Origin of the sequence: Roseateles asaccharophilus, from assembly GCF_004362405.1 — a bacterium.
Lineage (GTDB): Bacteria > Pseudomonadota > Gammaproteobacteria > Burkholderiales > Burkholderiaceae_C > Kinneretia > Kinneretia asaccharophila.
Map to the genome: position 1 here is coordinate 1 of NZ_SNXE01000009.1, position 55681 is coordinate 55681.

Annotated in this window: 52 protein-coding genes (1 of these 52 cut by a window edge); 27 read left to right on the top strand and 25 right to left on the bottom strand. The window is 67.1% G+C overall.

Annotated features, from left to right (window positions below):
- Positions 1-104: 104 nt before the first annotated feature.
- The 14 genes from DFR39_RS16445 to truD all read left to right on the top strand — a co-directional run bounded on the left by DFR39_RS16445 (position 105) and on the right by truD (position 12361).
- The gene (locus tag DFR39_RS16445) at positions 105-779 is read left to right on the top strand and encodes a DUF3885 domain-containing protein (RefSeq protein ID WP_133604939.1); all 675 of its coding nucleotides are present in this window, start codon (positions 105-107) and stop codon (positions 777-779) included.
- 18 nt (positions 780-797) lie between these two features.
- Complete coding sequence (locus DFR39_RS16450) at positions 798-1202, top strand: hypothetical protein (protein WP_133604940.1); 405 nt, start codon at positions 798-800, stop codon at positions 1200-1202.
- A 108-nt stretch (positions 1203-1310) separates the two neighbouring features.
- Positions 1311-1700, top strand: coding sequence for a hypothetical protein (locus tag DFR39_RS16455; protein WP_133604941.1), 390 nt, complete (start codon positions 1311-1313; stop codon positions 1698-1700).
- Positions 1701-1762: 62 nt separating this feature from the next.
- Positions 1763-2113, top strand: a complete 351-nt coding sequence (locus DFR39_RS16460; protein WP_133604942.1) for a hypothetical protein — start codon at positions 1763-1765, stop codon at positions 2111-2113.
- A 50-nt stretch (positions 2114-2163) separates the two neighbouring features.
- Entirely contained in the window at positions 2164-2418 is a 255-nt protein-coding gene (locus DFR39_RS16465) for a hypothetical protein (protein WP_133604943.1), read from the top strand.
- A 118-nt stretch (positions 2419-2536) separates the two neighbouring features.
- Positions 2537-2866 (top strand): SMI1/KNR4 family protein, encoded by a 330-nt coding sequence (locus DFR39_RS16470; protein ID WP_133604944.1) that lies wholly within the window; start codon positions 2537-2539, stop codon positions 2864-2866.
- Positions 2867-3384: 518 nt separating this feature from the next.
- Positions 3385-3918: a GNAT family N-acetyltransferase gene (locus DFR39_RS16475; protein ID WP_133604945.1), complete on the top strand. Its 534-nt coding sequence runs from the start codon at positions 3385-3387 to the stop codon at positions 3916-3918.
- Between the two features lie 72 nt (positions 3919-3990).
- Positions 3991-4299, top strand: coding sequence for a hypothetical protein (locus DFR39_RS16480; RefSeq protein ID WP_133604946.1), 309 nt, complete (start codon positions 3991-3993; stop codon positions 4297-4299).
- Positions 4300-4551: 252 nt separating this feature from the next.
- Entirely contained in the window at positions 4552-5448 is an 897-nt protein-coding gene (locus DFR39_RS16485; RefSeq protein ID WP_162849564.1) for an alpha/beta hydrolase family protein, read from the top strand.
- A 277-nt stretch (positions 5449-5725) separates the two neighbouring features.
- On the top strand, positions 5726-6055 hold the full coding sequence (locus DFR39_RS19985) for a hypothetical protein (RefSeq protein ID WP_133604948.1): 330 nt from the start codon (positions 5726-5728) through the stop codon (positions 6053-6055).
- Between the two features lie 286 nt (positions 6056-6341).
- On the top strand, positions 6342-8009 hold the full coding sequence (locus DFR39_RS16495; RefSeq protein ID WP_133604949.1) for a hypothetical protein: 1668 nt from the start codon (positions 6342-6344) through the stop codon (positions 8007-8009).
- Positions 8010-8038: 29 nt separating this feature from the next.
- The gene (locus DFR39_RS16500) at positions 8039-9208 is read left to right on the top strand and encodes a phosphatase PAP2 family protein (RefSeq protein ID WP_133604950.1); all 1170 of its coding nucleotides are present in this window, start codon (positions 8039-8041) and stop codon (positions 9206-9208) included.
- Positions 9208-11235 carry a S8 family serine peptidase gene (locus tag DFR39_RS16505; protein WP_133604951.1) on the top strand — a complete coding sequence of 676 codons (2028 nt, stop codon included), beginning with the start codon at positions 9208-9210 and terminating at the stop codon, positions 11233-11235. Before DFR39_RS16500 ends, DFR39_RS16505 begins: the two co-directional genes overlap by 1 nt.
- 91 nt (positions 11236-11326) lie before the next feature.
- Positions 11327-12361, top strand: a complete 1035-nt coding sequence (gene truD, locus DFR39_RS16510; protein ID WP_133604952.1) for a tRNA pseudouridine(13) synthase TruD — start codon at positions 11327-11329, stop codon at positions 12359-12361.
- A 31-nt stretch (positions 12362-12392) separates the two neighbouring features.
- Here the strand turns inward: truD and DFR39_RS16515 are convergent, their stop codons facing one another.
- The 10 genes from DFR39_RS16515 to DFR39_RS16560 all read right to left on the bottom strand — a co-directional run bounded on the left by DFR39_RS16515 (position 12393) and on the right by DFR39_RS16560 (position 24729).
- Positions 12393-12713, bottom strand: a complete 321-nt coding sequence (locus DFR39_RS16515; RefSeq protein WP_133604953.1) for a P-II family nitrogen regulator — start codon at positions 12711-12713, stop codon at positions 12393-12395.
- Between the two features lie 14 nt (positions 12714-12727).
- Entirely contained in the window at positions 12728-13669 is a 942-nt protein-coding gene (locus tag DFR39_RS16520; protein WP_133604954.1) for a sodium-dependent bicarbonate transport family permease, read from the bottom strand.
- Positions 13670-13693: 24 nt separating this feature from the next.
- The gene (locus tag DFR39_RS16525; protein WP_133604955.1) at positions 13694-14575 is read right to left on the bottom strand and encodes a peptidylprolyl isomerase; all 882 of its coding nucleotides are present in this window, start codon (positions 14573-14575) and stop codon (positions 13694-13696) included.
- A gap of 15 nt (positions 14576-14590) precedes the next feature.
- On the bottom strand, positions 14591-15310 hold the full coding sequence (gene narI, locus DFR39_RS16530) for a respiratory nitrate reductase subunit gamma (protein WP_133604956.1): 720 nt from the start codon (positions 15308-15310) through the stop codon (positions 14591-14593).
- On the bottom strand, positions 15307-16062 hold the full coding sequence (gene narJ / locus DFR39_RS16535) for a nitrate reductase molybdenum cofactor assembly chaperone (RefSeq protein WP_133604957.1): 756 nt from the start codon (positions 16060-16062) through the stop codon (positions 15307-15309). Before narJ ends, narI begins: the two co-directional genes overlap by 4 nt.
- A 10-nt stretch (positions 16063-16072) precedes the next feature.
- Positions 16073-17599, bottom strand: a complete 1527-nt coding sequence (gene narH / locus DFR39_RS16540; RefSeq protein ID WP_133604958.1) for a nitrate reductase subunit beta — start codon at positions 17597-17599, stop codon at positions 16073-16075.
- A complete protein-coding gene (locus tag DFR39_RS16545) occupies positions 17596-21378 on the bottom strand; it encodes a nitrate reductase subunit alpha (protein ID WP_133604959.1) in 3783 nt (1260 codons plus the stop codon). The genes narH and DFR39_RS16545 overlap by 4 nt, the downstream gene beginning before the upstream one ends.
- A 33-nt stretch (positions 21379-21411) precedes the next feature.
- Entirely contained in the window at positions 21412-21618 is a 207-nt protein-coding gene (locus tag DFR39_RS16550) for a hypothetical protein (protein WP_133604960.1), read from the bottom strand.
- Positions 21619-21635: 17 nt separating this feature from the next.
- Complete coding sequence (locus DFR39_RS16555) at positions 21636-23354, bottom strand: MFS transporter (protein WP_133604961.1); 1719 nt, start codon at positions 23352-23354, stop codon at positions 21636-21638.
- A 76-nt stretch (positions 23355-23430) separates the two neighbouring features.
- Positions 23431-24729, bottom strand: coding sequence for an MFS transporter (locus tag DFR39_RS16560; RefSeq protein WP_133604962.1), 1299 nt, complete (start codon positions 24727-24729; stop codon positions 23431-23433).
- Between the two features lie 246 nt (positions 24730-24975).
- Here DFR39_RS16560 and DFR39_RS16565 point away from each other — a divergent pair, with 246 nt between their 5' ends.
- Positions 24976-25791 (top strand): Crp/Fnr family transcriptional regulator, encoded by an 816-nt coding sequence (locus tag DFR39_RS16565; RefSeq protein WP_133604963.1) that lies wholly within the window; start codon positions 24976-24978, stop codon positions 25789-25791.
- A gap of 241 nt (positions 25792-26032) precedes the next feature.
- On the opposite strand, the gene DFR39_RS16570 is transcribed toward DFR39_RS16565, so the two are convergent.
- Genes DFR39_RS16570 through DFR39_RS16580 form a run of 3 tightly spaced genes read right to left on the bottom strand, consistent with a single transcriptional unit; the run spans position 26033 to position 28053 of the window.
- A complete protein-coding gene (locus DFR39_RS16570) occupies positions 26033-26524 on the bottom strand; it encodes an RrF2 family transcriptional regulator (protein WP_133604964.1) in 492 nt (163 codons plus the stop codon).
- Between the two features lie 21 nt (positions 26525-26545).
- Positions 26546-27751: an NnrS family protein gene (locus tag DFR39_RS16575; protein ID WP_133604965.1), complete on the bottom strand. Its 1206-nt coding sequence runs from the start codon at positions 27749-27751 to the stop codon at positions 26546-26548.
- 20 nt (positions 27752-27771) lie between these two features.
- On the bottom strand, positions 27772-28053 hold the full coding sequence (locus DFR39_RS16580) for a DUF2249 domain-containing protein (protein WP_133604966.1): 282 nt from the start codon (positions 28051-28053) through the stop codon (positions 27772-27774).
- 130 nt (positions 28054-28183) lie between these two features.
- On the opposite strand from DFR39_RS16580, the gene DFR39_RS16585 reads away from it, so the two are divergent.
- Entirely contained in the window at positions 28184-28573 is a 390-nt protein-coding gene (locus DFR39_RS16585) for a putative zinc-binding protein (protein ID WP_133604967.1), read from the top strand.
- A 3-nt stretch (positions 28574-28576) separates the two neighbouring features.
- On the opposite strand, the gene DFR39_RS16590 is transcribed toward DFR39_RS16585, so the two are convergent.
- Positions 28577-29284 (bottom strand): response regulator, encoded by a 708-nt coding sequence (locus tag DFR39_RS16590; RefSeq protein ID WP_133604968.1) that lies wholly within the window; start codon positions 29282-29284, stop codon positions 28577-28579.
- Positions 29281-31182: a type IV pili methyl-accepting chemotaxis transducer N-terminal domain-containing protein gene (locus DFR39_RS16595; protein ID WP_133604969.1), complete on the bottom strand. Its 1902-nt coding sequence runs from the start codon at positions 31180-31182 to the stop codon at positions 29281-29283. Before DFR39_RS16595 ends, DFR39_RS16590 begins: the two co-directional genes overlap by 4 nt.
- 131 nt (positions 31183-31313) lie before the next feature.
- Between DFR39_RS16595 and DFR39_RS16600 the strand changes: the two genes are divergently transcribed.
- Positions 31314-32501 (top strand): alkane 1-monooxygenase, encoded by a 1188-nt coding sequence (locus DFR39_RS16600; RefSeq protein WP_133604970.1) that lies wholly within the window; start codon positions 31314-31316, stop codon positions 32499-32501.
- A 97-nt stretch (positions 32502-32598) separates the two neighbouring features.
- Here the strand turns inward: DFR39_RS16600 and DFR39_RS16605 are convergent, their stop codons facing one another.
- Entirely contained in the window at positions 32599-33570 is a 972-nt protein-coding gene (locus DFR39_RS16605; RefSeq protein ID WP_133604971.1) for an MBL fold metallo-hydrolase, read from the bottom strand.
- Positions 33571-34005: 435 nt separating this feature from the next.
- Here DFR39_RS16605 and DFR39_RS16610 point away from each other — a divergent pair, with 435 nt between their 5' ends.
- Entirely contained in the window at positions 34006-36807 is a 2802-nt protein-coding gene (locus tag DFR39_RS16610) for a PEP-CTERM sorting domain-containing protein (RefSeq protein WP_133604972.1), read from the top strand.
- Positions 36808-36825: 18 nt separating this feature from the next.
- Here the strand turns inward: DFR39_RS16610 and DFR39_RS16615 are convergent, their stop codons facing one another.
- Positions 36826-37395 carry a 5-formyltetrahydrofolate cyclo-ligase gene (locus DFR39_RS16615; RefSeq protein WP_133604973.1) on the bottom strand — a complete coding sequence of 190 codons (570 nt, stop codon included), beginning with the start codon at positions 37393-37395 and terminating at the stop codon, positions 36826-36828.
- A 144-nt stretch (positions 37396-37539) separates the two neighbouring features.
- Positions 37540-37890, bottom strand: coding sequence for a DUF2917 domain-containing protein (locus DFR39_RS16620; RefSeq protein ID WP_133604974.1), 351 nt, complete (start codon positions 37888-37890; stop codon positions 37540-37542).
- Positions 37891-38003: 113 nt separating this feature from the next.
- On the opposite strand from DFR39_RS16620, the gene DFR39_RS16625 reads away from it, so the two are divergent.
- The 3 genes from DFR39_RS16625 to DFR39_RS16635 all read left to right on the top strand — a co-directional run bounded on the left by DFR39_RS16625 (position 38004) and on the right by DFR39_RS16635 (position 41876).
- Complete coding sequence (locus DFR39_RS16625) at positions 38004-38972, top strand: LysR substrate-binding domain-containing protein (protein ID WP_133604975.1); 969 nt, start codon at positions 38004-38006, stop codon at positions 38970-38972.
- Between the two features lie 172 nt (positions 38973-39144).
- Complete coding sequence (locus DFR39_RS16630; protein ID WP_133604976.1) at positions 39145-41115, top strand: methyl-accepting chemotaxis protein; 1971 nt, start codon at positions 39145-39147, stop codon at positions 41113-41115.
- Between the two features lie 2 nt (positions 41116-41117).
- The gene (locus tag DFR39_RS16635) at positions 41118-41876 is read left to right on the top strand and encodes a TorF family putative porin (RefSeq protein WP_133604977.1); all 759 of its coding nucleotides are present in this window, start codon (positions 41118-41120) and stop codon (positions 41874-41876) included.
- Between the two features lie 12 nt (positions 41877-41888).
- Here DFR39_RS16635 and DFR39_RS16640 read toward each other — a convergent pair whose 3' ends face one another.
- Complete coding sequence (locus DFR39_RS16640; protein WP_133604978.1) at positions 41889-42485, bottom strand: 5-formyltetrahydrofolate cyclo-ligase; 597 nt, start codon at positions 42483-42485, stop codon at positions 41889-41891.
- A 74-nt stretch (positions 42486-42559) separates the two neighbouring features.
- Here DFR39_RS16640 and DFR39_RS16645 point away from each other — a divergent pair, with 74 nt between their 5' ends.
- The 5 genes from DFR39_RS16645 (at position 42560) to DFR39_RS16665 (ending at position 48135) form a co-directional block, all read left to right on the top strand.
- A complete protein-coding gene (locus DFR39_RS16645) occupies positions 42560-44539 on the top strand; it encodes a lytic transglycosylase domain-containing protein (RefSeq protein WP_133604979.1) in 1980 nt (659 codons plus the stop codon).
- Positions 44536-45489 (top strand): complex I NDUFA9 subunit family protein, encoded by a 954-nt coding sequence (locus DFR39_RS16650; RefSeq protein WP_133604980.1) that lies wholly within the window; start codon positions 44536-44538, stop codon positions 45487-45489. Before DFR39_RS16645 ends, DFR39_RS16650 begins: the two co-directional genes overlap by 4 nt.
- A gap of 96 nt (positions 45490-45585) precedes the next feature.
- Positions 45586-46269, top strand: a complete 684-nt coding sequence (locus tag DFR39_RS16655; protein WP_133604981.1) for a glutathione S-transferase family protein — start codon at positions 45586-45588, stop codon at positions 46267-46269.
- A 38-nt stretch (positions 46270-46307) separates the two neighbouring features.
- On the top strand, positions 46308-47528 hold the full coding sequence (locus DFR39_RS16660; protein WP_133604982.1) for a multifunctional CCA addition/repair protein: 1221 nt from the start codon (positions 46308-46310) through the stop codon (positions 47526-47528).
- Positions 47529-47634: 106 nt separating this feature from the next.
- Positions 47635-48135: a hypothetical protein gene (locus DFR39_RS16665; RefSeq protein WP_133604983.1), complete on the top strand. Its 501-nt coding sequence runs from the start codon at positions 47635-47637 to the stop codon at positions 48133-48135.
- Positions 48136-48149: 14 nt separating this feature from the next.
- On the opposite strand, the gene DFR39_RS16670 is transcribed toward DFR39_RS16665, so the two are convergent.
- The 5 genes from DFR39_RS16670 to tsaB are packed head-to-tail and all read right to left on the bottom strand — an operon-like array spanning position 48150 to position 53749.
- The gene (locus tag DFR39_RS16670) at positions 48150-49235 is read right to left on the bottom strand and encodes a class I SAM-dependent methyltransferase (protein ID WP_133604984.1); all 1086 of its coding nucleotides are present in this window, start codon (positions 49233-49235) and stop codon (positions 48150-48152) included.
- A 53-nt stretch (positions 49236-49288) separates the two neighbouring features.
- Positions 49289-51691 carry a putative bifunctional diguanylate cyclase/phosphodiesterase gene (locus DFR39_RS16675; protein WP_133604985.1) on the bottom strand — a complete coding sequence of 801 codons (2403 nt, stop codon included), beginning with the start codon at positions 51689-51691 and terminating at the stop codon, positions 49289-49291.
- The gene (locus DFR39_RS16680) at positions 51688-52548 is read right to left on the bottom strand and encodes a uracil-DNA glycosylase (RefSeq protein ID WP_133604986.1); all 861 of its coding nucleotides are present in this window, start codon (positions 52546-52548) and stop codon (positions 51688-51690) included. Before DFR39_RS16680 ends, DFR39_RS16675 begins: the two co-directional genes overlap by 4 nt.
- Positions 52545-53045: a ribosomal protein S18-alanine N-acetyltransferase gene (gene rimI, locus DFR39_RS16685; protein WP_133604987.1), complete on the bottom strand. Its 501-nt coding sequence runs from the start codon at positions 53043-53045 to the stop codon at positions 52545-52547. Before rimI ends, DFR39_RS16680 begins: the two co-directional genes overlap by 4 nt.
- Entirely contained in the window at positions 53042-53749 is a 708-nt protein-coding gene (gene tsaB, locus DFR39_RS16690) for a tRNA (adenosine(37)-N6)-threonylcarbamoyltransferase complex dimerization subunit type 1 TsaB (RefSeq protein ID WP_133604988.1), read from the bottom strand. Before tsaB ends, rimI begins: the two co-directional genes overlap by 4 nt.
- Positions 53750-53773: 24 nt before the next feature.
- Between tsaB and dacB the strand changes: the two genes are divergently transcribed.
- Complete coding sequence (gene dacB, locus DFR39_RS16695) at positions 53774-55243, top strand: D-alanyl-D-alanine carboxypeptidase/D-alanyl-D-alanine endopeptidase (protein WP_246030878.1); 1470 nt, start codon at positions 53774-53776, stop codon at positions 55241-55243.
- Positions 55244-55265: 22 nt separating this feature from the next.
- On the opposite strand, the gene DFR39_RS19905 is transcribed toward dacB, so the two are convergent.
- On the bottom strand, positions 55266-55681 hold the final stretch of the coding sequence (locus DFR39_RS19905; protein ID WP_162849566.1) for an SGNH/GDSL hydrolase family protein. It continues 517 nt past the right edge of the window; 416 of the gene's 933 nt are visible here — the last part of the coding sequence; its start codon lies off the right edge, out of view; it ends in the stop codon at positions 55266-55268.

Consider the following 55681-nt stretch of genomic DNA (forward strand, 5'->3'; position numbering starts at 1 on the left):
GTTTGTCGGCACGATGGCCGTGACGGGGAACTGGCTATGAGTTTTAACCTGTCATTGGAGCGGACCGCCTTCGGCGTCCGCTCACTTTCACGTTAGAGGGCTGTATGCGCTTTCGAAGCGAGATTGAGTCAATATTTGAAGGGAAGGCATTCTTACGGCCGCTCTTCTACTCATATCCCGGCGGCTTGCGCTTCGAGCTATCCGAAGGGGGCTCTGCTATTGAGCAATTCTTGCTCGCCCTTCGTAAGGCCACCACGATTTGCGCTGATATCTTTCCCGTGAGCAAGCCAATAACGGTCTGTCTTCGCGCATTCGGAAAGCCCAATCTCTTCGCTTACCGAAATTTACTGTCGGAGCTTCGAGCGGCGGGAATCTCAATTCCTCGGTCGCGCTGCTTGTGGTTAGTGGCACCTTCGCCAGACGATGATTTCGACGATGAAGACGACATCTCTTGGCTTCACATTGCATTCGAAGCACCAACCTCGTTACTTCAGAACCTTTTGTGGTCCGCATTTGCCACCGATTTTGGCTCTATTCGACCGCGTCCACGTTGCGACATCTACCTCTTCAACCTCAGCGACAAAGTCATGGTTTGGCCGTACGACGACCGGGGCATGGACGTTATTGGACCAAATCACCGTCTTCTGTCTCAAATCTACTCAAAGCATTCTCAATACCTCCTCGACTATGATCGCCAAACCATGGCGGCCACATTCGAGCCCTCTAACCCGCCGCTCAACACGGACGCTCCGCCTATCGGCGGCGCGCCGGTTAGCTAGCACGTTAGAAGGATCAGCATGGCCATTGATCTTCGCAACAGTTCAGGCGAATCAATTCAAATCAGCAATGGGCACTGGGCTGTTTACCTCACCCTTGCCGAAGCGTTCGGGTGGAAACCCCAAGGAACGTCACGCCCCCCAAGTCTTCCCCCAGATCAGCCATGGAGTGGTCAATACGCGAGTAGTGATGGGCAGATCGTCATGGATGCCGAGGCAAAATTGCTGGCGCAAATTCTTCACGCCGCAGCGGTTCATCCAAAGATCGAAATGGCGCTAACTGATGTAATTGCGAGGATTGAGTCCCAGATTGAAAGTTCCGGAACGGCCATTCCGGCTCAAATGAGAATGACGCCGAATGACTTTTCTAAAGAGTTCTCTCCGCTGCTGATGTTCTTGTACAAGGGAGAGTTTGTCATTGCGTAATCCTTCTAACTTTACAGTCGAGTGGGACAGCCACAAGCTGCGCTTGTGGTTCCCTTCGCTTCGCTCCGGCTGCCCCTCACTTCCACGTTATGTTTATGAGAGGGACACATGAACCATCAGCAGGTGAACGGCATAGATCTTTACAATTTTCAAAAAGATAATGATCGCTCTGAACTATTATTTTGGATGGGGGAAAGTTGTGCTGAATTCATTGTAAACAGCGTCATTCATCAAGTTTGCTCGCAAGTCGCCGACAGTGAGCTGCTGGGAATAAAAGCACATTCCGATCCAGTATTTCAAGTAAGAGTTGCAACCAAAAGAGGCAACAAAGTTTCCTACATAGAGGCAAAATTTCCGATGCAAGTTTTGATCAGGAATCCTCAAGGCGATATTCGGCTGGAAGTCACTGGCACTTATGAATACAGAGCGAATTTGGATGGTAGCCGTCCGCCTGAGATTACAAAATCATTCGACATTTCTCATCAGACATGGCTTTAAAACATAACCCCTCGTTCCAGCGGATCGCCTACGGCTCCCGCTGAACTCAAACGTTATCCAGCATGAACACGCGGCGCGTTCACGACCTGATGAGGCTGCACTTTCCTTCGATCGATCACGCTCGCCGGGAGTGGATGATCGTGGCCGATAGCAGCCAAATTGAAGCGCTCATAGCTGAGCATGTTCGCTCGCCAGAGGCGCTGGTAGAAGTCCATCGGAAGCTGGGTGCACTGCTGCCTATTGGCGAGGCTGCCCGCTTCGCTGTGACTCACATCGGGGAAGGCGAGATTCGCATCGCTGATCGCGCGTTCACCGGATTTGTTGTTGTTGCGCAGAACGGTGTTGCTACTGGATGGCGCACGCTGGATAACCTTTCGCTCCAGCGGCCGGCTTTGCCGCCCGCTGAGCTTTGACGTTAAGCCGCAAGTACGTGCTCGGGCAGAGCGGATACAGTTTCAAGAACATGCATTCTCACGAACCAAAGCTCATTGATTCCACGCGCCTGGCGTGCTTCTCTGCTGTGGGCGATGGAATGCATGTCGAGCTGGCCGCCGAAGCCGATGGCGAAGTTCTGGTCTCGTTTCGGGAGGACGAAGCACTCGGGCTTCAAGTGGTGCTTCACGGCCGGTCCCAGGATGTAGTTCTCTCGCTTGCGGATCTGAAGCGCGCCATTTCCTTAGCGGAGTCAGAAGTCCATCGAGAGTCTTTCTATGACTAGGCGGGTGCGGCTTAACCATTCGCTCAACCGGACCTGCGACGGCATGCCGCCTACGGGCCTCATTTCATTCTGGCCCTGCGGCGTCCTGCCGCCGCGGGCCGGTTAGCTCGAACGTTAAATGGCAATGCTCCCGCCGATCCCTGCACAGTACAAAGACTTCCTCGCAGCGCATGGCGCCTTCGAGGGTTTCACAACGGGTGAGGGGCGACCCGGCTACGTGGCTCTTTGGCCGATGGCGGACATTGCCGGCAACAACGCCGACATACAGATTCAAGACTACGCCCCCGGCTTCGTTGCGTTCGCTGGGGACGGGGGCGGCGAAGTGCTGGCTTTCGACGCATCAGGGGCGGTATTTCTGCTGCCGCTTGTTGGTATGGAGCCGCAGTACGCGATCAAGGTCGCGGACTCGTTCGCAGAGTTGGAGGCTCGCTTTGAAATTGCCATTTAACCTGCCGTTGGAGCGGCCCGCCTTCGGCGTCCGCTCACCTTCACGTTAGGCCCCAAAGAATCATGCTTCCTACTCGTATCGCAACTGCACCAGTTCCGCTCACTGCGCTCCTTGGTCTCGTATTGATTGGCAACTTTGCCTTTGCCGTCGTGTGGCCTCCTGAGTTCAGTTCATTCGTGATCAAACTCGCCCTCGTTCTGTATTTGGCGTGGGGAACACTTGGGGGCCGAACGTCAGCTTTGGTGCTTCTCGCGCTATTGCTGTTGTTCAGTGTTGGCACCAATCTCTACCAGGTCCACGAAGATCCCAATCCAATGTCACCGGCCTCATTGTTTCAAAGTGCCTATTCGCTTGTCCTGCTTGGCACGGTGGGCTACATGTGTTTTGCTCCGGCCGCTCGTCGGCACTACCAGCATGAACGCGCTCGAAATATCTCCGGTGGGGCCTAACCATTCCACCGAGCCGACACTCCAAGAGCTTCGCTCTTTCCGTGCGGCTCATGTCAAACGTTATGCCGCATGAGGACGATCCCCGCAGGGCGTTTCACCCTTGAACCCCAAGTGGCCGAACACGCACAGGAGATGTTCCGGGTGCTCAGCGATCCGGCAATCTATGAGTTCGAGAACGCGCCACCGGAATCGGAGGCATGGCTGCATCGTCGCTTCGAGCTGCTAGAGAGCCGAGGGCCCGCCGATGGATCCGAAGATTGGCTGAACTGGGTTGTCAGGCTGCCCAGTGGTCAGCTTGCTGGCTATGTCCAGGCTACTGTTTCTCGCGAAGGCTGGGCGTACGTTGCCTATGAGCTGAACAGCCAGTACTGGCGGCAAGGCATCGGCACGACTGCAGTGGCGGCCATGCTGCAAGAACTCAGGGCGGTGTATCGAGTTCGCGAGTTCGTGGCGGTACTCAAGGGCAAGAACTATCGCTCAAGAGCGCTGCTGCTGAGTCTTGGCTTTCAGGATGGCTCGGCCGCCCAAGTTGAGAGGCATCGCGACGAGCAAGACGAGATCGTCATGGTGTTGGCACAGGGAACGGTGGAACATGCGGCATAACCCCTCGCTCGAGAGCGGACTGTCCACGGCAGGCCGCTCAGCTCGAACGTTAGGCCTACAAAGGAACAGTACATGGACGACGCAGCGTACGAGAAACTTGAATCTCTTTGTGCTGACTTCCAAAGACAGTGGATCGCCATATTGCGAGACACGCTAAAGAAGCACAACGTACCTAACGAAGTCGCCAAATCAATCTGCGGTGAATTTAGCTTCGACTTATCAATGCTCTTTGACCAAGGCGAGATCGAGTACAAAGGTGGCAGCTACAGGCCATTTGTCGCTTTCACAGATGATGCTGAACAGCCATCATTTGTTATTGAGCCTAATGGCCCTCAATTTCATGAATACGCATTTGGTACAACCGACGAGGCCTATGAGTAAAAATCTCTACATTAACGGCCTAACAAATGGTTCAAATCGTTCGCTTCGCTCACTGGGACGGGCTAAAGCCCGCCCCTTAACCAAACGCTAGGCCGCGCAGTCCGGCAGCCGAGCTGTCGGCCGGCGGCATTCTGTCGGCTGTTTGTGCAGTCTGTCGCAAAGCCAAGGTCGCCAGCCCTCGTGTCCCCCGAAAATCTTCCCCTTCGAGCGCATGCCGCGCCACGGGAAAAAGCGATGCGATCACGAAGGATCATGGAGCGGGTATACGGTGCTCTGCTACTACTAACCTCACTGCTGCTCCTGCCCGCATACGCGCAGCTCACGTCATCGCCGGTCGCCCCGGAGCCGGAATCAGTCGTTGATGTTCAGTTCCGCAACGGCGACACCACTCTCGCGGGTGCGATCGTCAGCCCGGCAAAGATCATTGCGGGTGCAGTCATCGTTCATGGCTCTGGAAAGGAGACTCGCAACCTGGACCTTGCCAGAGCGCTTGCGCAACGCGGCGTCGCCACTTTGACTTACGATAAGCGGGGTACTGGCAAGTCGGGTGGCACGTACATGGGGCCCGAGGTCGGAACCAACAACGTCGATACGGCGAACCTTGAGCTGTTGGCAGACGATGCCAATGCCGCATTGAAGGAACTCTCGCGCAGAGTCTCGTCGCCTAGGACCCCGCTTGGGCTGATGGGAATCAGTCAAGCCGGCTGGATCATTCCGATTGCCGCAGCCCGCTCGCCTGATGTTAAGTTCATGGTCATCTGGAGCGGTCCGATGGTGACGACACTTGAGCAACTCCGGTTCCAGTTCTTCGCGGACGGTAGAGAAGACTTCTGGAAGAAGAATACGCAGGCGCGCATCCGCGAGCACATTCGATCCGGCCCAGACCGCTATCAGTTCACGGCGACCGATCCCACCACCTCACTGCAGAAGCTGTCGATTCCTGGTCTCTGGTTGTATGGCCGGCAGGATCTGAACGTACCTGCGAGCCTTTCTATCGAGCGACTAGAACTGCTGGCATCGACTGGCAAACGCTTTGAGCACATCGAATTCCCGGATGCGGGGCACCAGCTGCCGGTTGACGCAGCGCTTTCGGCCTCAATGAGTTGGCTTCAACGAACTGTGATCTCAACTCCGCCACAAGGTAAGTAGCCCGTCGAAGCGCAGCGCTGCCCACCCCCTCGCTCGAGCGTTGAACCGCATGAACGCAATCGTCGTCGGCACCGCCCATAGATCACGTGGCCCAAACGCCTTCCTGCGGCGCTTGCCACAACTCCCGCATTGGGCGCCACACATGCCAATGTCGATCCGGTTCGTTTTTTGTCTTGCTGTATGAGTGCAGTTGCTAGGCTGCTCTGAGGCGAGCAACGGCACTGGCTCCATCAGCAAACGGATCGGGGAGCTCGTGCATGCCCCTGGTGCCACAGAGGTGGATCTCCGAAAGCTACCGACATTCGGCTGGGAGTACTTCTATATATCCAAACCCGGCGTCTCTCGCGATGAGGTCTGCCAGCTCATTGGCGCTGGTCGCAGCGTTTGCGGCCGCATTGTTCGCATCGCCAAGGCCCCAGACGATCATGTCTACTTGATGTTTGGGCTCCATGGGCAGCTGACGCATATCGAACTTCATGCCTTGGCCAATGGGCAGTTCGACATGCAGATTCCACCGGAGGGCTTCCCCAAGAGCAATGCCGTCTTCAGGGTACGCCGCAGCACCACTGGCGCCGGTCAGGATGCCATCTTCTTGGAGCCCAAGTGACGCCCAGGCATGCATGCCTGCCGGCGGCCTTCGATGCCACGGCCCCTGACGAAAGATGCACGCCGGGGCCCCATGGCGCAGCCACCAATCTGGGCATGGTGCTGACCTGAGACCTCGCGTGCAATTTGTCACGCTTCCAACCCTGTGCGCATAATGTGCCGGCAAGCCGCCTCAGCCCGTCCCGGTGACAAGGAGCAGCATGTCGTCCGACTTGGTTCCAGATTGGTCAAGTAGCGAGGATGCCCCCAAGGCTGCCGTCCTGGATCTTGTTTTTGATCCTCGGCACATGCTCAGTCCTCTGCATGCGCAAGCCAGCTACAAGCAAGTCAGCGAGGCCTTGTTCACCGCACTGCCCAAGCCCCCGCGTGAGCTGGATTTGTCGCAGGACGAGGTGAGCTTGTCCGTCACCTGCCACAACACCCAGTCCCTGGTCGATGCCGCGCTGCGGCTACAGCAAGACCACCGTGCAGGCCATACGCAGCACAAGCTGAACTTTCGCTGCGGCATTCATGCGCTAAGCACTGCCAGCCAGCCGCAGCCCGCGGAGCTCAGCATGGCCCGCCGCCTGGCCGCCAGCGCCGAGTTGGGAGGGCTTTGCCTGAGCCCGCAAGCGGTCGATCGGCTGGAGCAGCCTTGGCGCCTGGGCTTGCATGACCGGGGCCGTCGGCCAGATGGCGCGGGCAAGGAGATCCATGTCTTCAGCCTAGAGCCCGACATGTCCACACCCTTCCACGCCCAGGACTCAGACTTCGGCGCCGTCCTCGCCGTGCTGCCACCGGACCTGGGCGCCCACAGCCCACGCCTGCTGGCCATGGCCGACTTGGTGGCCGACACCTTGATCCTTGCGCTCTCCCGTTCGTCGCAGCTGCGCGTGGTGTCGGCACGCTCAAGCCAGGGCCTGCGGCATTCGCGCCAGGCCTTGGCGGATGCGTTTGAACACCTGCGGGCTCACCATGTACTGCAATGCCGCGGCAGTGTGGGCGTGGGGGATCAGCTGTTCCTGCAGCTTTCTTTGCATGACAGGCAGGCCGGGCCCCAGGCCCCCCCGATGTGGCAAGACCGCATCGAATGCAAGCTGGAGGACCTGCTCTATGGCGAAGCCTTCGCGCTGCAAGCAGCCTGCACCGATGTGCACCGGCTCTTGCTGCACGCCAGCTTGTCGGTCAGCAAGACGGGGGTCTGGAGCTCTCTGGAGAACTACCAGATCTTCAGCGCGGCGACCCAGCTGATGCACAAGCTCTCGCCCGGCTGCCTGCAGCAGTCGGGGCAAATGCTGAGCTGGCTCATCCAACACCAGCCGCAAGCGGCCGAGCCGCTGGCATGGCTGGCGTTCTGGCATTTGCTGAAAGGCGTGCAAGGGCTGGAGCCGCTTGACGAGGCCGCGGCTCAGATGGGCAGCTTGGCCCGAGCAGCACTGGATCTCGACAAGGGCCACGCCCTGGCGCACACCCTGCTCGGGCACGCCCTGGCCATGCAAGGCGCCCAGCTCTCACTGGCTTTGCAGCACCACCAGCAGGCCTTGCAGCACAACCCCAGCTTCGCCCTGGCCTGGTCCTTTCAAGCCTTGGCTCAAATCTACAGCGACCAGACCCGCGAGGCCTGCGAGTCCGCTCGCCTGGGCCTGGCCCTGTCGCCGCTGGACCCCTGGCAGTATTTCCTGGAAGCCGCACTGGCCCACGCGCTGCTCGCGCATCAGCAATACGCCGAGGCGCTGAAGCATGCGCAGCTCTCTTTGCGCCTGTGCGCCAGCCATGCGCCGACCTTGCTCTACGTCGCGGTGGCACAAGTCCGCCTGGGGCAGCAAGCACAGGCGCAAAGCACCATGCAAAGCCTGAGACAGCTGTGGCCACAGACCACCGTGAGTTCATTCCGAGCCCGCTACTGGGGGCGAGAAGCCGCACACGCAGAGGATTTCGCCGAGGCATTGGCCCAAGCGGGCATGCCCTTGAAATGAAACCAGAGCCCCTCGAAGGAGAGTGATGCATGAGCACCGTGAGCGTTCTGAACCTCTTGGGCGGTGTCGGGCCGGCAGGTGGCGTTGGCCCCTACGGCGGGGTAGGTCCCTATGGCGGTGTGGGCCCTTACGGCGGTGTGGGCCCCGCCGCAGGCCTGGCCGTTACAGCGGGCGCCAACGAATGGGGCAGCGCCTGCCTGGTCCGCATGCAAGGCTATCTGACCCAAGGCCTGGCCGACCCCTATCCCCCCGCGCCCTGCCCCGGGTTCGACGCGGCGCCCTGGCTGCATTACGGCGCCGCGCACCGTGCCCAGTCCTTGTTGACGGAAGCGCTCAGCGGGCTGCAGGTGCGCGCGGACCCCGGCGCGCAAACCGTCTATCTCGAGCAGCTCGGCGCCAGCGAGAAGGGTCTGGCCTGGCGCCCCTTGCTCAGCCTACGGCGCCCGCCTCTGGACTATCTGCTGGCCCAGGCCCGCTTGGTGGACGACATGCTGCCCTTGCGCGAGGTGCGCCTGCCAGAGATCCACGCCCAGGCCGGCAACGCCCTGAGCTTTTTGCTCAGCGCCGCACAGCTGCCCTGGCATCGGATGCCGCGCACCCTGGAGTGGCTCGCGTCCGCGCTGGCGCTGCAAATGGCGCTGCAGATGCGCATCAAGCAAATGCTGGCCTGTCCGCGGCCCCATCAGATTCGCCCCAGCCTGTTCCCCATGATCGAGGTGCCCAGCCACGGCAGCCTGCCCAGCGGCCATGCCGGCGAGTCGCATCTGGTTGCCGCGCTGCTGTGCCACCTGATGCACCGGGCCCGGCTGCCCGATCTGCAGTCCCAAGTCCTGATTCGCATGGCGCTGCGCATTGCCGAGAACCGCGTGGTCGCGGGGGTGCACTACCCGGTGGACAGTTTGGCGGGCCGGCTGCTGGGGGAAAGCGTGGCCCGCTATCTCTTGGCCAGCGTCGCTGAGCTGCCGGCCCAGCCCAGCGTGCTGCGATTTGGCCATGCCGACTTCGGCCAAGCGGCGCTGGCCCTGCCCGACGAAGGTTTTGCGCCGGCGCAAAGCCCCGAATGCTCGGAAGTGGCCGCCCCGGCCGATGCGCCCGGCCTGCCGATGCTCAAGGACCACGCGCGCCTGTGGGAGCTGGTCTGCAGGGAATGGAATCTTGACAGCAGCAGCGCCGCAGCTGGCGCCGCTGCCGCCGCGTGATGAGCGACGCCGCCCCGCCGCTGCCGCCAGCGGCACCGCCCCGGCCGGCTCCCGCCAGCTCCGGTGGCAGCAGCTCGGCCGCCTTGCCGCCCCCGAGCCCAGCGGCCCAGCGTTGGCAGCGCCCGGCGAGCTGCAGCCCGGGCGACCCCTATCTGGACTGGGCCCTGGCCACCGGCTGGCAAGGCTTCCCGCCGATGCACAAGCCGGCAGACCCCGCCCTGCTCTGGGTGCCCCTGCTGGCGCCGCGCGGACGGGCGCTGGACCGAGCGCTGGCCCGCCTGGGCACCCGCCTCTGGCTCAACCCCGAAAGCCCGCCCGATGCAGATTGGCTCACCGTATGGGCCCAGGCCGGCGCGGTGGCGTCCTTGCGCAAGTCCTTGCGCGGCTGCGAGCTCTCGCAACCGCTGCCGGTGGACTTTGCCCGCGCGCGCGCACCCAGCCCCCCAACGGCGCGACGCGGCAAGCCGCCGCCCCTGATCCTGGGCAGCATTGACCACGGCGGCGCTTTCCTGAACGCGGTGTTTCGCGCGCCGGGGGGCAGCAAGTCCTGTCGCATCCTGTCCTACTGGGACCAGGCTTCGCTGCCGCCGCAAGACCCCGACACGCCATGGCAGGTGGCGCCCGCGGGCTATGGCCGCGAGCTCCAGCACGCCGCGCTGCAAGCGCTGCATCGTCGCTGCGCGGGCCAGGTCGCCAAGGAGCGGGCCCTCTACCAGGCCCTGGGTCTGGACAAGCTGCTGGCTGCCGCGGCCGCCGAGCAGCCCGACCACGCCACCCATGTGCTGGACACCCTGGCCGGCCTGCCGGCCCGGCGCCGCCACCCCGCCAACGCCAAGCCCAGCAGCCTGGACGCCGCCGCCCACGCCCCTTTGCTGCTGGTCTCGGTGCCGCGCGGCCTGGACGGGCAGACCACCGGCGCGGCCTGTGTGGCGCAGATTCTGGATGCCTTGCACCACATCCTGCGCGAGGCCGAGGCCCTGTCGCCGCAGGCTGCCGTGGTCGTCAATATCAGCCTGGGTGCGCTGGCCGGCCCGCACGATGGCAGCTCGGCGCTGGAGCAGGCCATCGACGAGCTGATGCGCAAGCGGCCGCGACTGCTGGTGGTGTTTGCCGCCGGCAACAATGGGGGCGATCTCTTGAACGACCCCACCAGCGGCACCAATGCCGCCGGCGTGCTGGCGCCTCGCCACAGCGCCCGTCTGAGCTGGCGCTTGCAGCCGGGAGACCCGACCGACAGCTTCCTGGAGCTCTGGTGTTCGAGCGTGGGCGGCGCCACGCGCCCCGCCAAGGCCGCCGGGCCCGCGCTGCAGTTGCGGGTGCTGGAGCCACTGCGCTCACCCTGGATCACGCTGGACGAGCAGGTCGATCTGTACCAGGGCCAGCGCTTGCTGGGACGGCTGCAGCAACAACAGCTCAGCAAGGCCGGGCGCAGCCGCGCCCAGCTCTCCCTGGCGCCGGTGCGTGGCGCGCGTGGCGGCCTGCCCGCCGGGCGTTGGCTGATCGAGCTGCGCAACAGCGGGGAGCTGCCGCTGGAGGTCGAAGCGCGGGTGCAAGGCGACTTGTCCCGCTGGACCGACCCCATCCCTGTGCAATCGGTGCTGGTCGAGGCACAGGGCCTGCAGCTGGGTCGGGCCGGCAGCCTCAATGGCCTGGCCACGGGCAAGCTGCCCCTGATGGTCGGCGCCGCCCACACCGAGGACGAGCGCGACTCGCTCTACACCGCCCGCCGCAAGCCCTCGGACCACGAGCGACGCCTGGCACGCGCCGTGGCCGACGAAGGGCCCTTGGCCTATGGCCTGATAGCAGCCGGCGTGCTCTCCGGCAGCGAGGCTCGCATGGGAGGCACCAGCGTGGCCGCTCCCGTGGCCGCGCGGCAATGGGCCAATCGGCTGGCGCGCGGCGGGCTGCCCCCGAAGCCCGAGGACTGGCTTGACTTTCTGAGCGCCGAGCAAGACCGGGGCCGATCCATGAGCCCAAGCCGGTCCAAGCGTCGCGCCCAGATGACGGCCTTGCGGCCCCAAGGCTGAGTGCTCTGCCGGCCTGAGTTCCAAGCAGAATAGCGTCCCGCGCCCGAGCGCCTGCTCCGGCCCCACCCTTGCTGCCGCCTGCCCACCGCCCATGACCGAAGCCCAACCCTCCCCGTACACGACCCTGCCGCAGTGGCCCCAGGCCTATCCGGACAGCGGCGCCAGCGCCACCCTCAAGCTCCTCAACGAGGACTTCATCGTGACCGAGCTGCCGCTGCAGCTGCCCAGCGGTGAGGGTGAGCATCTGTGGCTGGACGTCGAGAAGAACGGCGCCAACACGGCCTTTGTGGCCCAGCAGCTGGCCCAAGCGGCCGGCGTGGAAGAACGCGACGTGGGCTTTGCCGGCCTCAAGGACCGCTACGCCATCACCCGCCAGTGGTTCAGCATCACCCTGGCCAACAGCAAGACCAAGGGTGAGCCGCTGGACCTGACCCAGCTGCAGCACCCGGAATTCAAGGTGCTGAGCCAGAGCCGCCACCTGAAGAAGCTGCGCCGTGGCGATCTGCTGGGCAACCGCTTTCGCATCGTGCTGCGTGAGGTGCGTGGCGAGCGCGCCGCCATCGAAGCCAATCTCCAGCGCGTGGCGTCCCAGGGCGTGCCCAATTACTTCGGCGCCCAGCGCTTTGGCCACGATGGGGGCAATGTGGAGCAGGGCCGGGCCATGCTGGCGCGCGAGATCCGCGTGCGCCACCCCAAGAAAAAGGGCCTCTACCTGTCGGCGGTGCGCTCCTTTGTCTTCAACGAGGTGCTGGCGCAGCGGATTCAGCAGGGGCTCTGGGGCCAGAGCCTGAGCGGCGATGTGCTGGACGAGGCGGGCCGGCCCACCGGGCCGCTCTGGGGACGGGGCCGCGTGAGCAGCAGCGATCAGGCGCAGGCGCTGGAGATGAGCGTGGCCGAACGGCACGCGGTCCTGTGCGACGGCATGGAGCACGCCGGCCTGAATCAGGAGCGCCGCGCCCTGGTGGCGAATCCGGCGGAGCTGTCATGGGAATGGCCGCAAGCCGATCAGCTGGTGCTCAGCTTCTCGTTGCCGGCCGGGACCTACGCCACCTCGGTGCTGATGGAGATCCTCCACACCACCGAACCCGAGCGGCTCACGGAGAACGAGCCCGCGGCGCTCGACTGAGGCGCTCATCACGCCGAGTACGGCGGCGCGCTCAGAACTTGTCCGCCCGCGGGCCATTGACGGGATGGGTGAAGGCCACCAGGCCGTAGTTCTGCGAGTACTTGTGCTCCACGGTGCGCAGGATGAGCTGGGCCGCTGCCTGGCTGCACAGCACCTCGATGCGGATATTGCTGGACAGCAGCCACTGGGCGTCGCGCACGCCGCGGTTGCCGCGCCCGCGCACCTCCGAGACGGTGTAGCCCTTGGCGCCGCAGGCGATGATGTCCTTGCCGATCAGGGCTTCAATGGCTTCCTCGCAGATGAGGACCACGTAGTGGATGGTTCCCAGCGCGATGTCGGGTGGAGCTTGCATGGTGGATCAAACCCTCAGAAGGCGGCGTAGTACCAGCGGGTCATCTGGAAATAGAGCGGCACGCCCAGCACCACATTGAAGGGAAAGGTGACGCCCAGGGCTGCACCGATGGAGAGGGCCGGATTGGCCTCGGGGATGGCAATGCGCATGGCGGCAGGCGCGGCGATATAGGAGGCGCTGGCGTAGAGCACGGCCAGCAAGGTGGTGCTGCCCTCGCTCAGGCCCAGGGCATGCCCCACCAGCACGCCGCCCACGGCGGACACCAAGGGCATGAGGATGCCGAAGCCGATCAGGAACTTGCCCACACGGCGCAGATCGTCGAGCTTGGACGCCGTCACCAAGCCCATGCCCAAGAGGAAGAGCGCGAGAAAGCCCTTGAACATGTCCTGGAAGAAGGGGATCAGCGCGGCGCCGCCCTCCTTGCCCCAGATCCAGCCGATCAGCAGCGCGCCCACCAGCAGCAGGATGGCCTTGCCGGTGAGCACCTCCCGCGCCAGGTGCTTCCACTGCGTGTCCTTGTTGATGCCCTTGGCCAGCAAGACGCCGATGATGATGGCCGGAAACTCAAGAAAGACCAGGAACACGGACAGGTAGCCGTCATAGCCCACACCCTGGCGCGCAAGATAGGAGGCGCCCACGGCGAAGGTGACGACCGACACGGAACCGTAGTGCGCCGAGATCGATGCGGCGTCCGGGTGCGGCAGCTTGCCCAGGCGCAGCAGGATCTGATAGCCCAGCAAGGGCGTGCCGGCGCTCATCACCACCACCACCACGATGGGCAGCACCAGATGCAGCACCTCGGTCTGCGACAGCTCGAAGCCGCCCTTGAGTCCGATGGCGATCAGCAAATAGAGCGTGAGGGTGTCGTAGAGACCGCCCGAGATCTTGAGGTCAGAGCCCAGCAGTCCGGCAACGAGTCCCAGCACGAAGAAGCCAACGACGGGATCAATGCTCAAGGCAGATGTCCTCGAAGTTCCAGTTCACTGCAGCAGCGGCGAGTCGGCGCCCTCGAGCTCCAGCCCGCTCAGCTGGGCCTGCCCCGCCAGCAGGTTCAGGTACTGGCGCAGCGCGGTCACATAGGCCTGCTGGGTCAGCGTCTGCGCGATGGCGCTGCGCACCTGCTCAAAGGGCTGGGGCGTGCCGGCCTCACGCGCTTCAACCCGCACGATGTGGAAGCCAAAGCGCGTGTTCACCAGGCGCGGCAGCACGCCGATATGGGATTCGGCCTCGTCGCGCCCGAACAGGGCCGCGCCGAACTCGGGAGCACAGTCCTGGCGGCCCAACCAGCCCAGATCGCCGCCCTGGGCGCCGCTGGGGCAGTTGGACAGCTCGGCCGCCGCGGCGGCAAAGGCCGCTGCTTCCTCGCAGCGCAGGGCGATCAGCTGGGCCTCGGCGCGTTGGCGCAGCGCCTCGATGTCCACATTCGGCGTCACCGCGAACAGGATGTGGCGGGCCTGCACCCGCTCGCCCGTGCAGTAGCGCGAGGCGTGCGCCTCGTGGTAGCGGCGGCAGGCGGTCTCGTCGGGCACGGGCACGCGAAGCTCGCGCTCCAGCAACTGCTCGATGGCCCGCGAGGCCGCCTCGCTGAGCAAGCCGTCCAGGGCGGCGGGCTCGCTTGGCTCCAGCAGACCGGCGCGCTGCGCCGCCTGACGCAGCAACTCGCTGTAGGCACGCTGGCGCAGGGTCTCGGGATCTGGCGACTCGCCCACGCCATGCAGGGGCGCGCCGTTGACGCTGGCCACGGCCACGCGGTCCTGCGCGTCAGGCCCCATGGCAGGCTTGGTGCCGTCGGTCGCCGGGCTGGCGCCCGAGCAGCCGCAGCCGCCGCCCCCACCACCGCAGTGATTCTGTGTATCGCTCATGAGCCACTCCTGGGTTCAGCGCGGTGCGCGATCATGGCCGGGCGGCAGGGCGATGCGACGGCTGCGCACCAGCTGATAGGGCCGGGTCAGATAGGCCAGGGTGCCAAAGCCGCTCCACACATGCACCAGGCGGGTGAAGGGGAAGACCAGGAACACCGTCATGCCCAGAAACATATGGAGCTTGAAGATCCAGCCGGCCTCGGCCAGCAGCTCCACCGCGCCGCCGCGGAAGGTCACGATGCGCTGCGCCCATTCGGCCAGCTTCAACATCATGCCGCCGTCCAGATGCTGGGCCGAGAGCGGGATGGTGGCCAGGCCCAGGGCCAGCTGAACCCACAGCAGCCACAGCAGCAGGATGTCGCTGGTCTTGGAGTTGCGGCGGATGCGCTCGTCCGAGAGCCGGCGGTGCAGCAGCAGGCTCACGCCCACAAAACCCAGCAGACCGGCCACGCCGCCCACCACCATGGCCATCAGCTGCTTGCTGCCGGCGCTCATGAAGGGCTCGTAGACGAAGTGCGGGGTCAGCATGCCCACGGTGTGGCCGAAGAACAGGATCAACACGCCGACGTGAAAGAGATTGGAACCCCAGCGCAGACTGCCCGCCCGCAGCAGCTGGGAGGAGTCGCTCTTCCAGCTGTACTGGTCGCGGTCGAAGCGCAGCAGGCTGCCGAGCAGGAAGACCGCCAGGCAGATATAGGGATAGATGCCGAACAGGGCGAAATCGAGGGACTTCATACCCGCCCTCCTTGTTGAGCGTGGTGGATGGATGAATGCTTGCGCACGATGTGCACGGGCTGCGGGCCGCTCTGGCCGCGGACCGAGCAGCCCTCGAAGGCAGCCGGCTCCTGCCAGCTTTCGTCCAGGGACTCTTCCGGTGGCAGGGGCATGGGCCGGGGCTGCTCGCCCGCCAGGGCCAGCACCGCACCGATGGCGGCGGCATAGGGGCTCTCGCGCTGGATCAGCGCCGCATGGATGCCGTTCAGGATGTGAGCCAGTTCGGCCAGGAAGGCGCGCGCCGTGGCCGGCTCCTGGGTGGAGGCGAACTCCAGCACCACGGGCAGGTAGTCGGGCAGCTCGCGGGCCTGGGCGAAGGACTCGTCCAGCGGGGCCCCGGGCCCATGTACGGCCCCGTCAAAGAACATGCCGCCGGCCTCGTAGGTCTTGACCAGATCCACCAGGGCCGGGCCGCGGCTGCGCGAGTCCCCGTGCACATGCTCGAACAGATGCAGGCTGGTGGCACGGCCGCGGTCGAAACTCTCCACATAGCGGGCCTCCGCCTCGTAGGCGTCACCCCGCTGCAGCGTGGCCATCAGGTGGTCCAGCTCGGCCAGGCGCTCGGGCGAGAGTGCGGCCTCCTGCTGCAGGGCCTGGCGCAGCTCGGGCAGGGCCGCCCGCATGGCGGCGCCGGGATAGTCCAGCAGATGGGCCAGCACGCGACAGCTCAGGCGCAGGGCCGCGGCCGGCTTGTTTGCGTTCTTGTTGAACATCATCAACTCCTCAGATGCCGCTCTTGATCGGGATGGTGCGGCGGCCGCCGCCCCCGAACAGGCTGGTGTCGTGGCTCTGGCCCTCGGAGCAGCCGTTGCCGAAGCTGAAGCCGCAGCCGCCGCGCAGCTCGTAGGCGTTTTCCGCGTACTCGCGGTGGCTGCTGGGAATGACGAAGCGGTCCTCGTAGTTGGCGATGGCCATGATCTGGTACATGTCCTCCACCTCGCGCTTGAGCAGGCCCACCTGGTCCAGCACGGACCAATCGTCCACCCCCTCCACATGCTTGGCGCGCTGGTAGGCGCGCATGGCCAGCATGCGCTCCAGGGCGCGCTCCACCGGCGCCACATCACCGGCGGTCAGCATATTGGCGAGGTACTGCACCGGGATGCGCAGCTGGCTCACATCAGGGATGGCACCCTTGCTGGCCAGATGGCCGGCGTGGGCGGCCGCGCTGACGGGCGAGAGCGGCGGCACATACCAGACCATGGGCAGGGTGCGGTACTCGGGGTGCAGGGGCAGGGCCACCTTCCAGTCCACCGCCATCTTGTAGACGGGGCTCTTCTTGGCCGCTTCCAGCCAGGCCTCGGGCACGCCGTCGCGGCGCGCCTGCTCGATGACCTGCGGATCATGGGGGTCCAGGAAGACGTCGAGCTGGGCCTGGTAGAGCTCCTTGTCGTTCTCCACCGCGGCGGCCGCCTCGATGCGGTCGGCGTCATAGAGCAGCACGCCCAGGTAGCGGATGCGGCCCACGCAGGTTTCCGAACACACGGTGGGCTGGCCGGCCTCGATGCGCGGGTAGCAGAAGATGCACTTCTCGGCCTTGCCGCTCTGCCAGTTGTAGTAGATCTTCTTGTAGGGGCAGCCCGAGACGCACATGCGCCAGCCACGGCACTTGTCCTGGTCGATCAGCACGATGCCGTCTTCCTCGCGCTTGTAGATCGAGCCCGAGGGGCAGGACGCCACGCAGGCCGGATTCAGGCAGTGCTCGCACAGGCGCGGCAGGTACATCATGAAGGTGTTCTCGAAGCGCCCGTAGATCTCCTTCTGGATGTCCTCGAAGTTCGGGTCCTTGCTGCGCTTGGAGAACTCGCCACCCAGGATCTCCTCCCAGTTGGGGCCCCACTCGATCTTCTCCATGCGCTGGCCGGTGATCAGGCTGCGCGGACGCGCGGTGGGCGCGGCCTTGGACTTGGGCGCCGACTGCAGATGCTCGTAGTCGAAGGTGAAGGGCTCGTAGTAGTCGTCGATCTGTGGCAGATGGGGATTGGCGAAGATGCGCATCAGCAGCTTCCACTTGCCGCCCTGACGCGGCTCGATGCTGCCGTCGGCCTTGCGCTGCCAGCCGCCATGCCACTTGTCCTGGTTCTCCCATTCCTTGGGATAGCCGATGCCCGGCTTGGACTCGACGTTGTTGAACCAGGCGTATTCCATGCCCGGGCGGTTGGTCCAGACGTTCTTGCAGGTGACCGAACAGGTGTGGCAGCCAATGCACTTGTCCAGGTTCAGCACCATGCCGATTTGTGCACGTACCTTCATGCTGTTGCTCCTTGGGCCGAAGCCTCTTCATCGAGCCAATCGACCTTGGCCATCTTGCGCACCAGCACGAACTCGTCGCGGTTGGTGCCAATCGTTCCGTAGTAGTTGAAGCCGTAGCTCAGCTGGGCGTAGCCGCCGATCATGTGGGTGGGCTTGACCACGATGCGGGTCACCGAGTTGTGGATGCCGCCGCGGGTGCCGGTGATCTCGGAGCCCGGCGTGTTGATGATCTTTTCCTGGGAGTGGTACATCATCACCATGCCGTTGTTGACGCGCTGGCTCACCACGGCCCGGGCCGCGATGGCGCCGTTGCTGTTGTAGAGCTCCACCCAGTCGTTGTCGGCGATGCCGGCGCTGCGGGCATCGTCCTCGCTGAGCCAGACCACCGAGCCGCCACGGTTGAGCGTGAGCATCAGCAGGTTGTCGCTGTAGGTGCTGTGGATGCCCCACTTCTGGTGCGGCGTGATGAAGTTGAGCGCGATCTCCTTGTGCCCATTGGGCTTGACCCCGTGCACATCGACCAGGGCCTTCATGTCCACCGGTGGGCGGTAGCTGCTGAAGCCCTCGCCGAAGGCCTGCAGCCAGGGGTGGTCCTGGTAGAACTGCTGGCGGCCGGTCAGGGTGCGCCAGGGGATCAGCTCATGCACATTGGTGTAGCCGGCGTTGTAGGAGACCTTCTCGCTCTCCAGGCCCGACCAGGTGGGCGAGCTGATGATCTTGCGCGGCTGCGCCTGGATATCGCGGAAGCGGATCTTCTCGTCCTCGCGATGCAGGGCCAGATGGGCATGCTCGCGGCCGGTCTGCTTAGACAGCGCCTCCCAGGCCTTGACCGCGACATGGCCATTGGTCTCGGGCGCCAGCATCAGCACCACCTCGGTGGCATCGATATCGCTGACGATGCGCGGCATGCCCTGGGTGACACCTTCCTCGCGCACCACGCCGTTGAGCTCACCCAGCTGCTGCACCTCGTCCTGGGTGTTCCAGGCAATGCCCTTGCCGCCATTGCCCACCTTGCTCATCAGGGGGCCCAGCGCGGTGAAGCGCTTGTACAGATTCGGATAGTCGCGCTCGACCACGGCCATCTGCGGCGCGGTCTTGCCCGGAATCAGATCGCACTCGCCCTTCTTCCATTCCTTCACATCAAAGGGCTGGGCCAGCTCGGCCGGGCTGTCATGCATCAGCGGGGTCAGCACCAGCTCCTTCTCCACGCCCAGATGGCCCACGCAGAGCTCGCTGAACTTCTTGGCAAAGCCCTTGTAGATCTCCCAGTCGCTGCGCGACTGCCAGGCCGGGTCCACCGCCGTGGACAGCGGATGGATGAAGGGGTGCATATCACTGGTGTTGAGATCGTTCTTCTCGTACCAGGTGGCGGTGGGCAGCACGATGTCGGAGTACAGACAGGTGGTGCTCATGCGGAAGTCCAGCGTGACCAGCAGGTCCAGCTTGCCTTCCGGCGCCTTGTCATGCCACTGCACTTCCTGAGGCTTGGCATCGTCCGTGCCGAGATCCTTGCCCTGCACGCCATTGGTCGTGCCCAGCAGATGCTTGAGGAAGTACTCATGCCCCTTGCCCGATGAGCCCAGGATGTTGGAGCGCCACACAAACATATTGCGCGGCCAGTTGGCCGGGTTGTCCGGGTCCTCGCAGCTCATGCGCAGCGAGCCGTCCTTGAGCGACTGCACCGCAAAGTCCTTGGCATCGACACCGGCGGCCTGCGCCTGCTTGACCAGCTCGATGGGGTTGGTCTGCAGCTGCGGCGCCGAAGGCAGCCAGCCCATGCGCTCGGCGCGCACGTTGTAGTCGATCAGGCTGCCACCGAACTTCTTCTTGTCGGCCAGGGGCGAGAGCACCTCGGCCACATCGAGCTTCTCGTAGCGCCACTGGTCGGTGTGGGCGTAGAAGAAGCTGGTGGAGTTCTGCTGGCGCGGCGGGCGGATCCAGTCCAGCGCAAAGGCCAGCGCGGTCCAGCCGGTCTGCGGGCGCAGCTTTTCCTGACCCACATAGTGCGCCCAGCCACCGCCGCTCTGGCCGATGCAGCCGCACATCATCAGCATATTGATGATGCCGCGGTAGTTCATATCGGCGTGGTACCAGTGGTTCATCGCCGCGCCGATGATCACCATGGCCTTGCCATGGGTCTTGTCGGCGGTGTCGGCAAACTCGCGTGCCACCTGGGTGATCTGGGCCGCCGGCACGCCGGTGATGTGCTCGGCCCAGGCGGGGGTGTAGGGCTTGTTGTCCTCGTAGCGCTTCGGGCAGTCGTCGCCCAGGCCGCGGTCCACCCCGTACTGCGCCACTTGCAGATCGAAGACGGTGGCGACCAGCACCTCCTCGGCGCCCTCATGCTTGCCCAGCTTGAGCCGCACGGCGGGCACGCGGCGCAGGATCACGTCCTGCTGCTTGTTGTGCTGGAAGTGCGGGGTCTCCACACCGCCGAAGTAGGGAAAGCCCACCTCGACCAGCTCATGCGCCTGGGCCTCGCCCTCCAGCGCGCTCAGCCGCAGCTTCACATCCGCTCCGGCATTGGCCTCCTTGCTCTCCAGGTTCCACTTGCCCCCGTCCTCGCGGCCATTGGGGCCCCAGCGGAAGCCGATGGAACCGTTGGGCACCACCACCTTGCCCTGGGCGTCAAAGGCCAGGGTCTTCCACTCGGGGTTGTTGGCCTGGTGCAGCTTGGCGCCAAAGTCGCTGGCGCGCAGATAGTGGTCGGGCACCAGCACATCGCGCCCGTCGGGCGTGGTCTGCTTCTTGAGCCGCACGATCATGGGCAGATCGGTGTAGCGGCGGGCGTAGTCGTCGAAGTAGCTGGAGCGCTTCTCGAAGTAGAACTCCTTGAGAATCACATGGCCCATGGCCATGGCGATGGCGGCATCGGTGCCCTGCTTGGGATGCAGCCAGATATCGGCCAGCTTGGAGATCTCGGCGTAGTCCGGGGTGATGGCCACCGTCTTGGCGCCCTTGTAGCGCACCTCGGTGAAGAAGTGCGCGTCCGGCGTGCGCGTCTGCGGCACATTGGAGCCCCAGGCGATGATGTAGTTGGAGTTGTACCAGTCGGCACTCTCCGGCACATCGGTCTGCTCGCCCCAGATCATGGGGCTGGCCGGCGGCAGATCGCAGTACCAGTCGTAGAAGCTCATGCACACGCCGCCCATCAGGCTCAGATACCGGCTGCCGGCGGCATAGCTGATCATGGACATGGCCGGGATGGGCGAGAAGCCGATCACGCGGTCCGGGCCGTGCTTCTTGACGGTGTAGATATTGGCGCTGGCGATGATCTCGTTGACCTCGTCCCAGCTGGCCCGTACGAAGCCGCCCAGACCACGGTCCTTCTGCCACTCGCGGCGCTGCTCGGTGTTCTCGACGATATGGGCCCAGGCATCCACCGGCGTCTTGGCCACGGCACGCGCAGCCCGCCAGTGCTTGAGCAGGGAGCCACGCACCATGGGGTACTTCACGCGGTTGGCGCTGTAGAGGTACCAGCTGTAGGAGGCACCGCGGGCGCAGCCGCGCGGCTCGTGGTTGGGCAGATCGGGGCGGGTGCGGGGATAGTCGGTCTGCTGGGTTTCCCAGGTGACGATGCCGCCCTTCACATAGATCTTCCACGAGCAGGAACCGGTGCAGTTGGTGCCGTGGGTGGAACGCACGATCTTGTCGTGCGCCCAGCGGTTGCGGTAGGCGTCTTCCCAGGTGCGGTCTTCGCCGTTGGTACGGCCGTGGCCGTCGGCGAAGTCCTCCTTGGCTTGAGCGAAGTAGCTCAGTCGATCGAGGAAATGGCTCATGGTCTAGGTCCTTCTTGGGGAATGTGTTCGTGCTCAGGCACCGAGCAGCGACCAGGCGGCATAGCCGCCGATCAGCAGGCCCAGCAATCCGTTAAGCGGCCGCGTGCTCTCGCCCGCGCCGGGCAGGAAGAGGCTGTCGATGCGCATCGCCTCGGTCAGCGGCGAGCGCAGGAACACCGCGGCGATCAACACCAGGCCGTAGGCGATGGCGAGGAGGTGGATGAAGCTGGGGGTGCCCATGTGCAGCTCCTTGGGGCTCAGGCCGGCTGGCCCAGGTCGACGCGCTTCATGCGCTCCTTCTCGGCCTCGGGCAGCGCATCCCACCAGGTGCCGCCGGCATTGCCGTAGTCATAGCGCTCGGCGCCCTGGCGGGTGTAGTACCACCAGTTGATGGCCAGGGAGTAGACGTAGAAGACCGCGCAGCCGATGAAGAAGGCATTCACCGCACCGGTCTTGTCGATCGAGGTGGCGATCAGCGCATTCCACACAAAGGGACCGAAAGCCGCCCAGGCGCCGGTCCAGCCCAGCATCTGCGCCCCCTTGGCCGGGGAGTAGGCGAACACGATGGGGTACTGACGGAAGGTCGCGGCATTGTTGATGCCCGACATCAGGAAGATCCACAGCATGCCGTAGAGGAAGCCGCTGAACTGCTCCACGCTGCTCGGTGTCAGGTAGCCACCAGCCACCAGATAGACCACGCCGGCAATCTGGCCGATGGTCGTCCACTGCATGCCCTTGGAGCCGCCAATCTTGTCGAAGAAGCCGCCGGTGGCCACGCGCACCAGGCCGCCGAGCAGCGGGCCGATGAAGGCATAGGCCAGGGGATCGGGCGCGCCGTCGAAGCCGCCGTACAGCGTCTTGATCAGCATCGGGAAGGCCGCCGAGAAGCCCGAGAAGGATCCGAAAGAGCAGATATAGGTCATCGTGCAATTCCAGGTGTGGGTGCGGGCGCGGTTGCGGCTGGAGAGGATCTCGAACTGGCCCATGAAGCCGCGCGTGGGCAGCTGCAGGCTGCGCAGGAAGATCACCGAGAGCACGAAGGCCAGCAGCAGGAAGGGCACCCAGATGAAGGCGGCGTTCTGCAGCCACATGCCCTTCTTGACCACATTGCGCAGCGCCACGTCGCTGATCTCACCGGCAGGGTTGCGCTTCACATCCAGCGCCACACCCTTGCTCGTGGCGACCTCGGTGATGCGGCCGGACTCGTCCTTCTTCACCGCGGCCTTGATCGGCTTGACGGTGTCGGTCGCCTTCAGGATGACATCCTTGATGCGGCCGTCTTCACCGCGAACCACCTCGATGGCCCCGGCGTACTCGGCATTCGCGACCTGCACATCCCTGACGATGCCGGCCTCCTTGGTCACCGCAAGAGCACCCTTGATCGGGTCAGCCTTGGTGAAAACCTGTGGGCCGCCGACCACCGTCCCCAGGGCAGCAAAGCCGATGATCCAGGGGGCGACGAACTGGACGATGGAGACACCGAAGTTGCCCAGGCCGGCCTGTATGCCCATGGCCGTGCCCTGCAGCCGCTTCGGGAAGAAGATGCTGGTGGAGGGCATGAAGGACGAGAAGTCGCCGCCGCCCATGCCGCACAGGAAGCCGATGATCATGAAGGTCGCCCAGGGCGTGCTGAGGTCCTGGATGGCGTAGCCCAGCCAGACCATGGGGATGATCTTCAGGACGGTGGCCACGCTGATCACGGCGCGCGTGCCGAGCAGCGGGATGAAGTTCGAATGGATCAGGCGCAGGATGCCCGAGGCCAGGCCGGGAATCGCGGCCAGCCAGAACAGCTCGGACGTCGTGAACTTGAAGCCGATGGCTGGCATGCGCACCACCACCGCACTCATCACGAACCAGGTGGCGAAGCTGAAGATCAGCGAGAAGGTGGTGACACCGCAGGTGCGCCAGGCCAGGGCACTGCCCTGCTCGCGCCAGAAGTCCGGATCTTCCGGCTTCCAGTTTTGGATTCTTGCCATGGGGATTCCTTGGTTGGGGAGGGCGGCACGCTCACGCGCGCCGCCTCAGGAAGCTGTTGCGTCGGGTGCGGTCGGCTCAGTGCTTGAAAGAGCGACTCAGCGGAGACGCCGGCGCCTTGGCGCCCATCACCTCGGTCTTGCGCACCTCGGTCCAGTACATCCAGATCAGGGACACCCAGACCACGCCGTACATCAGCATGAAGGCGCTGGAGCGCACGCCGGTCAGGTCCATCAGGGCGCCGAACATGATGGGCAGGATGAAGCCGCCCAGGCCGCCGGCCAGGCCGACGATGCCGCTGATGGTGCCGATGTTGTGGCCGTAGTCGTCGCTGATGTACTTGAACACGCTGGCCTTGCCGAAGGCCCAGGCGATGCCCAGGATGAACATCAGGCCGGTGAAGGCATAGACGTTCAGGCCGATGTGAAAGGTCTTGGCGCCGTTGACCGTCATCACGGTGAAGTCGGTCTGCGGATAGGACAGGATGAACAGGCAGATCCAGCTCACCCACATCACCCACCAGGTGACGCTGTGGGCGCCGTACTTGTCCGAAAGCCAGCCGCCGATGGCGCGCAGCACGCCACCGGGCAGGGAAAAGCAGGCGGCCAGCAGGGCGGCCACCCGGATGTCCAGGCCGTACTCACCCACGTAGTACTGCACCATCCACAGGCTCAGGGCCACATAGCCGCCGAACACGATGCTGTAGTACTGGCAGTACTTCAGCACCTTGGGATCCTTCAGCGCCTTGAGCTGACTCATGAAGCTGGCATTGCTGGCCACCAGATGTCGATCATCGGAATGGCTGAAGAACCAGAACAGGATGGCCGTGCCCAGCAGCACCGCGGCATAGACATGGGGCACCATGGTCCAGCCGAATGCCACCACCAGCACGGGTGCGACGAACTTGTTCACCGCCGCGCCCGAGTTGCCGGCGCCGAACACGCCCATCGCAAAGCCCTGGCGCTGCTTGGGGAACCAGCGCGCGACATAGGGCGTGCCCACCGAGAAGCTGCCACCGGCCAGGCCGACGAACAGGCCGATGACCAGGAAGTGCCAGTAGGCGGTGGCATAGCTCATCAGCCAGATCGGGATCACGCAGGCCAGCATCAAGGCAAAGAACACGATGCGGCCGCCGAACTTGTCCGTCCAGATGCCCAGGGGCACGCGGATCAGGGAGCCGGTGAGCACCGGTGTGGCGGTCAGCAGACCGAACTCGGTGGCATTCAGGCCGAGCTGCTTCTTGATCGGGATGCCGATGACGCCGAACATCATCCACACCATGAAACACACGGTGAAGGCCAGGGTGCTGACGATCAGCACCGAAATGGCCCGCCCGGAACCGGCGGCGGTTTGATTCGAACCCTGCTCAGCGCCCATATGCGCACTCCTCTGAATGGGATGAACGCACTGTAGGAATGAGGGCGGCGCGGCGACATCCTCCTCTCGCGCTGGCGCAGACCGGCAGAAGAACTAGTGCACCACAGCGGCGCTAGTACCAAGGAACTAGACGGCGCCGCTGAGCGAGCGGAACTTGCAGCAGATCAAAACAGCAAAGGCCGCGCCGGTGTTCGATGGGGGCTGTGCGGGCCTGCGCCCGCCCCGCTTGCGCCAACGAGGTTCGCCATGACAGCTGCCACCCAAGCTTCCGGCCTGCGCCCAGCACCACCCCCGCAAGGCATGCGGGTGCCAACGCTGCACCGAACGGCCGGCGCGCCCGCCCCGGCGCCCAACGCCTATCGCGCCAGCCTGCGCGCCGCCCTGCTCCATGCCTGCCGGCCCTGGGCCTTGGACGCATGGACGGTGGCGGCTCTGGCAGCCCTGGGCCAGGGACAGCGCTGCCGCGAGGGCGCACGCATCGTCGTTGCGGGTGAGGCCCCGGCCAGCAGCCTGTGGCTGCTGGTGTCCGGCCGCGTCAGCCTGGGCCAGCTCGACGGCCATGCGCGCTGGCGCCAGAGCCGCGAGCTGCACGCGGGCGACTGGATCGACGCCGGCAGTGCCTGGACGGGCGCCAGCCCGGCAGAAACCGCCCTGGCCCTGGAGCCCTGCCTAGTGCATGAGTTCCCGATGTCGGCGCTGCTGCCGCTGTGCGCCGAGCACGCCGATCTGACCCGCGCCCTGCTGGCCTGCGTGGCCACGCGCGGCCGCGAGGCGGTGCTGGAGCGCCAGGCCCTGATGACCCAGGACATCATGGGCCGCCTGGCCAGCTGGCTGCTGCAGCACGCCACGCCGCAGGCCGATGGCCGTGCGAGCCTGCAGCTGCGTCAGCAGAAGAAGGACCTGGCCTCCGAGCTCGGGGTCACGCCCGAAACCCTGTCGCGCAGCCTGCGCCAGCTGCAGCAGCAGGGCCTGCTGGATATGAAGGGCTACCGGCTCAGCTTCACTGACCTGCCAGGGCTTCAGCAGCTCGCCGAGCGCCGACCAACGCGCGATCTGCGCTGAGCCCTCCCGTGGGGATCCTCAGCGCGGGACGCTAGCCTCCGGTTCGGTGCCGATGCGGTGCAAGTTCCTGCAACCCGGCCGGCAGCCGGCGCTCGTGCGGGAGGAAATCCAGCACCAGTCCGCCATGGCTGGGGACGAAGCGCTCGGCTTCGCTGCTTGAAGCCAGCGTTGGCAGATTGCCGCGATATCGCTGCGCTGTCGGCCGACGGCGTAGCGCGAGAAAGAGACGGGCGCTGGAGTTTCAGGTGTTAGGGGCATCGTGCGCGCGACGGCCGCGTTGCGGGTGCGCCATGGTGACAGGCTGGGCCACGGCTCGCGCTCGCGGGGCCAGACGCGGCGTTGGCAGTAGCTCGGCCAAGGTATGGGCATCCAGTTGCTCGAGGAACGCAGCCAGGGCCTTGTTGAAGATGCCTGTCAGGCGGCACTGGCCGGTGAGCGTGCAGGCATTGAGCTCGCCCAGGCATTCGACCAGATAGAAGTCCGGCTCGATGCTGCGCACCAGTTCGCCAAGCTGAATATCCTCGGGCGCCAGCGCCAGCTTCATGCCGCCGCCCTTGCCGCGCACCGTGGTGATCCAGCCGCCCAGACCCAGCTGATGGGTGATCTTGGTCAGATGCGCTTCCGAGATGCCGTAGACCTGCGCCACTTCTGCCGTGGTGCACAGCCGCTCCGGGTTGCGGCCGAGGTGGATCAGCAGGCGCAGCGCGTAGTCGGTCATCGTCGTCAGACGCATCGTGGCACTCCTCTTGTTTGCTCAGCCGGGCTGGCCATCAGCACGCGGGCGCAGCAGTATCGGTGCATAGCGCCACAGGTAGAGGGAGAAGGCCAGCGTCCACAGCAAGGCAGAGAGTTGCACCGCCGCCATCAGCCCGGCCGGCCAAAGCAAGGGCAGCAGCACGCGCACCAGCGCAGCGCCCAGCATCGCCAGGAAGGCGCCCTGCTCGAAGGGGCCGGCGCGCAGCGGCCGGCCGGTATGGCCGAGTGCGGTACGGGTGATCATGCCCACCGTGATCATGCCGATCACGCCAAGCGTCAGCGCATGGGTGGCCGGCCCGACGGCCATCCAGCCCATTTCAGCCGCCGCGCGCAGACCCAGGTGCACCGGCAGCCACAGATAGGCCGCATGCAGCACCCAGACCAGGGCGTTGCGCAGCGTCTTCCACGGCTGCCAGAGCAGCCAGCGCCACAGATGCGCAAGCAAGGCGACAAGCAGCGCCGCCGCCAGCAGCGGGCCGCGCACGCCCAGGGCGTCCAGCGCCAGCAGCGCCAGCACGCTGCCAAGCGCGGCCTTCTCGACCCGTGGATCCCGCCTGGCCTGCATGCGCGGCACGCCGTTGTTCGAGAACATCGGCACCACCCGGCCGGCCATCACGGCAATCATGAAGAGCACGAAGTCCAGGGCCAGCGGCAGTCCCAGGCCATGACTCAGCGCAGCGGGCAGTGGCAGCTGGCCCATCAGGTGCAGATGCAGCACGCCGGTGGCCACGCCCATGGCCAGCAGCAGGCCGACAAAGAAGTAGTTGCGGCTGTTGCCACCCGCATGCAGAGCCCGCCACAAGCCCCAGGCGGCCAGCCAGGGCACCGCCATATTGACCACAAGCGAAGCCCAGGCCCAGGGGCTGAGCACCAGCACGCGTGCCAGCAGCCACAGCGCAGCCAGCGCCATCAGCGGCCGGCCTGTAGGCGTGGGCTCGCCCGACCAGTTGCGCCCGGCGGTGAACAGGAAGCCGATGATCACCGCCAGCGCATAGCCGAAGACCATCTCATGACCATGCCAGGCGGCGCCCTTCAGCCAGGCTTGGCCCAGCGCGCCGCTGAACTGTAGCGCCCACAAGGGCACGCTCAGCGCGGCAAATGCAGCAGCAAGCAGATAGAAGGGACGAAAGCCCAACTGCCAGAGCGCGAAGCCGCCGCGCCGCACCGGGCGTGGTTCCTGAAGGGGAATGAAGACGCTGCTCATGATGCGTGATGCTGCGCTGCTCAGTGCCCGCCGCCACCGCAGCCGCCACAGCAGCCCTTGGCGGCCAGGCGGGTGATGCGGCTGCGCCATTGCAGGGGGCTGTTCTCCAGGGGCTGCCAGTCATGCTGCCGGGCCCATTGCGCGATGAACTCGGCGCGCAGCGGGCGCGGTTCATGGTCAGTGATCAACTCAAGACAGCCGCCCACCGGCAACGCAGAGAAGGCAAGCAGCACGGCTTGCTCGCGCTCAGCGGCAGGCAGAAGCCGGGCGTCCAGAACGGCAGATACAAGCACGTCTTCCATCGATCGACTCCATAAGATGCATATTCGATGTACCTATTGTGCGCAGCAAGCCACCTCAAAAGCAATATTTAGAATAAACCTTTTGAGTCAGGACAAGGAGGCTCCGATCTCTGGGATTCAATATGCGCCCATGAGTGACAACACCCCAAACCGGACCCGCCCTCTGGTCTACAGCTGCTCGGGCTGTTCCGATGCTGCCCAGCTGGCCAATCAGCTGGCGCTGCGCCTGGACCGCGCCGGTCTGGCCGAGATGTCCTGTATTGCGGGTGTTGGCGGTGGCGTTCCCAGCCTGGTTCGCAAGGCACAGGAGGCAGTCGCTACCGGGCGCGCGGTGCTGGCACTGGATGGCTGTGCCCTGGCATGCACCCGGGCCTGTCTGGCCACGCGGGGCCTGGCGCCCAGCCGGCATGTGCGCCTGCAAGAGCTGGGCGTACGCAAGCATTACCACCAGGACTTCGATGCTCAGCAGGCGGATGAGCTGTTCGCACAGCTCGCTGCAGAACTCACCACTGCCGCCTGACTCTCAGCCCAGACCCTGCTCGCTGCCCCAGACGGCGGCCTGCACGCGCGAGCTCAGATTGAGCTTGCGCAGGATGTTCTGCACATGGATCTTGACCGTGGTTTCGGCAATGCCCAGGCTGCGCGCGATCTCCTTGTTGCTGGCACCTCGTGCCAGCTCCCGCAGGGCCTCGCGCTCGCGCGGCGAGAGCGCCTGCAGCTCCGCCGTCGGGGCCGGGCCGCTGGCGCTGGTGGCCGGCCTACTGGCCGGCACGGCGCTGCTGGCGCGAAAGGCACGCACCAGCTTGTGCATCATCTCGGGGCTCACCACCGACTCCCCGGCCATCGCCCGACGTATGGCGGCCGCCAGATCGGGGCCGTCCATGGTCTTGAGCAGATAGCCGGCGGCACCGGCGCGCAGGGCGGCCGCCAAGTCTTCCTCATCCTCGCTTACCGTCAGCATCAGGAACAGGGTACGCGGTGCGGCCTCGATCAGGCCGGGCAAGAGCTCCACGCCCTTGACACCCGGCATGTGGTTGTCCAGAAGGACGACGTCGGGCTGCACCGTGCGCAAGAGGCGCAGGGCCTCGCTGCCATCGCTGGCCTCGGCCACCACGGCCAGATCCGACTCCAGGGCCAGCAAGGCCACCAGACCGCGGCGAAACAGACGGTGGTCATCCACCACCATGAGGCTCACGCCACGCACCTCGCTCAACTGCGGGCTCGAATTCATGCCGCCTCCCGTTGATTCAATGCCGCAGCCCCTGTCTGGCGCGGCAGCTCCAACCGCACCCGCGTGCCCTCGCCGGGTCGACTCTCGACCGAGACCTTCGCACCAATGCGAGCGGCGCGCTCGCGCATGATCTGCAGCCCAACCTGGGCATCGGCCTCGCCCGGGCTGCGCTGCGCGAAGCCGCGTCCGTTGTCCAGCACCTCAAAGACCCAGTTCGGCGCCTGGTGCACGCGCAGCTCCACATGGCTGGCCCCGGAATGCTTGCGCGCATTCGACAAGGCCTCCTGCACCACATGCAGCACCTGCACCTGCAGATCCGGTGCCAGCGGCAGCGCCGTGCCGCTGATGCTGATGGAGGTTTCGATGCCGCTCTGGCGCTGGAACTTGGCCAGGGTGCTGCGCAGCGCATGCTCGATGTCCTCGTGCTCCGAGCGCGTGCGGAAGTGCAAGAGCAGCTCACGCACATCGGCATAGCTCTCGCGCACGCCGGCATCGATCTCGCTCAAGGTGCTCGCTATCTTTTCTTGCTCCGACTTGCCCAGGGCGTCGCGCAGCAGCGCGACCTGAATCTTCAGGAAGGCCAGGGACTGTGCAATCGAATCGTGCAGCTCCTGCGCCAGCAGCTGGCGTTCCTGGCGCACCGCCAGCTCACGCTCGCCCGCTGCCAAGCGCAGGTTCTCCAGCTGCGTGGCCACATGGCCCACCAGGGCGTCCACCAGCTGACGCTCGCTCAGCGACATCTGACGATCGGCATGGAAGAAGAGTTCCACCTCGCCCATCTCATGCTGGGCCGTTCGCATGGGAACCAGCATCACGGTCTGATAGCCCATGGCTTCGCAATGACGCAGGGAGGGCGGACCGATCTCCCGGATGGGAATCACGCGCGGTCCCGCTTCGCTGCCCGGTCCGGGGCCGCAGGCACAGCTGCCCACGGTGATGCAGCGCTCCGCTTCCAGCATGGCCTGCGGCAGACCACTGTGGGCCAGCATATGCATGCGTTGCCCGGCCTGATCCAGCAGGCGCACCGCCACCGCGTCCGCGCCCGCCACCTCGGCCAGCTTGCCCGCGAAGGCCTGGGCCAGGGGCTCCAGCTGGGTCTCGGTGCTGCCCATCAGGGCCACCTCGTAGAGCGAGGCCAGGCGCTGGTTCTGCCGCGCCAGATCCGCCGTCTTCTCCGCGACCCGGTCTTCCAGTCCGCGGTAGCTGCGCTGCAAGTTGTCGGCCATGCGATTGAAACCGCGCGCCAGCACGGCGAACTCGGTCACCGAGTTGCGCTCGTCAATGCGCTGCGAGAAGTCGCGCCGGGCCATATCGGCCAGACCATCGCGCAGGCGCTGCAGGGGCCGCACGATCCAGACCAGGGTGCCGGAGACAAAGGCCACCGAGGCGCCGACCACCAGCACCACCAGGCCCAGGCATAGCGCGCCCAGGATGGCGGTGCGGCTGGCAATCGTGCGCTCGATGGCGCCCACCAGGCCATCGACCGTGGCCACCATGGCATCGGCCTCAGCCCGCAACTCGGACGGCGCGGGCCTGGCCATCAAGAGCGCTCGCAGGGACTGCCAGTGCTGCTCCACCGCGCTCATGCCCTCTTGGCATTCGTCCGTCGTGGGCAGGAACAGCGGGCGCTCCACATCGCCCTGGCGCAGGCGCTGCACCATGGCATCAAACTGCTGCACGGACGCCTGCATCTGTGCGGCGGAGGCGCCGGCCCCATGGTCCAGCACCAGGCGATAGGTCGCCATGCGCATGCGGCCGGCCTCGTTGATGGCCCCCGCGCCCCCCTCCAGCTGCCAGGACACCCAGAGCGTGAAGGCAATGGAGGCCAGGGCCACGCTCATGAAAGTGGTCTGGATCAGCGCCAGTTTGCCGGCCAGGCTGCGCAGAAGTCTATGCATCGCGCCAGCCTAGCGAGGCGGCCACGCAGACGGATTGACTCACATCAAGACGCGCGCGCTCGCCAAGGCCGGCCAGACCTGGCCGGGAGGCTCCCGCTTGACGCTGGCCAGCGGCGGCGCCAGCATGCGCCATGCCTGCATCCACCCGACCCCTGGGCGCCCCGCCCGGCCCCGTCCCCAGCCCCTGGCGCGATGGCCGGCGCTGGTGGTGGCTGCTCTCACCGGCCTTTCCCCTGCTGGTCTGGCTCAATGTGCAGGCCTATGCGCGCAGCGGTCAGGAGGCCTGGCTGTGGCTGAGCAGCCTGATCATCTACGGCCTCATTCCCCTGCTGGATGCCTGGCTGGGCGAGGACCGCAGCAACCCGCCCGAGTCCGCGGTGCCGGCCCTGGAGCGCGACCCCTGGTATCGCCTCATCGTGCTGGCCTTCCTGCCCTTGCAGTACCTGCTGACCCTGCATGGTGCCTGGATCGCCGCCCATCACGAACTCAGCGCCCTGGGCTGGGTGGGCCTGGTGCTCAGCGTGGGCGGCATCAACGGGGTGGCCATCAACACCGCCCACGAGCTGGGCCACAAGCTGCCGGCCTGGGAGCGCTGGCTGGCCCGTGTGGCCCTGGCGCCGGTGGCCTACGGGCATTTCTATGTGGAGCACAACCGGGGTCATCACCGCCGGGTGGCCACACCCGAGGACCCGGCCAGCGCACGCCTGGGCGAGAGCTTCTGGGCCTTTCTGCCGCGCACCCTGTGGGGCGGTCTGCGCTCGGCCTGGGGCCTGGAGCGCGCACGCCTGGCCGGGCACGGCCTGGGGCCCTGGCACTGGCGCAACGAGTGCCTGCAGGCCTGGGCCCTGACGGTCCTGCTTTACGGCGCCCTGCTGCTCTGGCTGGGCTGGGGCGTGCTGGGCTTTCTGCTGGTCCAGGCCCTTTACGGCCTCTCCCTGCTCGAGGTGGTGAACTACATCGAGCATTACGGCCTGCTGCGGGCCCTGGGGCCGGACGGTCGCCGCGTGCGCTGCACGCCCGAGCATTCCTGGAACAGCAACCACCGGGTCTCCAATCTCTTTCTCTACCAGCTGCAGCGCCACAGCGACCACCACGCCCACCCGGCACGGCGCTACCAGGCCCTGCGTCATTTCGAGAACAGCCCCCAGCTCCCGGCCGGCTATGCGGCCCTGCTGCTGCCGGCCTATCTGCCGCCGCTGTGGTTTCGCCTGATGGACCCGCGGGTCCTGGCCCATTACGGCCAGCGGCTGGAGCGCGCCAATCTGCAGCCCGGCCGCGAGGCGGCGCTGCGCCAGCGCTTCGCGCGCCCGCAGCGCTGAGGGCGGACTGATGCCCTAGGCGTGTTAACCGCCCATGCCGCGGGGCCACGCTGGGTTGGACTGAGACGGCGGCGCGGCGGCGCGCGCCGCCCCGACCTCACGCGGCTGGCTGGAAGGCGTAGCCCTGGCCGCTGGGCGCCATGCGGCCCAAGGCCGGGAAGGGGAAGTGGAAGCCGCCCACCATGGCCTTGCTGTCGACGATGCGCTGGAACATCTCGCGGCGCACCTTGCGCGCCGCCTCGGCGTCCATATCGAAGGTAACGGCCCAGTCCGGGTTGCGCGCGAACAGCGCCGGCACATTGGTCAGGTCGGCAATGTAGAAAAAGCTCTGGCCCGCCGACTGCAGCTGGAACAGCGTGTGGCCCGGCGTGTGGCCATAGGCCGCGATCGAGCGAATGCCGGGCGCCACCTCGACGCCGGCCTCGAAGGGCTGGAGCATGCCGGCGGGCATCTGGGCAAAAGTGCGGCGCACATTGTTGAAGGCGCCCTTCATGGCCTCGGGCGCGGCGGCCATCTTGACGTCGTCCATCCAGAAGGCATGCTCGGCCGCCGGCACCATCACCTTGGCCTTCGCGAAGACGAACTCGCCGGCCTTGTTGCGCAGGCCGTTGATGTGGTCGCCGTGGTAGTGCGAGATCAGCACCGTGTCGATATCGCCGGGCTGGAAGCCGGCTGCGCTCAGCTGCGCCAGCAGCTTGCCGGTGGTGGGGCCGCCGAACTCGCCCAGACCGGTGTCCATCAGGATGCGGCGGCCGCCGGCCACGATCAGGAAGGGCGTGAAGGGCACGTCGATGTAGTCGGTGCTCAGGCCCTGCGAGGCCAGCAGCGCGCGCACCTCGGCCAGCGGCGCGTTCTTGACGAACTCCTCGCCCAGCGGGCGGCGGGCCACGCCGTCCAGCAGCGCAATCACCTCGACATCGCCCACCTTGGCGCGCCGAAAGCCCGGGTTGGGCAGCGTCGGCGTGCCGAAGTTCGGCGCGTTCTGCGCCCAGGCAGGCACGAAGGAGGCCGCGGCATAAGCGGTGGTGGCAGCGGCGCCAGCGCCGAGAAAGGTACGCCGATTGAGCATGGAAAACTCTCCAGTTCCGAAAGTGAACGAGAAGTTTGCGATGATCGCGGCCGCCACGGCGTCGCGCCGACTGGGCTGGTTTGTCCCTGTCAGGCACAGGGCTAATCGCGCTGAATGGCGTCGGGTAGCGAGCCTGGCGCTGTGGCATGAATCCGGGCTGCGTGTGCAGACTGTGTGGGCGGCGTCTCGACTCGCCCGTCGTGGGAGCCCGCCTGTCCTGCTTCGGCAGCCGACTCACGCTGCAGCGGGCGCGCAGCGCGCCACTTTGCTCCCGCAAGCTCACCAGGGCGCCGTCGTCTTCCACAATGCCGATGAGTGCAGCTCAGGGCCCGCGGCTCAAGTCAGCGCCGAACTCGCCACATCCTCAAACATAGGGATGCCCCCGCGTGCCCGGCCCGGGCAGGCTGATGCACCTGCATCAGCTCGGAGCCCAAGATGAGCTTTCGCCCCAGCATCTCGTCCACCTCTGAACCCCTATCGCGCGCGCCGCTGGCCGCGGCCTGCGCCTTGCTGCTCCTGTCGCTACCGATGCAGGTGGCGCAGGCGCAGATGAGCAACAGCGGCGCAGTCTTTGTCTGGCCCGGCAATCTGCCGGTGCCTCAGGGCGCCGGACCGGCCGACCTGGGCAACAGCGCGCTCTTCGTGGGTCACGACGCACCGGGCAGCTTTGCCGCGCAGGCCGGCAGCCAGCTACGACTCGGCGCCCTGATGATTGCCCCCAGCTCGGCCGGCCTGGGCGAGGGCAGCGTGCTCATTGATGGCGCCGGCACCCGGGTGTCCCTCGTGGGCGATGGCACATCGCAAGGCAGCCTCAACCGGCTCGGGGTGGGCGAGTGGGGACGTGGCAGCCTGACCGTGTCCGGCGGGGCCGTACTCGATGGCCGCGCCGAGGCCTCGGCCTGTCTGGGCTTGAACCACTTCTGCAACAACTTCATCGGCAACGCGGCCGGCTCCACCGGCGTCTTCACGGTCACGGGCGCCGGCTCCCAGGCCAGCTTCCTCAGGGCTTTCGTCGTGGGGAATCTTGCGGTGTTCCGCCCGCCCATCGACAGCTTCACCTTCGGCAGCCCGGGGGGCAGCAGCCGCGGCACGGTCAATGTGCTGGACGGGGGGCTGCTGGTCACCGACGGCGCCTCCCTGGGTGTGGGCCCGGGCGGCTCCTCCCCGCTGGGCAGCGAGCGCAGCATGGCCGATGTCACGGTCGCAGGCGCCGGCTCGCGCTGGCTGATCACGGGCGGAACGCTGGAGAACGCGGCGGCCGGCATCAACGCCGCCACCCATCGCAATGCCACCGCCTCGATACGGGTGGCCGAGGGTGGCGTGCTGGAAATCGCCGGACCCTCGGGCCAGTACAACTACCTCAACCTCAGCAGCGGCGGCGGGCGCAGCGATATGTCCGTCGAAGGACCGGGCTCCGCCCTGCGCTTCAGCGGCGATGCCTCGGTGCTCCAAGTCGGGCGCAGCCAAGGCAGCGCTGCGCTGAGAGTCAGCCAGGGTGGCGTGATCGAGGGCATCTGGTACACCGTGGTGGGCCGCGACGCCTCTTTCGGTGAACTGGTGCTGGAAGGCGCCGCAAGCCGCCTGTACGCGCATGGCATGGCCTCGGTCGCGGCCACTGGCAACTGGGATCAGCACGCGGTGATCGATGTGGGCCGCAACGGCCACGGCCGCATGATGGTCCGCGACGGTGCCCAGGTCGAAATCATCGCCACCCAAGCACGCGGCAACGGGCCCCATCTCAACCTCGGCCGCGAAGCAGCCTCTTCGGGCAGCCTGAGCATCGAGGGCTCGAACTCCCGCGTGCTGCTGCGCGCCGAGTCTGTGATCGCGGGCGGCGGCGCGGGCGAGGCCTACAACCCATGGGTGCGCATAGGGCGTGACGGCAGCGGCGAACTCAACATCACCGGCGGCGGCCAGTTGCTGCTGGAGGGCAAGGCCGTCTCCACCGTCGCCAATTCCCGCGGGACTCATCTCTACATAGGCGGCACCAGCGACTCCAGCCCCGGCGGCAAGGGCATCGCGCTGGTCAGTGGCGCGGGCTCGGCCATCAAGCTCGACGGTAGCGATGCCTATATCGGCATCGGGCATGGGCCACAAAGCCATGGTCAGCTGACGATCAGCGACCAGGCCCTGGTCAGCAGCACCAATATGATCGTCGGCCGCTCCGGCGGCGTCGGGGTTCTGCGCGTGGACGGCGCCACGCTGGAGCTCAAGGGGCAGCAGACCGGCAGCACCCTCTCGGGCGCGGCCCTGTCCGTGGGCCGCTCCGGCGGCATCGGCGTGGCCAGCCTGGACCACGGCGCCCAGCTCAGGATCTCCAATCCCGGTTCGGCGGGCGCGGGGCTGTATCTCGGCGGCACCGGTCCGGGCCCGCTGGGCGATGGCAGCCTGACCCTGAACAATGGCTCCCGGCTGAGTATCGAGGCCGCGCCCGGGAAGGCCGAACTCAGCGTGGCCCGGGACGGCAGCGCGCTAATGCGGGTCAAAGGCGGCAGCACGGTCGATGTGGGCGATGGCCAAGTCTTCGTGGGCCGGCTCAAGGGCTCGGATGGCACCCTGCTGATCTCGGAGAACTCTGCACTGAGCGCGGGCTGGATCGGCGTGGGTCGCAACAAGACGACCCAGGGCGACGAGGATGGCGGCACCGGCACCCTGGTGCTGCTCAACAGCACCCTGACGGCGCCCACCATCGTGGTGGGCAGCAACGGCTTTCTGGGCGGCAGCGGCAGCATCGTGGGCAATGTCGTCAATCACGGCATCTTCTCGCCGGGCAACTCACCCGGCACCCTGCGCATCGAGGGCGACTACCAGGCCGGCACGGGATCTCGACTGCTGCTGGAGGTGCAAAGCGACGGCCAGGGTGGCTACCTCACCGACCAGCTGGTGTTTGGCGCCGGGCGTCAGGTGGACCTGGCCGGCCTGAAGGTGGAGTTCCGCTTTCTGGGCGGCACCGACCCGACGGCGTTCAACAGCCAGGCCGGGCGCTTTGACATCGGCAAGTTTCTGCTGCAGTCCGATGGCCAGGGCGGGGCCGCAGCCCTTGGCGTGGACAGCTTCAGCCAGGTCAGCTTCAGTGCCAGCGCACAGGACTATGTGATTACGGGATTCAGCTACAGCCCGGGCAGTACCGCGGTCTTTGTCTCGGCGCCGGTGCCTGAACCCAGCACTCTGGCGCTGTGGCTGGCCGGCCTGGGCCTGGCGCAGATCCTGCGGAGACGATCCGCGGCAGCGGCCTGAACGAGCGGCGGGGCGTACTCAGCCCGCCCCCATGGCCTCCCAGACCACCCCCTCCTCCGTCAGCATGGCGTCCAGCGCCACATCGGCGGCATCGGGCCTGAGCAGGGGCAGAAAGCCATGGGCAAAGCCCAGGCCGGCCGTGGCCGGTCGCGGTTGCAGGGCGGCGATGGTGCGGCCCATAAAGCCCCCGCCATAGCCCAGGCGCAGGCCCTCAGGCCCATAGCCCAGACAGGGCAGCAGCAAGAGCTGGGGCTGGAACTGTTCCGTGTCCTTAGGCTTGGGAATGCCAGTGGCATCCTCCTCCATGGGGCAGCCCGGATACCAGACATGAAAGCGCAGCATGCCCTGCGCCTTGTCGACCACGGGCAGGCCGATGCGCCGCCGCGGATTGGCCTCGCTCCAGCGGTAGAGGGCCGGCAGCGGGTCGAACTCGCCCTTGATGGGCCAGTAGGCGCCTATGGTGTCTTCCTGCCGCCGCAGCAGCCAGACGCGCAAGACGCTTTGCAATTGCTCGGCCCGCTCCAGACGCTGCGGCAGGTCGAGACGCTCCCGTATCAGCTTCTGGCGCAGGATGGCCCGGTCGGGCATGAGGGGCGAATTCGGCGGCTGGCTCAATCGCGGCTCCGGCGGTGGAGGGGCAGCCCCGATTGTGGCGGCGGGACGCCCCCGGCCACTATGAGGTCTGTCATGGATGGCTGCGTCCGCCAAAAATGCGCCGAAGCGCCGCCTGCCTCAGGCGGGCGCGAGCCCCCCGCCCAGGGCAGCACCCGCCGCCGAGGCGGACCGCTGGCGCCGCTCCAGCTGGCGCAGCAGCAAATCGGGGCAGGCAATGGGAGGCACCAGCAGCTGGAACTGCGCCTCGGGCCAGCCCTCCAGCAGCACCCGCGCGCCGCTGCGCAGCAGCACGCTCTGACCGGGGCTGAGCCAGACGTCTTCCAGCTCACCGCTCTGGGTCAGCCAGAGCCGTCCGGCGCTGACGCTGAGCTCGCGCGGTCCGGGGCCGATGTCCAGACTCAGGGCCTCGCCCCGCGCCAGGCTCCACAAGGCCTGGGCGGCCGGCGGGAAAAATTGCTTCGAATTCATGACTCCGACTCCCTTGCATGCCCCCGGGACGGCCGGGAAAGCGTAGGTAATGCTAGGGTCAACCCGAATCACGGTCCAATGAGATGCATGCGCCAGATTGATACCATTCGCTCATGAATCAGCCGCTGCGCCAGCGCCCACTCGCCATCGGTCCCCTGCGCGCCTTCGAGGCCGTGGCGCGGCGCCTGAGCTTTCGCGCCGCAGCCGAGGAGCTGCACCTGACCCAGTCCGCCATCAGCCGGCAGATCCAGGCCCTGGAGCAGGAGATCGGCTGCACCCTGTTCCTGCGCGGCACGCGGCATGTGGAGCTGACGGCCGATGGCGCCGCGCTGCAGGCCACGGTCAACACCGTGCTGGACCGGCTCGACGGGACGGTGCGCCAGATCCGCCAGTCCAAGGGGCGACGGGTGGTGAATGTCACCACCTTCGCCTCATTCGCCTCGCTGTGGCTGATTCCGCGCCTGGAAGCCTTCCAGCGCGAGCATCCGGACATCGACATCCGCGTCTCGGCCCATGACGGGCTGGAGGAGCTGGAGGATGGCGAGATCGATCTGGCCCTGCGCTACGCCACGCCCGAGCAGCTGGGTCGGGCCGAGGAGGCCCAGCGCCTGTTTGGCGAGACCCTGACCCCGGTCATCAGCCCCTGGCTGGCGGGGCGCGCGGCGACGGGCGAGGCCCCGCCCTTGCGCCAGCCCGCCGACCTCGCCGGCCACACCCTGGCCGAGGAGGATGACCAGCGCCCCAGCGCCGAATACCTGAGCTGGCGCCGCTGGCTGCGCGAGCACGGCGTGGCCACCCTGCAGCCGCGCCGCTGGATGTACCTCAACTTCACCTACCAGCAGGTGCAGGCCGCCCTGGCCGGCCAGGCCGTGGCCCTGGCCCGCCTGGCCCTGGTGAGCGAGCAACTGCAGCGCGGCGACCTGATCGAACCCTTCGGCCCCGAGGGTCGCGCCAGCAGTCCCTTTGTGTACTGGCTGCTGCTCTCGCGCCACGGCCGCGGCCGGCCCGAGGTGCAGCAGTTCAGCGCCTGGGTGCTGGAGCAGGCCCGGCAGTCGCGCCAGGACATTGGCGAGCAGGACTGAGCGCGTGGGGCTGCCCCTCTCCGCAGGCCGAGCCCGCAGAAAAACAAGGGAAAACCCTAGTTACTCATGCAAGCGATAAGCGAGATCGTCCACTAACGATCAGGTAGGAATCGCAAGCGCAGAGCGACCACGATTCGCCGGCTTGGGCTCAAGCTTCGGGAGCACCCAGCTCATGCTTGAACATGCACTGCCTTCCGCCAGCGCCTACGCTCGGCTTCAAAGACTGCCGCTGCGCCACAAGATCGCACTGACCGTCGCCCTGCTTCTGCTGCTGAGCCTGGCCACGACGGCCACCGTGATCGGCGTGAAGAGTAGCCTCAGTGCGCAGCAAGCTGCCCATGATTTGGCCCGCGCCCGCACCCAGAATGCTGCTGGTGCCGTGCAAACGAGCATTGCGGCCAATCTGTCCGCCGTGCGGGTGTTGGCGAAGTCCATGGCACGCACACGGTCGGTCGACCAAGCCTTGGCGCGCGATCAGATTGACGAACTCACGCGCGCCTTGCTCGACGAGGCGCCCGACTTCATCGGCGCAGCGGTGACCTGGGAACCCAATGCCCTGGACGGCAAGGACGCCGAGTTTGCCGATCAGAAACCGCGCTTTGACGCCAGCGGTCGTTTCATGCCCTATTGGACCCGTCGCAGCGATGGCAGCCATCATGTGGAGCCCATCGTCTTCGGGACGGGGCCCGGCGACAACGACTGGTACGACGTTCCCAAGCGCACGCTCAAACCCTTCTTCACCGAACCCTACAACTACCCGATTGAAGGCAAGGACGTGCTGATGGCCTCCTTGGTGGCGCCCATCCTCATTCAGGGCCAGTTTCGCGGCACCGCGAGTGCAGACTTCACCGTGCAGCAGCTTTCCAAGCTCCTGGCCGAACTGCAAACCCTGCCCGGCGGCCAGCTGACGCTGCTATCCAACGGAGGGCTGTACGCCACCCACGCCCAGTCCGCACGGCTGGGCAAACCAGCCGAGGAGCTGCCCAAGACCTTGCTGTCGGATGTGGCAGCAGGACGCAGTCACGCCTTCGAGACCGGGGACCGCGCCTATGTCTGCGAGCCGGTGCGTGTGCATCCGGAAATCGCCCCCTGGAGCATCTGCATGGACTACCCCTTGAGCGAGGCCAAGGCGGTGGCACGCGAGCTCGTCGCCTGGGCAGTCGGTACCGCCGTCGTGCTGGCCGGGCTGGCCATGGTGATACTGCTGGGGCTGCTGCACCGGCTGACCTCGCCGCTTCGGGATCTGGCAGGCGCCATGCGCGATCTCGCCAGCGGCGATGCAGACCTGCGACGCCGACTGCGGGTCAGATCCCGAGATGAGCTCGGCGAGATCGCCCAGGGTTTCAATGGCTTTGTCGAGAAGGTCAACGACTCGATGCTGCAGATTCGCGCGACCGCTGGCTCGGTGCAGGTGGCCTCCAGCGAGATCGCAACCGGCAACACCGATCTTTCGGCACGCACCGAGCAGACGGCGGCAAATCTGCAGAAGACGGCCTCGGCCATGGAAGAGATTGCCTCCACCGTCCGCCACACCGCACAAACGGCGGAAGAGGCCGCGCGCCTGGCCGCTGAGGCCAGCGAGGTGGCTCAGCGCGGCGGGCGAGAAGTGACCGGGGTGGTCCAGACCATGGAGGCCATCCAGCAAAGTTCGCGCCGCATCGCTGACATCATCGGCGTTATCGATGGGATCGCCTTCCAGACCAATATCCTGGCCCTGAACGCGGCCGTCGAGGCAGCACGCGCCGGCGAGCAGGGACGCGGCTTTGCGGTCGTGGCCAGCGAGGTGCGCTCGCTGGCAGGACGCTCGGCCGGTGCCGCGAAGGAGATCAAGACCCTGATCAACGACTCGGTCGAGCGGGTCAGTGCGGGCGCCCATGAGGTTTCGAAGACCGGGCACACCATGAACGAGGCCGTGCAGGCCGCCATCCGCGTGGCATCCCTGGTCGGCAATATCTCGACCGCGACGCGCGAACAAAGTGCAGGTGTCGAGGACGTCAATGCCGCGCTCGCTCAGCTGGACCAGATGACCCAGCAGAACGCGGCCCTGGTCGAGCAGAGCAGCGCGGCCGCGCTCTCGCTGCGCGAGCAGGCCGACTCGCTCGGCTCGGTGGTGGCGAGCTTCCGCATGGACGAGGGGAGCTGAACATGCGCAAGCTTGCCGTGATACTGCCTGTAGTCGTGCTATTCCCTGCGGCAAGCCCGGCCGAGGAGGCGCCCAGCACATCGGCCAATCTGGCCTTGACCAGCAACTATGTCTCCAGGGGCTTTACCCAGAGCTGGGGACGCCCCGCACTGCAGGGGGGCATTGACCACATCCGTCCCAGCGGACTCTTTGCCGGCCTCTGGTTCTCAACGCTGAGCACCAAGGAGTTTCGCGATGGTCCGCTGGAGGTGGATCTCTATGGCGGCATGACCGGCAGCATGGCCGGTCTGAACTGGACCGCCGCAGCCTATTACTACCTTTACCCAGGCTCCTCATCCCCCTTCGTGGGCAATCGCCGCTACGACTACGCCGAGGCCAAGCTCGGGCTGTCCCAGGGCGCCTGGTCCATCAACGGCTACTGGGTACTGACACAGCGCTGGTTCGGTACCTTCAGTGATGCGCGCGGCAGCAGCTATCTCGAGCTGGGCTACACGGCCGATCTGGGTGAGGGCTGGACACTTCCGGTGCAGGCCGGCTTCGGGCAGATTCGCAAGCACCCCGAGGCCCGGTGGCGGCAGGCGCGATTCGGACTGAACAAATCCCTGGATGGTGGTCTGAACCTGCTGCTTACCGTCTCGCGCGCCTGGGATCGCGACCAGTTCTACACCTCAGCCAACTACAGCATCGATCCGCAAGGCCTCGTGCCCGTCAAGCGACTGGGGCCCACGCAATGGGCGCTGACCCTCAGCAAGAGTTGGTAGCCCCCACGAGACTCAGGGGCAAAGCACTTCGCGCTCGGTGAGGATCAGGGTGGGCGCCTGGTCGTGGTCCTGCGCGGCGAACTCGGCCTCGCAGCAGCTCCAGGCCAGGCCCACGCTGGTCACGCCGGGGTGGGCCGCCAGCCAACGGTCAAAGTAGCCGCCGCCATAACCCAGGCGATAGCCCGCGCGGTTGAAGCCCACGCAGGGCAGCAGCACCACATCGGGCGTCACGCGCGCACCGTCGCTGCTGGGGATGCCGCACTCGTCCTTCACGCCCGCATCGGCATGGCCGTCCCAGCGCCGGTACTCCATGCGGCGCCCCTCGCGAAAGGCATAAGGCAGGGCCAGCTGCACCCCGACCGGCACGAAGGCCGGCAGGAAAGCAGCGCCTGCGTTAAATTCCCCTTCAAGAGGCCAGTACAGGCCCAGCACCTCGGGCTCCAGCTGCTGCAAGAGCTCGCCCAGGCGCCGGGCCAGAGCCTCCTGGGCCGAGGCCCCGTCCTCGCTGCCCAGCCATTGCGGGCGCAGCTCACGCAGACGCTGACGCAGGGCCGCCCGATCGGGGTCGGCAGGCTGGGAGTCGATGGGGGGCTTGGGCATGGAATTCATGGCGGAAAGCAAAGATGTTCTTGGCAGTATATGAAGGCGCCCCGGCGCGCAGGGTCGGCATCGGTGGGCGGATCATGGGGCTGGTCGCCCTGGCGGCGGCGCTGTGTCTGGGCGCTGGCGTTCAGGCCCAGACGAACACGGACTCCAGCGATCTGGTGCTGCAGGCGCGGGAGGCCCAACGCAGCCGTGATGCGCAGCGCCTGAGCGAACTCAATGCCCAGGCGCAATCCCAGCAGCACCTCCTGGCTTCCTGGGTGGATTACTGGCTGCTCGGTCTGCGTCTGGCCGAGGCCCGGCAATCGGACCTGGAGGCTTTCTACGCCCGCTGGCCCGGCAGCTATGTCGAGGACCGCATGCGCAATGACTGGCTGCTGGAGCTGGGCAAGCGCCGCGACTGGAAGAACTTTGCCGAGGACTATCCACGCTTTCGCATGAACGACGACCGCGAGGTGCGCTGCTATGCCCTGCTGACCGAGCATCTGGCCGGCCGCGATGTGCGCCGCGAGGCTCGCGCCACCTGGCTGGCCCAGCGCGATGGCGACGATGGCTGCCAGCTGCTGGCCAGCACCCTGCTGGAAGCCGGCCGCCTCACGCGTGAGGATGCCTGGCTCAAGCTGCGCCTGGCGGCCGAGGCCAACCGGCCGCGCGCCATGCAGGGGGCGGCCCGCTTGCTGGGCAAGACCGTCGAGGCCGAGCTCAAGCTCATGCAGGACAAGCCGCTGCGCTACCTGAACCGCAAGGGGGCCGGGGACAATCTGCTGCGCAAGGAGCTGGCCACCCTGGCCCTGGTGCGCGGCGCCGCCAGCGAGCCCGATGCGGCGGCCGAGCTGCTGCGCGAGCGCTGGGAGCGCCAGCTGCCTCATGAGCTGGCGGCCTGGGCCTGGGCCCAGGTGGCCCGCGTCAGCGCGCTGCGCCTGCAGCCCGAGGCGGCCGATCACTACGAGCAGGCCCTGCGCCTGCAGGGGCGCCAACGCCCCGAGTGGAGCGATGAGACCCTGGCCTGGGCGGCCCGTGCCGCACTGCGCGCCGATGAAGGCCGCGGCCGCCCCGCCCTGCTGCTCAAGGCCGTGGACCTGCTGGAGCAGCAGGAAGGCAGCAGCGCGGCCCGCGATCCCGCCTGGGCCTTTTGGAAGGCCCGCATGCTGCGCGCCAGCCACCCCGCCGGCTCGCCCCAGGCCGCCCAGGCTCAGGCCCTGTTCCAGGGCCTGGCCTCGCCGCTGAGCTTCTACGGCAAGCTGGCCGCCGAGGAGCTGGGCCTGCGCCCCGCCCTGCCCGCCGCGCCCGCCCCGCTCACGGCCGCCGAGCGCGCCCAGGCCCAGGCCCACCCGGGGCTGGCTCGCGCCCTGCGCCTGATCGAGCTGGGCCTGCGCAATGAGGGCGTGCGCGAATGGAACTTCAGCCTGCGCGGCATGAGCGACCGGGAGCTCTTGGCCGCGGCCCAGCTGGCCTGCGAGCGCGAGGTCTGGGACCGCTGCATCAACACCAGCGAGCGCACCCGCCAGGAGATCGACCTGAACCAGCGCTTTCCCACGCCCTTCCGCAAGGAGCTGCTGCCGCAGGCGCGCGAGGCCGGTCTGGACCCGGCCTATGTCTACGGCCTGATCCGCCAGGAGTCGCGTTTCATGACCGATGCCCGCTCCCATGTGGGAGCCTCGGGCCTGATGCAGGTCATGCCGGCCACCGCGCGCTGGACGGCCAAGAAGGTGGGCCTGGCCTACAAGCCCGAGCTGCTGACCGACCGCGACTTCAATCTGCGCATCGGCACCGCCTATCTCAGGCTGGTGCTGGATGACTTTGGCGGTTCCCAGGCCATGGCGGCCGCGGCCTACAACGCCGGCCCCGGCCGCCCGCGCCGCTGGCGCGAGGGGCCACGTCTTGACGCCGCGGTCTGGGCCGAGAACATTCCCTTCAACGAGACGCGCGACTATGTGAAGCGCGTGCTCTCCAACGCCACCATCTATGCCCAGCTGCTGGGCGGGGACGCTCCCGAGTTGCGCGCCCGCCTGGGACGCGCCATCGGCCCCGCCAGCGGCCCCACATCGGATCTGCCATGAGCCTGGAACAGCCTGCCATCCTCATCATCGGCGGCAGCGGCTTTGTGGGCCGCAGCCTGTGCGAGCAGCTGGTGCAGCACTTTGGCGGCTGCGCCCGCCTGACCCTGCCCAGCCGCCACCCCGACAAGGCCAAGGCCCTGCGCGCCCTGCCCGGCCTGACCCTGCTGGGCGCCGATGTGCATGACGATGCCCAACTGGCCAGCCTGCTGCAGGGCCAGGACGTGGTGGTGAATCTGGTGGCCATCCTGCAGGGCAGCGAAGCCGCATTCGAGCACGCCCATGTGCAGCTGCCGCAGCGCCTGGCGCGCCTGTGCCCGGCGCACACCCGCATCGTGCATGTCAGCGCCCTGGGCGTGAGCGAGCAGGCGCCCTCGCGCTATCTGCGTTCCAAGGCCCGCGGCGAGGCCGCGCTGCGCGCCGCGCGGCCGGATGCCACGGTGCTGCGTCCCTCGGTGATCTTCGGGCGCGATGACAGCTTCCTGAACCTCTTCGCCCGTCTGCAGGGCCTGTTCCCGCTGATGCCCCTGGCCGGGGCCGATGCGCGCTTCCAGCCCGTGTGGGTGGAGGACGTGGCCCGCGCCCTGCTGCGCTGCATTGTGGACGCGCCGGCCACCGCGGGCCGGGTGTTCGAGGCCGCTGGCCCGCGCGAGTGGCACCTGGCGGAACTCGTGCGCCTGGCCGGCCGGCTCAGCGGCCATGAGCGCCCCATCCTGCCCCTGCCGGGGCCCCTGGCGCGGCTGCAGGCCCTGGCCATGGAGTGCCTGCCGGGCGAGCCCCTGATGTCGCGCGACAACCTGGACTCCATGCGCGTGCCCAATGTGGCCAGCGGCCAGTTGCCCGGCCTGGCCGAGCTGGGCATCCACCCCGCCGACCTGGAGGCGGTGGCGCCCGACTATCTGGGCCGCGACCCGCGCGAGCGCCTGGACGACTGGCGCGCCCGGCACCGCTGAGGCCGGCCTCCCGCCGCATCAATCCCATGAGGAATCGGCAAGCACGGGCGGGCCGCACGCCGTTAGCATGAGGCCTCGACTCACGGGACAGGCCTCATGCAACTGATCATCGGCAACAAGAACTACTCCTCCTGGTCCATGCGCCCCTGGGTGCTGCTCAAGGCCTTCGGCATTGCCTTCGAGGAACGCAAGCTGCGCTTTGACTTCACGCCGGGCTCCAGCTTCTACCAGGCTCTGGCGGTCTACACGCCCACGGCCAAGGTGCCGGTGCTGGTGGAGGACGACGGCTTCGCGGTCTGGGACACCCTGGCCATCACCGAGCACATTGCCGATCGCCACCCCGAGCTGCCCATCTGGCCGCGTGATGCGCGCCAGCGCAGCCGCGCCCGCAGCCTCTGCGCCGAGATGCATGCGGGCTTTGCCACCCTGCGCAATCTCTGCCCCATGAATGTCGAGGCGGCCCTGCCCGATGTGGGCGCCAAGCATATGGCCGAGAGCCGCCAGCTGCACGCCGATCTGGCGCGCATCGATGCCATGTGGGGCGAGGCGCTGAAGCAATCCGGCGGCCCCTTCCTCTTTGGCGAGTTCAGCGCGGCCGATGCCTTCTATGCGCCGGTGGCCCTGCGGGTGCGTACCTACGCCCTGCCCCTGTCCGAGAACAGCCGTGCCTATGTGGAGCGCCTGATCGCGGCGCCCGGCGTGCGCGAGTGGATCGCCGACGCCCTGGCCGAGCAGGACTTCCTGGACTTCGAGGAGCCCTACCGCCGCGGCCGCGGCTGAGAAGCCCCCGTCCGCCCTGCATGCCTACACTTGCGGGCATGAAAGTCTTTTGTGTAGGCGGCAGCGTGCGCGACGCGCTGCTGGGGCGGCCCTCCTCGGACCGCGACTGGGTGGTGGTGGGCGCCAGCCCCGAGCAGCTGCTGGCCCTGGGCTACCAGCCCGTGGGCAAGGACTTCCCGGTCTTTCTGCACCCGCAGACCCATGAGGAATACGCCCTGGCCCGCACCGAGCGCAAGACCGCGCCGGGCTACCACGGCTTTGCCTTCCATGCCGCGCCCGACGTGACGCTGGAGCAAGACCTGGCACGGCGCGACCTCACCATCAATGCCATGGCCCGCGACGAGACCGGCCAGCTGCACGATCCCTATGGCGGCGAGCGCGATCTGCACGACAAGGTGCTGCGCCATGTCTCGCCGGCCTTTGCGGAGGACCCGGTGCGCATCCTGCGCCTGGCCCGCTTCAGCGCCCGCTTTCACGACTTCACGGTCGCGCCCGAAACCCTGGACCTGATGCGGCAGATGGTGGCCGCCGGCGAGGTCGATGCCCTGGTGGCCGAACGCGTGTGGCAGGAGATCAGCCGCGGCCTGATGGAGGCACAGCCCTCACGCATGTTCGAGCTGCTGCGCGAGGTGGGCGCCCTGGAGCGCCTGGCGCCGGAGATAGCACGCTTGTTCGGCGTGCCCCAGCCCGAGGCCCACCATCCCGAGATCGACACCGGTGTGCACCTGATGATGGTGCTGGACCAGTGTGCGCGGCTGGCGGCGCCGCTGCCGGTGCGCTACGCCTGCCTCTGCCACGATCTGGGCAAGGGCCTGACCCCGGCCGAGGCCCTGCCCCGCCATATCGGCCATGAGGGCCGCGGCGTGCCGCTGGCGCGGCGCCTGAGCGAGCGCTGGCGCGTGCCCGGCGACTGCCGCGAGCTGGCCGAGCTGATGGCCCGCGAGCACACCCATGTGCACCAGAGCGGCAGCTTCGGCCCCGAGGCCCGGCTGCGCCTGATGGAGCGCTGCGATGCCTGGCGCCGCCCCGAGCGCTTCGAGCAGCTGCTGCTGGCCTGCGAATGCGATGCCCGCGGCCGCCTGGGCCTGGAAGACCGCGACTACCCGCAGCGCCCGCGCCTGCAGCGCGATCTGCAGGCCTTGCGGGCCCTGGACCTGGGCGCCGTCAGCGCCGCCGCCCTGGCCGCCGGCAAGACCGGTCCGGCCATAGGCCGCGCGGTGCAGGCGGCGCGGCTGCAGGCGCTGAACCAGTTCCCCTAAAGAGGGATGGTCCTGCCGTGCTGGAGCTGGGATGCTCACAGCCCGCCCACACAGGCAAGTCCTTGAGAAAGTGCTCAGTTCCGTGAAAGCCTTACTTCCGACAGCAATGGCACTTGTCGCCTATGCGGGCATCGGCATGGCTGCACTCAGCCCCGATTTGTCTCTGGGCGACCCGGATAGCAGCCTGCTGCTATTCATCTGGATCGCCGCCACGCTGTTCTTGTTGTTTCGCCTGCTGGCCGAACCCCGATCCGCGACAGCATGGATGCGAGCCCTGCGTTTGCTTGGAGCCGTGTTGGTGATCGCCGCCCTGGTGCCCATGGTGCTTGCCGTCTTGGGCAAAAGCGTTCTAGAACGGAAATCCGCCGCCGTTAACTGCGGGAACCAGCTTCGCTATGTGGTCATGCACAGCGGCGGTTTCGGCAGCACCTGGTTCAACGTGATCGAGATGAAGCGGGTGCTGCCCATGGTCTACACCACCCGTACGCTGGAACACTACGAGCGCGAAACCGTCGAGGACCTGCGCTGCCTCGGCGGCAGCGGCGTCGAGGTGCGGCTGAGCGAGTACGGGAAGCCCGAGCGCATCGAGACGCTGGGGCAGCAGTAGCCCGGCCGCGCCGCTCAGAGCATGTGCGAGCGGTCTCCGGCCGCGAAGCCCAGGGCGTCGAAGCCCTCGCCCACGGCAAAGCCCACCACCTTGAAGAGCTCGCCCATCTCGTGCTCGGTGATCAGGCGGTGGGCCATGGTTCGGCCGGCCAGATCGCTGGTGCACAGCAGGTCCACCAGGCCGCAGTTGATCAGGAAGTTGGCCTGGCTGGTGTAGCCCAGCACCATCAGGCCGGCATCCTGGCCGGTGAGCGCGATGCCGCTGAAGTTCACATGGGCGGTGATGTCCTTCTCGCCCACCCGCAGCAGGGGATCGGGGTCGGCGCGGTGCTCGTGGTGGCACATCAGGGTGCCGCCCAGGCGCTGCGGGTGGTAGTACTCGGCGGCCGGGAAGCCGTAGTCGATCAGGAAGATGGCGCCGCGCGTGAGCCGCTCGGCCAGGGTGCGGATGAAGGCCTCGCCCTGGGCGTGCAGCTCGGTCACGGTGCCGGGCACGAAGTCCACCGGCTCGTCCAGCGGCGGGCGCAGCTCGCTGGCGCGGTCGGCCCAGGCGAAGCCGGGCTTGGCTTCGTCCCAGACCACGCCACGCTCCTGCCACTGCTGGCCGTCGAAATGGATGAGCTGCACCGGCATGGCGTCCAGCAGCTCATTGCCCAGCACCACGCCCTCGAAGCGTTCGGGCAGGGCGTCCAGCCACTGCACCTTGTCACCCCAGGCGGCCAGGCGCTGCTGCTGGCGGGCGCGCAAGCTGCCCGAGAGGTCCACGATCTGGTAGCGCTGCAGGCGCTCGCCCAGCACTTCCAGGATCTGGGCCGCCAGGGCACCGCTGCCGGCGCCGAACTCGATCACGGTGTCGGTACCGGTGGCCTCCAGGGCCTGGGCCAGCTGGCAGGCCAGGGCGCGGCCGAAGAGCGGCGACATCTCGGGCGCGGTGACAAAGTCCGAGCCTCCCGCGGCCCCGGGCATCAGGCCGAACTTGTTGCGGCCGCCGCTGTAATAGCCCAGACCCGGGGCATACAGGGCCAGCTCCATGAAGCGGTCAAAGCCTATCCAGCCGCCGGCGTCGGCGAGGGTCTGGCGAATCAGGGTCTGCAAATCCATGGGCGGCATTGTAGAAAGCCGCCGGACGCACCCGGCCGGAGCCCGAGCGCCGCTCAGTCGGAGGCCAGGGGCGGCAGGGGCCGGGGCGCACGCCTGAGCCAGGCCTCGAACTGCGCGGCCGACATGGAGCTGCCGACCAGATCGCCCTGCAGGGCATCGCAGCCCCACTCGGCCAGCAGAGCGCGCTGCTGCTCCTTGCGCACACCCTCGGCGCTGACGCTCAGGCCCAGGTCCTTGGCCATGCGCACAATCGCCCGGGTGATGGCCATGGCCCCGCTGTCCTGCGGCAGCTTGGCCACAAAGCCCTGGTCGATCTTGAGCTTGTCCAGCGGCAGCTCGGTCAGATGGGCCAGGGCGGTGTAACCCGTGCCGAAGTCGTCCACGGAGATGCTCAGGCCCAAGGCGCGCAGCGCGGCCAGGGTCCTGGGCGTGTCTTCCAGATCGTCCACCAGCATGCGCTCGGTGAGCTCCAGCTCCAGCCAGGAGCCGGGCACGCCGGCCTCGGCCAGCACCTCGCGCACCGTGTCGGCAAAGCGATCCAGGCGGAACTGCATGCTAGAGAGATTGACGGCAATGGGCACGGGCGCCAGTCCGCTCTCGTGCCAGAGCTTGCTCTGGCGCACCGCCTCGCGCATCACCCATTCGCCCAGGGGCACCATCAGGCGGTGACGCTCGGCCACCTCGATGAAGGCATCGGGGCTGAGCAGGCCGCGCTGCGGATGCTGCCAGCGAAGCAGGGCCTCGGCGCCCACCAAGTGGCCATCGCGCGCATGCACCTGAGGCTGGTAGTGCAGGCGAAACTGATCATGTGTCAGGGCCTCGGCCAGCTCGGCCTCCAGCACCAGATCGGCATAGGCCTGGCTGGCCATCTGGTGCTCGAAGAACTGGTAGCTGGCACGACCGCGGGACTTGGCCAGGTACATGGCGGTGTCCGCATGCTGGATCAGTTCCTCCGCGCTCTCACCGTCGCGCGGGAACATGGCCACGCCGATGGAGGGCGTGACCGAGAGATCGCGCCCATCGGCGCGCACCGGCACCTCCACCACCGAGAGCAGGGCCATCAGCACCACCATCACATCGTCCTGCTGGTGCACATCGTTGAGCAGCACCACGAACTCATCGCCGCCGAAACGCGCCACCAGATCGCTGCTGCGCAGGCAGTTGCGGATGCGCTCCGCCACGGTGAAGAGCACCTTGTCGCCCTCCAGATGGCCCAGCGAATCGTTGACGCGCTTGAAGTTGTCCAGGTCGATGAAGAGCAGGGCCAGCTGATGTCCGCGCTGGCGGGCCCGTTCCATCTGTGGCCCCAGATGCTCCATGAAGGCGGCGCGGTTGAGCAGCTGGGTCAGGGAATCATGGTGGGCCAGGTGCTGGATGCGCTGCTGTGCGGCCACGCGGTCGCGGATGTCGCGCACGATGGCCATGCGCTGCTGCCCACCCTCGCTGGACAGGCTGCGCACGATCAACTCCACATGGATGGCTTCGCCACTGCGGTGTATCAGCCGGGACTCATAGCGCAGCTCGGCCCCGGCCAGCATGAGCTGCCGCACCTTGCCGACTTCCTCCAGCGCGACGAAGTCCAGCGTCGATCGGCCTCGCAGCTCGTCGAGCTCATAGCCCAGCAGCGCGCACAGCGCGGGGTTGGCATCGCTGACCAGACCGTCCACATGGAAGACGATGCCCTCGGCCGAGGCCTGCATGAACTTCTGCAGACGCAGCTCAGAATCGCGCACCGCGGCCTCGGCCTCGCGATGCCGGGTGATGTCCACCAGCTGCACAAAGGCGGCCTGCACCACGCCGGCGGCATCCAGATGCGGGATCACATGGGCCTCAACCCAGCGCTTGCGGCCATCCGGCCCTTGCAGCTGGCGCTCGTAGAAGCCGGGTTTGCCGCTGCGCTCGACCGCCTCCACCACGGGCCGCACCAGGTCGGCCGCCTGCTCACCGATGATCTCGCTGAAGCGGCGTCCGAGAATGCTCTGCGCCGTCAGGCCGAAAGCCTGGGCATAGGCTTCATTGGCATACAGACAGCGGTGCGTACCCGCCTGGTACAGGGCGATCAGGGCCGGCACATGATCGGCCAGCAGCCGAAACTGCGCCACCTGCTCCAGCGCCTGCAAGCCGGCCTGCTTGAGTGCCGTGATGTCGGTCCACTGGCTCAGGTGCCCGCCCAGCGCGCCCTCCCAGCGGCTATGACACAAATACCAGCGATCACCGCTGGCGGACGCCAGCTCCAGGCGGGTCTCGCCGTCAGCCGCCTGCGCCCAGTGGGCCAGGAGCGCCTGCCGCGCCTCGCGGCTCAGCCACGCCCAGTCCGGGGACTCGGTCTGCAGCGCCTCAAACGCCGCATTGCCCTGCAGGGCCCGCCCCGCCCGGTCCACCAGGGCCGCGGCGCCGGGCAGCGCGGCCCAGAGCTCGCTCGAAGCCGGGGCGGCGGGCGCGGCGGGCTCGGTCATGGCCCGCGTCGCTCCAAAGTGTCCAGCGCCAGGCAGAGATCCTCCCAGGCACGCGCCTTGTCCACCAGATTGCGCAGCAGATAGGCCGGGTGGTAGGTCACGACCAGGGGCACGCCCTGGTACTCATGCACCCGGCCGCGCAGGCGGCCGATGGGCTCGTTGCTGCGCAGCAGGGACTGCACGGCGAAGCGGCCCATGGCCAGGATGATGCGCGGCTGCACCAGGGCGATCTGGCGCTGCAGAAAGGGCTCGCACTGGGCCAGTTCCTCGGGCTCGGGATTGCGGTTGCCCGGCGGGCGGCACTTCAGCGTGTTGGCAATGAAGACCTGGCGCTCCGGCGGGCCCTCGGCGCGGGAGAGGCCCAGGGATCGCAGCATGCTGTCCAGCAGCTTGCCGGCCTGGCCGACGAAGGGCTCACCCTGTTGGTCCTCCTGCTGGCCCGGGGCCTCGCCCACGATCATCCAGTGCGCGCGCTCATGGCCCACGCCGAAGACGGTGTTCTTGCGCCCCTCGCAGAGCTTGCAGGCCCGGCAATCGGCCACCGCCTCCTGCAGCTGCGGCCAGTCCATGGCGGCAATGCGATCCAGGCCCGGCCGCGGGGCGCGCTGCGGCAGGCCCTCGCCCGGCGCCAGCAGTTCGGCCACCGCGCGCGGTGCCGGGGCGGGCACCGCGACCGGCGAGCGTGGCGCAGGCGCGGGCGCCGCCACCGCGGCGGGCGCCGGCGCCGGGCGCTCCATCACGGCCGTCTCGGCCGCTACCGGAGCGGACGCAGGCACGGCCTCAGCCGGCTCGGGCGCGCGCCAGACCTTGAGGCCCATGGCCTCCAGCATGGCGCGCTGGCGTTCGTCCCAGCTCATGCGGCCCCCTCCCCGTGCGCGGCGGCATCCAGGCGCAGACTCATCAGCACCGCATCCTCGCGCTGACCCTGGGCGGCCGGGTAATAGGCGCGGCGCTGCCCTACCTCGGTGAAGCCATAGCGCAGATAGATGGCGCGGGCGCGCGCATTGCTCTGGCGCACCTCCAGCCAGATCTGCTCGCAGGCCAGGCGACGGGCCTGGGCCTGCAAAGCATCCAGCATGCGGCGGGCGTGACCCTGGCCCTGGAACTCGGGCGCCACGGTGATGTTGAGCAGATGCAGCTCACCCACACCCTCCATGGCCAGAAAGTAGCCCAGCAGCTGTCCGTCTTCGGCGCGCAGCACCTGGGCGGCATAGCCCGCGGCCAGGGAGTCGATGAAATTGCCGCGGGTCCAGGGAAACTCATAGACGCGCTGCTCAATGCCCAGCACCGCCTCCACATCGGCGGTCTGCATGGGCTGCAGCAGCAGCTCGGCCTGCACGGAACTCAGGCTCATGGGCTCGTCCGCGCGGCTTGGCGCTCTTCGGTGGTCTGAGCCACCTTGTCGCGCACATAAAGCGGCATGGCCTGCTCGGGGGCTTCACCCAGGCCCTGGGCCCAGGCGGAGGCGGCCAGCGTCGCCAGGGCGGCGGCGCGCGAGCGGGTGCGGGGCCAGACCGGCAGGTCCGGGTCGGGGCTCAGCCCCTCGAACACGGCCAGGGCGCTGCCGCACAGGGCGGACGGCGGGCTCTGGGCCCACAGCGCATGCAGGCTGGCCGGGCTGTAGAGGGCCGGCGCACTCAGAACCCGCCAGCCCTGGCCCTCATGCCGATAGGCCGCTGCGTAGATCTCGCCCATGCGGGCGTCCATCACCACCCAGCACTCCTTCAGCTGCTCCCCCGACTGCTGGCGCGCATCCTCGGCCACCAGCATCAGGCTGTCCAAGGCCAGCACGGGCTTGCCCAGACCGAAGGCCAGGCCCTGGGCCACGGCGCAGGCGGTGCGCAGCCCGGTAAAGGCGCCGGGGCCACGGCCAAAGCCGATGGCATCGACCTGATCCAGGGACAGTCCGGCCTGGTCCAGCAGCTCCCGGAGCACCGGCAGCAGGGTTTCGGAGGCCTTGGGGCCGCCTTCGGTTTCATGCAGCCAAAGGCCCGCGGGCGCACTCAGGGCCAGCGCCATGCTCTCGGTCGAACTGTCCAGGGCCAGCAACACACTCATCCCCGGAAGTGTAGCCTTGCGATCATGAAGACCATGCGTGACTCCACCCCCTCGCCCCGGCGTCCGGGCGCCTGCTGGCTCGCCCTCCTGCTGGCCCTGGCCGGCGCGAGAGTCGGCGCGCAGGCGCCCCAGCCCGCGGCACCCTTGCCGCCTGCGGTGCAGCAGGCCCTGCGCCAGGCCCAGATCCCGGAACAGGCCCTGGGCGTCTGGCTGCAAGCCGTGGAGGGCGGCCCACCCCGTCTGGCCTGGCAGGCCGACAAGGCCTTCAACCCGGCCTCCCTGCTCAAGCTGGTCACGGGCCTGGCGGCGCTGGAGCAGCTGGGCCCGGCATGGACCTGGCAGACCCCGGTCTGGATGCAGGGCCGCTTCCAGCCCGAGAGCGGGCGGCTCGCGGGCGATCTGGTGATCAAGGGCGTGGGCGACCCCAAGCTGGTGCGGGAGCGGCTGTGGCTGCTGCTGCAGCGCCTGCGCGGCCTGGGCCTGCGCGAGATCGAGGGCGATATCGTGCTGGACGGCAGCGCCTTCGCGCCCTGGCCCAGCAGCCCGGCGGATTTCGATGGCGAACCCTGGCGCCCCGGCAATGCCACGCCCGAGGCCCTGCTGCTCAACCACAAGGCCCTGCTCTTCGGCTTCCGGCCCGACCCTGCGCGCGGCATCGCCCACATCAGCGTCGACCCGCCCCTGCCCGGCCTGCCCCAGAGCGTGCCCCTGGCCAGCGGCCCCTGCAATGACTGGCGCGGCGGCCTGCGCCTGCTCTGGCAGGAGGGTCAGCCCCTGCGCTTTGCCGGCAGCTACCCCACGAGCTGCGGGGAGCTGAACTGGCCCCTGGCCGACCCGGAACCCGCCAGCTACAACGCCCGCCTGCTGCGCGCGCAGTGGCAGGAACTGGGGGGCAGCCTGCGCGGTCAGGTGCGGGCCGGCACGGCGCCGGCGGACAGCCCGCCGCTCTTCAGCTTTGCCTCCCCGCCCCTGGCCGAGGTGCTGCGCGACCTGCTCAAGCACAGCGCCAATCTGGGCAGCGAGATGCTCTTGCTGAGCCTGGCGCGCGAGCGGCCCGCCACACTGGAGGGCGCACGCGAACAACTGCGGCGCTGGCTGGTGCAGCGCCTGGGTGAGGATGAGGAGGTCTGGCTGGAAAACGGCTCGGGCCTCTCACGCCAGAGCCGGCTCAAGCCGCGCCAGCTAGGCCTGCTGCTGCGCCAGGCCTGGACCAGCCCGCAGATGCCGGAGTTCGTGGCGGCCCTGCCCATTGCGGGCCAGGACGGCACGCTCACGCGCGGCGGCGCCCTGCGCTACGGGCCGGCCTATGGCCGTGCGCATCTGAAGACCGGCTCGCTGCGCGATGTGACGGCGCTGGCCGGCTATGTGCACGCCGACTCGGGCCGGCGCTATGTGATGGTGGCCGTGCTGCAGCATCCACGCGCGGCCGCGGGGCGGCCGTCGCTGGATGCCTTGCTGCAATGGGCGGTGCAGGACCGCGAGGCCAGCCAATAAGGGACGTGCCGCCTCTGCGCGATCAGAAGGGGTTGTTGAGCGCGCGCGTCTGGGCCAGCAGGCCCAGGCGGGTCTGAGCCAGCGGCCCCAGCTGCAGGCTCGTGGCCCACATATAGCTGTCGGCCGAGGCGCCGGTCACCAGGGTCTTGGGCGTGCACTGCAGGGGCAGGCTGCTTTCCAGGCAGGCCGCATCAATCACATTGGTGGCGCCAAAGGCGCTGGGGAAGCGCACGATGGCCTGGCTCATTTCATCACCCAGCACCAGACCGATGGTGCGACCATCGTTGAGGATGTTCAGACGCATCTGGGTGTTGAACTCGGCCGTGAGGTCGGTGAGCAGCTTGGCGCGGTCGGTATCGGTCTTGCTCTGACGCTCCTTGAGCGCGAAAGGCGTGAGGCCCAGATCGGGCAGCGTGGCCAGGATCACGCGCCCATCGG

Coding starts and splice junctions, on each gene's coding strand:
- DFR39_RS16590 (WP_133604968.1), bottom strand. CDS start 29,284: ATGAATTCGAGCCCGCAGTTGAGCGAGGTGCGTGGCGTGAGCCTCATG.
- DFR39_RS16460 (WP_133604942.1), top strand. CDS start 1,763: ATGAACACGCGGCGCGTTCACGACCTGATGAGGCTGCACTTTCCTTCG.
- DFR39_RS16675 (WP_133604985.1), bottom strand. CDS start 51,691: ATGACCGAGCCCGCCGCGCCCGCCGCCCCGGCTTCGAGCGAGCTCTGG.
- DFR39_RS16575 (WP_133604965.1), bottom strand. CDS start 27,751: ATGAGCAGCGTCTTCATTCCCCTTCAGGAACCACGCCCGGTGCGGCGC.
- DFR39_RS16625 (WP_133604975.1), top strand. CDS start 38,004: ATGAATCAGCCGCTGCGCCAGCGCCCACTCGCCATCGGTCCCCTGCGC.
- DFR39_RS16475 (WP_133604945.1), top strand. CDS start 3,385: ATGAGGACGATCCCCGCAGGGCGTTTCACCCTTGAACCCCAAGTGGCC.
- DFR39_RS16595 (WP_133604969.1), bottom strand. CDS start 31,182: ATGCATAGACTTCTGCGCAGCCTGGCCGGCAAACTGGCGCTGATCCAG.
- DFR39_RS16455 (WP_133604941.1), top strand. CDS start 1,311: ATGAACCATCAGCAGGTGAACGGCATAGATCTTTACAATTTTCAAAAA.
- DFR39_RS16645 (WP_133604979.1), top strand. CDS start 42,560: ATGGGGCTGGTCGCCCTGGCGGCGGCGCTGTGTCTGGGCGCTGGCGTT.
- DFR39_RS16635 (WP_133604977.1), top strand. CDS start 41,118: ATGCGCAAGCTTGCCGTGATACTGCCTGTAGTCGTGCTATTCCCTGCG.
- dacB (WP_246030878.1), top strand. CDS start 53,774: ATGAAGACCATGCGTGACTCCACCCCCTCGCCCCGGCGTCCGGGCGCC.
- DFR39_RS16485 (WP_162849564.1), top strand. CDS start 4,552: ATGGAGCGGGTATACGGTGCTCTGCTACTACTAACCTCACTGCTGCTC.
- DFR39_RS16465 (WP_133604943.1), top strand. CDS start 2,164: ATGCATTCTCACGAACCAAAGCTCATTGATTCCACGCGCCTGGCGTGC.
- DFR39_RS16480 (WP_133604946.1), top strand. CDS start 3,991: ATGGACGACGCAGCGTACGAGAAACTTGAATCTCTTTGTGCTGACTTC.
- rimI (WP_133604987.1), bottom strand. CDS start 53,045: ATGAGCCTGAGTTCCGTGCAGGCCGAGCTGCTGCTGCAGCCCATGCAG.
- DFR39_RS16565 (WP_133604963.1), top strand. CDS start 24,976: ATGACAGCTGCCACCCAAGCTTCCGGCCTGCGCCCAGCACCACCCCCG.
- DFR39_RS16620 (WP_133604974.1), bottom strand. CDS start 37,890: ATGAATTCGAAGCAATTTTTCCCGCCGGCCGCCCAGGCCTTGTGGAGC.
- DFR39_RS16655 (WP_133604981.1), top strand. CDS start 45,586: ATGCAACTGATCATCGGCAACAAGAACTACTCCTCCTGGTCCATGCGC.
- DFR39_RS16670 (WP_133604984.1), bottom strand. CDS start 49,235: ATGGATTTGCAGACCCTGATTCGCCAGACCCTCGCCGACGCCGGCGGC.
- DFR39_RS16660 (WP_133604982.1), top strand. CDS start 46,308: ATGAAAGTCTTTTGTGTAGGCGGCAGCGTGCGCGACGCGCTGCTGGGG.
- DFR39_RS16450 (WP_133604940.1), top strand. CDS start 798: ATGGCCATTGATCTTCGCAACAGTTCAGGCGAATCAATTCAAATCAGC.
- narI (WP_133604956.1), bottom strand. CDS start 15,310: ATGAAGTCCCTCGATTTCGCCCTGTTCGGCATCTATCCCTATATCTGC.
- DFR39_RS16470 (WP_133604944.1), top strand. CDS start 2,537: ATGGCAATGCTCCCGCCGATCCCTGCACAGTACAAAGACTTCCTCGCA.
- DFR39_RS16570 (WP_133604964.1), bottom strand. CDS start 26,524: ATGCGTCTGACGACGATGACCGACTACGCGCTGCGCCTGCTGATCCAC.
- DFR39_RS16545 (WP_133604959.1), bottom strand. CDS start 21,378: ATGAGCCATTTCCTCGATCGACTGAGCTACTTCGCTCAAGCCAAGGAG.
- narJ (WP_133604957.1), bottom strand. CDS start 16,062: ATGTTCAACAAGAACGCAAACAAGCCGGCCGCGGCCCTGCGCCTGAGC.
- DFR39_RS16665 (WP_133604983.1), top strand. CDS start 47,635: ATGGCACTTGTCGCCTATGCGGGCATCGGCATGGCTGCACTCAGCCCC.
- DFR39_RS16600 (WP_133604970.1), top strand. CDS start 31,314: ATGCCTGCATCCACCCGACCCCTGGGCGCCCCGCCCGGCCCCGTCCCC.
- tsaB (WP_133604988.1), bottom strand. CDS start 53,749: ATGAGTGTGTTGCTGGCCCTGGACAGTTCGACCGAGAGCATGGCGCTG.
- DFR39_RS16610 (WP_133604972.1), top strand. CDS start 34,006: ATGAGCTTTCGCCCCAGCATCTCGTCCACCTCTGAACCCCTATCGCGC.
- DFR39_RS16650 (WP_133604980.1), top strand. CDS start 44,536: ATGAGCCTGGAACAGCCTGCCATCCTCATCATCGGCGGCAGCGGCTTT.
- DFR39_RS16550 (WP_133604960.1), bottom strand. CDS start 21,618: ATGGGCACCCCCAGCTTCATCCACCTCCTCGCCATCGCCTACGGCCTG.
- DFR39_RS16515 (WP_133604953.1), bottom strand. CDS start 12,713: ATGCAAGCTCCACCCGACATCGCGCTGGGAACCATCCACTACGTGGTC.
- DFR39_RS16555 (WP_133604961.1), bottom strand. CDS start 23,354: ATGGCAAGAATCCAAAACTGGAAGCCGGAAGATCCGGACTTCTGGCGC.
- truD (WP_133604952.1), top strand. CDS start 11,327: ATGACCGAAGCCCAACCCTCCCCGTACACGACCCTGCCGCAGTGGCCC.
- DFR39_RS16630 (WP_133604976.1), top strand. CDS start 39,145: ATGCTTGAACATGCACTGCCTTCCGCCAGCGCCTACGCTCGGCTTCAA.
- DFR39_RS16605 (WP_133604971.1), bottom strand. CDS start 33,570: ATGCTCAATCGGCGTACCTTTCTCGGCGCTGGCGCCGCTGCCACCACC.
- DFR39_RS16505 (WP_133604951.1), top strand. CDS start 9,208: ATGAGCGACGCCGCCCCGCCGCTGCCGCCAGCGGCACCGCCCCGGCCG.
- DFR39_RS16495 (WP_133604949.1), top strand. CDS start 6,342: ATGCTCAGTCCTCTGCATGCGCAAGCCAGCTACAAGCAAGTCAGCGAG.
- narH (WP_133604958.1), bottom strand. CDS start 17,599: ATGAAGGTACGTGCACAAATCGGCATGGTGCTGAACCTGGACAAGTGC.
- DFR39_RS16560 (WP_133604962.1), bottom strand. CDS start 24,729: ATGGGCGCTGAGCAGGGTTCGAATCAAACCGCCGCCGGTTCCGGGCGG.
- DFR39_RS16525 (WP_133604955.1), bottom strand. CDS start 14,575: ATGAGCGATACACAGAATCACTGCGGTGGTGGGGGCGGCGGCTGCGGC.
- DFR39_RS16640 (WP_133604978.1), bottom strand. CDS start 42,485: ATGAATTCCATGCCCAAGCCCCCCATCGACTCCCAGCCTGCCGACCCC.
- DFR39_RS16580 (WP_133604966.1), bottom strand. CDS start 28,053: ATGGAAGACGTGCTTGTATCTGCCGTTCTGGACGCCCGGCTTCTGCCT.
- DFR39_RS16585 (WP_133604967.1), top strand. CDS start 28,184: ATGAGTGACAACACCCCAAACCGGACCCGCCCTCTGGTCTACAGCTGC.
- DFR39_RS16445 (WP_133604939.1), top strand. CDS start 105: ATGCGCTTTCGAAGCGAGATTGAGTCAATATTTGAAGGGAAGGCATTC.
- DFR39_RS16500 (WP_133604950.1), top strand. CDS start 8,039: ATGAGCACCGTGAGCGTTCTGAACCTCTTGGGCGGTGTCGGGCCGGCA.
- DFR39_RS16680 (WP_133604986.1), bottom strand. CDS start 52,548: ATGAGCTGGGACGAACGCCAGCGCGCCATGCTGGAGGCCATGGGCCTC.
- DFR39_RS16615 (WP_133604973.1), bottom strand. CDS start 37,395: ATGCCCGACCGGGCCATCCTGCGCCAGAAGCTGATACGGGAGCGTCTC.